This is a genomic window from Streptomyces sp. ASQP_92 (assembly GCF_025399895.1).
In the GTDB taxonomy this organism is placed as follows: domain Bacteria; phylum Actinomycetota; class Actinomycetes; order Streptomycetales; family Streptomycetaceae; genus Streptomyces.
Map to the genome: position 1 here is coordinate 227,368 of NZ_JAODUA010000006.1, position 55,059 is coordinate 282,426.

General features: G+C 70.2%; 59 protein-coding genes and 5 tRNA genes (2 of these 64 cut by a window edge). 17 read left to right on the forward strand and 47 right to left on the reverse strand.

Features of this window, described 5'->3' with window-relative positions; genetic code table 11:
• The 4 genes from N4G70_RS16985 to purM all read left to right on the forward strand — a co-directional run.
• Positions 1-379, forward strand: partial view of a maleylpyruvate isomerase family mycothiol-dependent enzyme gene (locus N4G70_RS16985; protein ID WP_261713481.1) — the final stretch only. It extends 419 nt beyond the left edge of the window; the window shows 379 of its 798 coding nt (coding positions 420-798); its start codon lies off the left edge, out of view; its stop codon occupies positions 377-379.
• An 82-nt stretch (positions 380-461) separates the two neighbouring features.
• Positions 462-959, forward strand: coding sequence for an META domain-containing protein (locus N4G70_RS16990; protein ID WP_261713482.1), 498 nt, complete (start codon positions 462-464; stop codon positions 957-959).
• Positions 960-1,253: 294 nt separating this feature from the next.
• A complete protein-coding gene (purF, locus tag N4G70_RS16995; RefSeq protein ID WP_261713483.1) occupies positions 1,254-2,780 on the forward strand; it encodes an amidophosphoribosyltransferase in 1,527 nt (508 codons plus the stop codon).
• A 35-nt stretch (positions 2,781-2,815) separates the two neighbouring features.
• Complete coding sequence (gene purM / locus N4G70_RS17000) at positions 2,816-3,910, forward strand: phosphoribosylformylglycinamidine cyclo-ligase (protein WP_261713484.1); 1,095 nt, start codon at positions 2,816-2,818, stop codon at positions 3,908-3,910.
• Positions 3,911-4,072: 162 nt separating this feature from the next.
• Here purM and N4G70_RS17005 read toward each other — a convergent pair whose 3' ends face one another.
• Entirely contained in the window at positions 4,073-4,333 is a 261-nt protein-coding gene (locus N4G70_RS17005) for a DUF3073 domain-containing protein (RefSeq protein WP_261713485.1), read from the reverse strand.
• A 280-nt stretch (positions 4,334-4,613) separates the two neighbouring features.
• Positions 4,614-5,702, reverse strand: a complete 1,089-nt coding sequence (locus tag N4G70_RS17010) for a Glu/Leu/Phe/Val dehydrogenase dimerization domain-containing protein (protein WP_261713486.1) — start codon at positions 5,700-5,702, stop codon at positions 4,614-4,616.
• Between the two features lie 165 nt (positions 5,703-5,867).
• Between N4G70_RS17010 and N4G70_RS17015 the strand changes: the two genes are divergently transcribed.
• Both N4G70_RS17015 and bldC read left to right on the forward strand, forming a co-directional pair.
• Positions 5,868-6,710, forward strand: a complete 843-nt coding sequence (locus N4G70_RS17015; protein ID WP_261713487.1) for a hypothetical protein — start codon at positions 5,868-5,870, stop codon at positions 6,708-6,710.
• A 496-nt stretch (positions 6,711-7,206) separates the two neighbouring features.
• Positions 7,207-7,413, forward strand: a complete 207-nt coding sequence (bldC, locus tag N4G70_RS17020; RefSeq protein ID WP_003949541.1) for a developmental transcriptional regulator BldC — start codon at positions 7,207-7,209, stop codon at positions 7,411-7,413.
• A 399-nt stretch (positions 7,414-7,812) separates the two neighbouring features.
• Here the strand turns inward: bldC and N4G70_RS17025 are convergent, their stop codons facing one another.
• From N4G70_RS17025 to hrpA, 3 genes are all read right to left on the reverse strand, one after another.
• Positions 7,813-7,986 (reverse strand): DUF6274 family protein, encoded by a 174-nt coding sequence (locus N4G70_RS17025; RefSeq protein ID WP_162952554.1) that lies wholly within the window; start codon positions 7,984-7,986, stop codon positions 7,813-7,815.
• A gap of 434 nt (positions 7,987-8,420) precedes the next feature.
• Positions 8,421-8,495: transfer RNA gene (locus tag N4G70_RS17030), tRNA-Asp, on the reverse strand.
• 90 nt (positions 8,496-8,585) lie between these two features.
• Complete coding sequence (gene hrpA, locus N4G70_RS17035) at positions 8,586-12,506, reverse strand: ATP-dependent RNA helicase HrpA (protein ID WP_261713488.1); 3,921 nt, start codon at positions 12,504-12,506, stop codon at positions 8,586-8,588.
• 84 nt (positions 12,507-12,590) lie between these two features.
• Between hrpA and N4G70_RS17040 the strand changes: the two genes are divergently transcribed.
• The 3 genes from N4G70_RS17040 to N4G70_RS17050 all read left to right on the forward strand — a co-directional run bounded on the left by N4G70_RS17040 (position 12,591) and on the right by N4G70_RS17050 (position 14,933).
• Entirely contained in the window at positions 12,591-13,175 is a 585-nt protein-coding gene (locus N4G70_RS17040; protein ID WP_261713489.1) for a hypothetical protein, read from the forward strand.
• A 142-nt stretch (positions 13,176-13,317) separates the two neighbouring features.
• Positions 13,318-14,094, forward strand: coding sequence for a DsbA family protein (locus tag N4G70_RS17045; RefSeq protein WP_261713490.1), 777 nt, complete (start codon positions 13,318-13,320; stop codon positions 14,092-14,094).
• The gene (locus tag N4G70_RS17050; RefSeq protein WP_261713491.1) at positions 14,091-14,933 is read left to right on the forward strand and encodes a cytochrome c biogenesis CcdA family protein; all 843 of its coding nucleotides are present in this window, start codon (positions 14,091-14,093) and stop codon (positions 14,931-14,933) included. The genes N4G70_RS17045 and N4G70_RS17050 overlap by 4 nt, the downstream gene beginning before the upstream one ends.
• 667 nt (positions 14,934-15,600) lie before the next feature.
• Here the strand turns inward: N4G70_RS17050 and N4G70_RS17055 are convergent.
• From N4G70_RS17055 to N4G70_RS17065, 3 genes are all read right to left on the reverse strand, one after another.
• Positions 15,601-15,677 (reverse strand) — tRNA-Phe (locus N4G70_RS17055).
• 26 nt (positions 15,678-15,703) lie between these two features.
• Positions 15,704-15,778, reverse strand: a tRNA-Asp gene (locus N4G70_RS17060).
• Positions 15,779-15,816: 38 nt separating this feature from the next.
• Positions 15,817-15,889: transfer RNA gene (locus tag N4G70_RS17065), tRNA-Glu, on the reverse strand.
• A gap of 246 nt (positions 15,890-16,135) precedes the next feature.
• Here N4G70_RS17065 and N4G70_RS17070 point away from each other — a divergent pair.
• From N4G70_RS17070 to N4G70_RS17085, 4 genes are all read left to right on the forward strand, one after another.
• The gene (locus tag N4G70_RS17070; protein WP_261713492.1) at positions 16,136-16,486 is read left to right on the forward strand and encodes a metallopeptidase family protein; all 351 of its coding nucleotides are present in this window, start codon (positions 16,136-16,138) and stop codon (positions 16,484-16,486) included.
• A gap of 303 nt (positions 16,487-16,789) precedes the next feature.
• Positions 16,790-17,335, forward strand: coding sequence for a hypothetical protein (locus N4G70_RS17075; RefSeq protein ID WP_261713493.1), 546 nt, complete (start codon positions 16,790-16,792; stop codon positions 17,333-17,335).
• 196 nt (positions 17,336-17,531) lie between these two features.
• Positions 17,532-19,817, forward strand: coding sequence for a DEAD/DEAH box helicase (locus N4G70_RS17080; RefSeq protein ID WP_261713494.1), 2,286 nt, complete (start codon positions 17,532-17,534; stop codon positions 19,815-19,817).
• Between the two features lie 213 nt (positions 19,818-20,030).
• Positions 20,031-21,545: an amino acid permease gene (locus N4G70_RS17085; RefSeq protein ID WP_261713495.1), complete on the forward strand. Its 1,515-nt coding sequence runs from the start codon at positions 20,031-20,033 to the stop codon at positions 21,543-21,545.
• Between the two features lie 179 nt (positions 21,546-21,724).
• Here N4G70_RS17085 and N4G70_RS17090 read toward each other — a convergent pair whose 3' ends face one another.
• Positions 21,725-23,377, reverse strand: a complete 1,653-nt coding sequence (locus tag N4G70_RS17090; RefSeq protein ID WP_315904263.1) for a site-specific integrase — start codon at positions 23,375-23,377, stop codon at positions 21,725-21,727.
• Between the two features lie 74 nt (positions 23,378-23,451).
• Positions 23,452-24,189, reverse strand: coding sequence for a helix-turn-helix transcriptional regulator (locus N4G70_RS17095; protein ID WP_261713497.1), 738 nt, complete (start codon positions 24,187-24,189; stop codon positions 23,452-23,454).
• An 81-nt stretch (positions 24,190-24,270) separates the two neighbouring features.
• Here N4G70_RS17095 and N4G70_RS17100 point away from each other — a divergent pair, with 81 nt between their 5' ends.
• Both N4G70_RS17100 and N4G70_RS17105 read left to right on the forward strand, forming a co-directional pair.
• A complete protein-coding gene (locus N4G70_RS17100) occupies positions 24,271-24,519 on the forward strand; it encodes an integrase (RefSeq protein ID WP_261713498.1) in 249 nt (82 codons plus the stop codon).
• Positions 24,520-24,599: 80 nt separating this feature from the next.
• Positions 24,600-24,675: transfer RNA gene (locus tag N4G70_RS17105), tRNA-Lys, on the forward strand.
• A 218-nt stretch (positions 24,676-24,893) separates the two neighbouring features.
• On the opposite strand, the gene tgmC is transcribed toward N4G70_RS17105, so the two are convergent.
• The 7 genes from tgmC to N4G70_RS17140 all read right to left on the reverse strand — a co-directional run bounded on the left by tgmC (position 24,894) and on the right by N4G70_RS17140 (position 30,005).
• Positions 24,894-26,054: an ATP-grasp peptide maturase system methyltransferase gene (tgmC, locus tag N4G70_RS17110; RefSeq protein WP_261713499.1), complete on the reverse strand. Its 1,161-nt coding sequence runs from the start codon at positions 26,052-26,054 to the stop codon at positions 24,894-24,896.
• The gene (gene tgmB / locus N4G70_RS17115) at positions 26,051-27,016 is read right to left on the reverse strand and encodes an ATP-grasp ribosomal peptide maturase (protein WP_261713500.1); all 966 of its coding nucleotides are present in this window, start codon (positions 27,014-27,016) and stop codon (positions 26,051-26,053) included. Before tgmB ends, tgmC begins: the two co-directional genes overlap by 4 nt.
• Position 27,017: 1 nt before the next feature.
• Entirely contained in the window at positions 27,018-27,284 is a 267-nt protein-coding gene (gene tgmA, locus N4G70_RS17120; RefSeq protein WP_261713501.1) for a putative ATP-grasp-modified RiPP, read from the reverse strand.
• 103 nt (positions 27,285-27,387) lie between these two features.
• On the reverse strand, positions 27,388-28,188 hold the full coding sequence (locus N4G70_RS17125) for a hypothetical protein (RefSeq protein WP_261713502.1): 801 nt from the start codon (positions 28,186-28,188) through the stop codon (positions 27,388-27,390).
• On the reverse strand, positions 28,185-28,634 hold the full coding sequence (locus N4G70_RS17130; RefSeq protein WP_261713503.1) for a hypothetical protein: 450 nt from the start codon (positions 28,632-28,634) through the stop codon (positions 28,185-28,187). Before N4G70_RS17130 ends, N4G70_RS17125 begins: the two co-directional genes overlap by 4 nt.
• A 292-nt stretch (positions 28,635-28,926) precedes the next feature.
• A complete protein-coding gene (locus N4G70_RS17135) occupies positions 28,927-29,139 on the reverse strand; it encodes a DUF397 domain-containing protein (RefSeq protein ID WP_261713504.1) in 213 nt (70 codons plus the stop codon).
• Between the two features lie 11 nt (positions 29,140-29,150).
• On the reverse strand, positions 29,151-30,005 hold the full coding sequence (locus N4G70_RS17140) for a helix-turn-helix transcriptional regulator (RefSeq protein WP_261713505.1): 855 nt from the start codon (positions 30,003-30,005) through the stop codon (positions 29,151-29,153).
• Positions 30,006-30,252: 247 nt separating this feature from the next.
• On the opposite strand from N4G70_RS17140, the gene N4G70_RS17145 reads away from it, so the two are divergent.
• The gene (locus tag N4G70_RS17145) at positions 30,253-30,708 is read left to right on the forward strand and encodes an ATP-binding protein (RefSeq protein ID WP_261713506.1); all 456 of its coding nucleotides are present in this window, start codon (positions 30,253-30,255) and stop codon (positions 30,706-30,708) included.
• Entirely contained in the window at positions 30,705-30,899 is a 195-nt protein-coding gene (locus N4G70_RS17150) for a hypothetical protein (protein ID WP_261713507.1), read from the forward strand. Before N4G70_RS17145 ends, N4G70_RS17150 begins: the two co-directional genes overlap by 4 nt.
• A gap of 529 nt (positions 30,900-31,428) precedes the next feature.
• On the opposite strand, the gene N4G70_RS17155 is transcribed toward N4G70_RS17150, so the two are convergent.
• The 30 genes from N4G70_RS17155 to N4G70_RS17300 all read right to left on the reverse strand — a co-directional run.
• Entirely contained in the window at positions 31,429-31,635 is a 207-nt protein-coding gene (locus N4G70_RS17155) for a hypothetical protein (RefSeq protein ID WP_261713508.1), read from the reverse strand.
• A 13-nt stretch (positions 31,636-31,648) separates the two neighbouring features.
• Positions 31,649-31,909, reverse strand: coding sequence for a hypothetical protein (locus N4G70_RS17160; RefSeq protein ID WP_261713509.1), 261 nt, complete (start codon positions 31,907-31,909; stop codon positions 31,649-31,651).
• Entirely contained in the window at positions 31,906-32,169 is a 264-nt protein-coding gene (locus tag N4G70_RS17165; RefSeq protein ID WP_261713510.1) for a hypothetical protein, read from the reverse strand. The genes N4G70_RS17160 and N4G70_RS17165 overlap by 4 nt, the downstream gene beginning before the upstream one ends.
• A gap of 69 nt (positions 32,170-32,238) precedes the next feature.
• Positions 32,239-33,123: a peptidoglycan-binding protein gene (locus N4G70_RS17170; RefSeq protein WP_261713511.1), complete on the reverse strand. Its 885-nt coding sequence runs from the start codon at positions 33,121-33,123 to the stop codon at positions 32,239-32,241.
• A gap of 68 nt (positions 33,124-33,191) precedes the next feature.
• Positions 33,192-34,793 (reverse strand): phage tail protein, encoded by a 1,602-nt coding sequence (locus N4G70_RS17175; RefSeq protein ID WP_261713512.1) that lies wholly within the window; start codon positions 34,791-34,793, stop codon positions 33,192-33,194.
• A gap of 15 nt (positions 34,794-34,808) precedes the next feature.
• Complete coding sequence (locus N4G70_RS17180) at positions 34,809-35,792, reverse strand: hypothetical protein (RefSeq protein ID WP_261713513.1); 984 nt, start codon at positions 35,790-35,792, stop codon at positions 34,809-34,811.
• A complete protein-coding gene (locus N4G70_RS17185) occupies positions 35,793-36,899 on the reverse strand; it encodes a hypothetical protein (RefSeq protein ID WP_261713514.1) in 1,107 nt (368 codons plus the stop codon).
• 13 nt (positions 36,900-36,912) lie between these two features.
• A complete protein-coding gene (locus N4G70_RS17190; RefSeq protein ID WP_261713515.1) occupies positions 36,913-37,893 on the reverse strand; it encodes a hypothetical protein in 981 nt (326 codons plus the stop codon).
• A gap of 15 nt (positions 37,894-37,908) precedes the next feature.
• On the reverse strand, positions 37,909-38,814 hold the full coding sequence (locus N4G70_RS17195) for a phage tail family protein (protein ID WP_261713573.1): 906 nt from the start codon (positions 38,812-38,814) through the stop codon (positions 37,909-37,911).
• A gap of 2 nt (positions 38,815-38,816) precedes the next feature.
• Positions 38,817-41,222, reverse strand: a complete 2,406-nt coding sequence (locus N4G70_RS17200; RefSeq protein WP_261713574.1) for a phage tail tape measure protein — start codon at positions 41,220-41,222, stop codon at positions 38,817-38,819.
• 236 nt (positions 41,223-41,458) lie between these two features.
• Positions 41,459-41,941: a hypothetical protein gene (locus N4G70_RS17205; RefSeq protein ID WP_261713516.1), complete on the reverse strand. Its 483-nt coding sequence runs from the start codon at positions 41,939-41,941 to the stop codon at positions 41,459-41,461.
• A complete protein-coding gene (locus N4G70_RS17210) occupies positions 41,941-42,480 on the reverse strand; it encodes a phage tail tube protein (RefSeq protein ID WP_261713517.1) in 540 nt (179 codons plus the stop codon). The genes N4G70_RS17205 and N4G70_RS17210 overlap by 1 nt, the downstream gene beginning before the upstream one ends.
• Before the next feature lie 11 nt (positions 42,481-42,491).
• Positions 42,492-42,923: a minor capsid protein gene (locus N4G70_RS17215; RefSeq protein WP_261713518.1), complete on the reverse strand. Its 432-nt coding sequence runs from the start codon at positions 42,921-42,923 to the stop codon at positions 42,492-42,494.
• Positions 42,923-43,276 (reverse strand): hypothetical protein, encoded by a 354-nt coding sequence (locus N4G70_RS17220; protein WP_261713519.1) that lies wholly within the window; start codon positions 43,274-43,276, stop codon positions 42,923-42,925. Before N4G70_RS17220 ends, N4G70_RS17215 begins: the two co-directional genes overlap by 1 nt.
• Positions 43,273-43,590 carry a hypothetical protein gene (locus tag N4G70_RS17225; RefSeq protein WP_261713520.1) on the reverse strand — a complete coding sequence of 106 codons (318 nt, stop codon included), beginning with the start codon at positions 43,588-43,590 and terminating at the stop codon, positions 43,273-43,275. The genes N4G70_RS17220 and N4G70_RS17225 overlap by 4 nt, the downstream gene beginning before the upstream one ends.
• A complete protein-coding gene (locus N4G70_RS17230) occupies positions 43,587-43,982 on the reverse strand; it encodes a hypothetical protein (RefSeq protein ID WP_261713521.1) in 396 nt (131 codons plus the stop codon). The genes N4G70_RS17225 and N4G70_RS17230 overlap by 4 nt, the downstream gene beginning before the upstream one ends.
• 2 nt (positions 43,983-43,984) lie before the next feature.
• The gene (locus N4G70_RS17235; protein WP_261713522.1) at positions 43,985-44,182 is read right to left on the reverse strand and encodes a hypothetical protein; all 198 of its coding nucleotides are present in this window, start codon (positions 44,180-44,182) and stop codon (positions 43,985-43,987) included.
• Positions 44,182-45,192: a major capsid protein gene (locus N4G70_RS17240; protein WP_261713523.1), complete on the reverse strand. Its 1,011-nt coding sequence runs from the start codon at positions 45,190-45,192 to the stop codon at positions 44,182-44,184. The genes N4G70_RS17235 and N4G70_RS17240 overlap by 1 nt, the downstream gene beginning before the upstream one ends.
• 20 nt (positions 45,193-45,212) lie before the next feature.
• Entirely contained in the window at positions 45,213-45,914 is a 702-nt protein-coding gene (locus N4G70_RS17245; RefSeq protein WP_261713524.1) for a hypothetical protein, read from the reverse strand.
• Between the two features lie 75 nt (positions 45,915-45,989).
• A complete protein-coding gene (locus N4G70_RS17250; protein WP_261713525.1) occupies positions 45,990-46,157 on the reverse strand; it encodes an Rmf/CrpP fold protein in 168 nt (55 codons plus the stop codon).
• A gap of 3 nt (positions 46,158-46,160) precedes the next feature.
• Complete coding sequence (locus N4G70_RS17255) at positions 46,161-48,404, reverse strand: phage minor capsid protein (RefSeq protein WP_261713526.1); 2,244 nt, start codon at positions 48,402-48,404, stop codon at positions 46,161-46,163.
• 19 nt (positions 48,405-48,423) lie between these two features.
• Positions 48,424-49,902: a phage portal protein gene (locus N4G70_RS17260; protein ID WP_261713527.1), complete on the reverse strand. Its 1,479-nt coding sequence runs from the start codon at positions 49,900-49,902 to the stop codon at positions 48,424-48,426.
• Positions 49,889-50,329 (reverse strand): HNH endonuclease signature motif containing protein, encoded by a 441-nt coding sequence (locus N4G70_RS17265; RefSeq protein WP_261713528.1) that lies wholly within the window; start codon positions 50,327-50,329, stop codon positions 49,889-49,891. Before N4G70_RS17265 ends, N4G70_RS17260 begins: the two co-directional genes overlap by 14 nt.
• A 73-nt stretch (positions 50,330-50,402) precedes the next feature.
• On the reverse strand, positions 50,403-51,635 hold the full coding sequence (locus N4G70_RS17270) for a PBSX family phage terminase large subunit (protein WP_261713529.1): 1,233 nt from the start codon (positions 51,633-51,635) through the stop codon (positions 50,403-50,405).
• On the reverse strand, positions 51,635-52,081 hold the full coding sequence (locus tag N4G70_RS17275) for a hypothetical protein (RefSeq protein WP_261713530.1): 447 nt from the start codon (positions 52,079-52,081) through the stop codon (positions 51,635-51,637). The genes N4G70_RS17270 and N4G70_RS17275 overlap by 1 nt, the downstream gene beginning before the upstream one ends.
• Positions 52,082-52,204: 123 nt before the next feature.
• Positions 52,205-53,011, reverse strand: coding sequence for a Lar family restriction alleviation protein (locus N4G70_RS17280; RefSeq protein ID WP_261713531.1), 807 nt, complete (start codon positions 53,009-53,011; stop codon positions 52,205-52,207).
• Positions 53,008-53,370 carry a hypothetical protein gene (locus N4G70_RS17285; protein WP_261713532.1) on the reverse strand — a complete coding sequence of 121 codons (363 nt, stop codon included), beginning with the start codon at positions 53,368-53,370 and terminating at the stop codon, positions 53,008-53,010. Before N4G70_RS17285 ends, N4G70_RS17280 begins: the two co-directional genes overlap by 4 nt.
• The gene (locus N4G70_RS17290) at positions 53,367-53,609 is read right to left on the reverse strand and encodes a hypothetical protein (protein ID WP_261713533.1); all 243 of its coding nucleotides are present in this window, start codon (positions 53,607-53,609) and stop codon (positions 53,367-53,369) included. The genes N4G70_RS17285 and N4G70_RS17290 overlap by 4 nt, the downstream gene beginning before the upstream one ends.
• Complete coding sequence (locus N4G70_RS17295; protein ID WP_261713534.1) at positions 53,606-54,412, reverse strand: hypothetical protein; 807 nt, start codon at positions 54,410-54,412, stop codon at positions 53,606-53,608. Before N4G70_RS17295 ends, N4G70_RS17290 begins: the two co-directional genes overlap by 4 nt.
• Positions 54,409-55,059: the 3' portion of a hypothetical protein gene (locus tag N4G70_RS17300; protein WP_261713535.1), read on the reverse strand. Its footprint extends 174 nt past the window's final position; only the last 651 of its 825 coding nucleotides appear in the window; the start codon falls outside the window, past its right edge; the stop codon is at positions 54,409-54,411. The genes N4G70_RS17295 and N4G70_RS17300 overlap by 4 nt, the downstream gene beginning before the upstream one ends.

Below are 55,059 nucleotides of genomic sequence, written 5' to 3' on the forward strand. Positions count from 1 at the left end.
CTTCGCCGACGTGCTGGTGACCCGCACCGTCGAACTCACCGTCCACACCGACGACTTGAACGACGCCCTGCCCGAACTCGGCGTCCCCCACGACCGCCAGGCGCTCGCCGCCTGCACCCGGCTGCTCGCCGACGCGCTCGCCCTCAAGGCGCCGGGCGGCTCGGTCGAGGTGCGGATCCCGCCGTACGCGGTGGTGCAGTGCGTGGCGGGCCCCAAGCACACCCGGGGCACCCCGCCGAACGTCGTGGAGACCGACCCCCTCACCTGGATCCGGCTCGCCACCGGCCGCACGGGCTGGGCCGAGGCGCTCGACGCGGCGGCGGTCGCGGCGAGCGGAGAGCGGGCGGATCTGTCGGCGGTGCTGCCGGTGATGGCGTAGGCGGTACGGGCCGGCGGGGCCGTCCTGCCCACCCCGTCCGCCGGGACCGGAACCGCTCGGCCGCCCGTCCCGTCCCATCCGTATGCGAAAGCCCAGCGGAAAGTCCGGCCGGAGGGTGGGTGGCGCCGCCGCCGTCCTCGTCGCGCTGTTCGTACTCGCCGCCTGTGGCGCCGGCGGCGGGGACGGCAAGGGGGGCGCCGTGTCGCCGGACGCCGAGTCGGGGACCCCCGTGGCCGCCACCAAGTGGACCGTGAGCGCGCTGCTCGACCGGGGGAAGGCCGGGCCCCTCCCCGAGGCCACGGCGGGCAGGGCGTATCTGACCTTCGACGCCGACGGGAAGGTCCAGGGCAGGGCCGGGTGCAACCTCTTCCACGGCAGCGCCCGGATCTCCACCTCCGCGCACACCATCGCCTTCGGGCTGCTCGGCACGACCCGGATGATGTGCACGGATCCGGAGATGCGTCTGGAGCGGGAAGTCCTCGGCATCCTCCGGGGCACCGTCGGCTACCGCGTCGACCACCGCACCCTGACCCTGACCGCCGCGTCGGGCGCCAAGGGCCTGTCGGCGACGGCCGGCTGAGCGCCGGGCGCCCTCACGCAGCGCACACGCGCCCCTACCGGCCGCCCTCCACGACTCCGCGCGGGAAGCGAACTCCGTCACATCCACGACGCCCGCGCATCCCTCGTCGTGAGCAAGCGCGAAGCCCGCGAACGTCTCGGGCGCACCCCGGCTCACCTGCGGGGACGTGAGCGAGGAGCCGGAGGGGAGCCCGCGCGGACCGGCGAGGCGCGAAACCTACAAAAGCGGGCAGGGTGCCCGCCTGTCCGTATCCCCAATTCGGACCAGTGGTCGATCTCGCCTACACTCGGTGGCGTGCCACGTGGTGACGGACGACTCAACCACGACCTGCTCCCCGGTGAGAAGGGCCCCCAGGACGCTTGCGGCGTCTTCGGTGTCTGGGCTCCGGGTGAAGAGGTCGCGAAGCTCACTTACTTCGGGCTCTACGCCCTCCAACATCGGGGCCAGGAATCCGCGGGCATCGCGGTCAGCAACGGCTCCCAGATCCTCGTCTTCAAGGACATGGGACTTGTCTCCCAGGTCTTCGACGAGACCTCTCTCGGTTCCCTCCAAGGTCATATCGCGGTCGGTCACGCCCGCTACTCGACCACCGGTGCCTCCGTGTGGGAGAACGCTCAGCCGACCTTCCGGGCGACCGCCCACGGCTCGATCGCGCTCGGCCACAACGGCAACCTGGTGAACACCGCGCAGTTGGCGGAGATGGTCGCCGAGCTGCCCAAGGAGAACGGCCGGGCCACCCAGCTCGCCGCCACCAACGACACCGACCTGGTCACCGCGCTGCTCGCGGGCCAGACGGACGAGGACGGCAAGCCGCTCACCGTCGAGGAGGCGGCCGCCAAGGTCCTTCCGCAGGTGCAGGGCGCCTTCTCGCTGGTCTTCATGGACGAGCAGACGCTCTACTGCGCCCGTGACCCGCAGGGCATCCGCCCGCTGGTGCTCGGCCGCCTGGAGCGCGGCTGGGTCGTCGCGTCCGAGAGCGCCGCTCTCGACATCTGCGGCGCCAGCTTCGTCCGCGAGATCGAGCCGGGCGAGCTCGTCGCCATCGACGAGAACGGCCTGCGCACCTCTCGATTCGCAGAAGCGAAGCCCAAGGGCTGTGTCTTCGAGTACGTCTACCTGGCGCGCCCGGACACCGACATCGCGGGCCGCAACGTGTACCTCTCCCGAGTGGAGATGGGACGGAAACTCGCCAAGGAAGCGCCCGTCGAGGCCGACCTGGTGATAGCGACTCCGGAGTCCGGCACCCCCGCCGCGATCGGTTACGCCGAAGCCAGCGGCATCCCGTACGGCTCGGGTCTGGTCAAGAACGCCTACGTCGGCCGTACGTTCATCCAGCCCTCGCAGACCATCCGCCAGCTCGGTATCCGGCTCAAGCTGAACCCGCTGAAGGAAGTCATCCGCGGCAAGCGCCTGGTGGTCGTCGACGACTCGATCGTGCGCGGCAACACCCAGCGCGCGCTGGTGAAGATGCTCCGCGAGGCGGGCGCCGCCGAGGTCCACATCCGGATCTCGTCGCCGCCGGTCAAGTGGCCCTGCTTCTTCGGCATCGACTTCGCGACCCGCGCGGAGCTGATCGCCAACGGCATGACCATCGAGGAGATCGGCACGTCCCTGGGCGCCGACTCGCTCTCGTACATCACGACGGACGCGATGATCGAGGCGACGACGATCCCCAAGGACAACCTCTGCCGCGCCTGCTTCGACGGCGTGTACCCGATGGAGCTCCCCGACCCGGAGCTGCTCGGCAAGCAGCTCCTGGAGTCCGAGCTGGCGTCCGGCCCCGCCGCGACCGCGGCCGCCGACGCCCTGCGCCGCCCGTAAGACCCCGCAGTACGACACGAAAGTTCTCCAGTCACATGTCTGCTGAATTCGATCAGCGTGCTCCGCACCCGGGCACCGGTGCCAGCTACGCAGCCGCGGGTGTCGACATCGAGGCGGGCGACCGCGCCGTCGAGCTGATGAAGGAGTGGGTGAGGAAGACGAAGCGGCCCGAGGTCCTGGGCGGCCTCGGCGGATTCGCCGGACTCTTCGACGCCTCGGCGCTCAAGCGCTACGAGCGCCCGCTGCTCGCCTCCGCCACCGACGGCGTCGGCACCAAGGTCGACCTCGCCCGTAGGATGGGCGTGTACGACACCATCGGGCACGACCTCGTCGGCATGGTCGTCGACGACCTGGTCGTGTGCGGTGCCGAGCCCCTGTTCATGACCGACTACATCTGTGTCGGCAAGGTCCACCCCGAGCGGGTCGCGGCCATCGTGAAGGGCATCGCCGAGGGCTGTGTCCTCGCCGGCTGCGCCCTGGTCGGCGGCGAGACCGCCGAGCACCCGGGACTGCTCGGCCCCGACGACTTCGATGTCGCCGGCGCCGGTACGGGTGTCGTCGAGTACGACCAGCTGCTCGGCGCGGACCGCATCCGCGAGGGCGACGCGGTCATCGCGATGGCGTCCTCCGGTCTTCACTCGAACGGGTACTCACTCGTCCGGCATGTGGTGTTCGACCGGGCCGGGATGACCCTGGACCAGCATGTCGAGGAGTTCGGCCGCACCCTCGGCGAGGAGCTCCTGGAGCCGACCAAGATCTACTCGCTCGACTGTCTGGCGCTGACCCGCACCGCCGAGGTGCACGGTTTCAGCCACATCACCGGCGGCGGTCTTGCCAACAACCTGGCCCGGGTGATCCCGGACCACCTGCACGCCACCGTCGACCGGTCGACCTGGACGCCGGGCGCGGTCTTCGACCTCGTCGGCAAGGCGGGCGACGTCGAGCGGCTCGAACTGGAGAAGACGCTCAACATGGGCGTCGGCATGATGGCGATCGTCCCCGAGGTCTCGGTCGACGTCGCGCTCCAGACCCTCGCCGACCGGGGCGTGGACGCCTGGGTCGCGGGCGCCGTCGTCGAGCGCGGTGAGCACCGCGAAGGCGCCGCGCTCACCGGCGACTACGCCAAGTAGCAGTCGAGGCCCTGTCGGCCCCGCCCGGACCGGGTGGGGCCGCACCGGCCGGGCACGGGCACCCCGAGGCAGCACGAAACCCGGTCGGGGGCCAGGGCCCCGGACCGGGTCGGTGTGCTCAGAGCAGCGGAAACGTGCGCTGCGAAAGCGGGATCAGCGAAGTCAAGCGCCGCGGCGCTGCGACGACGGGCCGGACTCTTCGTCCTCGTCCTCGTCGTCATTTCCGTACAGCTCCGCATAGCGGGCATACGGGTCGTCCTCGTCGTCCTCCAGTGGCTCCGCGTTCGGCGGTTGGCTCACTGTCGGGCTCGGAGTAGATGCGCCCAGCTCGTTGGCCAGACGCGACAGGTCAGTCCCGCCGCTGCTGTACTTCAGCTGGCGGGCGACCTTAGTCTGCTTGGCCTTTGCCCGGCCGCGCCCCATGGCTCGACCCCCTCGGTGACGGGGCTCGACGGCCCCAGAGTCTTGACACGCGTTCATGATCCGGAACGGACTCTCCATGGAGAGACCGCGTCCGTAGGGCTTCAACGGTACCTGCTTCCGCGGCCATACGGTACGCCGCCCGCATGACGCGCCACTTGGCAGAACCAACAAAGCGCCCTGTCCTCGCTGGTCAACCGCGATTTTAACCTCTTCTGGGCGCCCGACCCGCCGACCGGCGTGAGTCATGTCTCTCAGTGTGGTCGGCGGGTCCCTCAGGGGCTCAGTGTTGACGTGCCTCCGCCATGCGCTGCTCGGCGATCCGGTCGGCCGCGGCGGCCGGCGGAATGCCGTCCTCCTTCGCACGAGCGAATATCGCGAGCGTGGTGTCGAAGATCTTCGAGGCCTTGGCCTTGCAGCGGTCGAAGTCGAAGCCGTGGAGCTCGTCGGCCACCTGGATCACGCCGCCCGCGTTCACGACGTAGTCGGGTGCGTAGAGGATCGCGCGGTCCGCGAGGTCCTTCTCCACCCCCGGGTGCGCGAGCTGGTTGTTGGCCGCGCCGCACACCACCTTCGCGGTGAGCACCGGTACCGACTCGTCGTTGAGCGCGCCGCCGAGCGCGCAGGGGGCGTAGATGTCCAGGCCCTCGGTGCGGATCAGCGCCTCGGTGTCGGCGGCGACGGCGACCTCGGGGTGCAGGGCGGTGATGGCGTCCACCGACTCCGTGCGGACATCGGTGATCACGACCTCGGCGCCGTCGGAGAGCAGGTGCTCCACGAGGTGGCGGCCGACCTTGCCGACGCCCGCGACGCCGACCTTGCGGCCGCGCAGCGTCGGGTCGCCCCACAGGTGCTGGGCCGAGGCCCGCATGCCCTGGAAGACGCCGAACGCGGTCAGCACGGAGGAGTCGCCCGCGCCGCCGTTCTCGGGGGAGCGGCCGGTGGTCCACTGGCAGGACCGCGCGACGACGTCCATGTCGGCGACATAGGTGCCGACGTCGCACGCCGTCACATAGCGCCCGCCGAGCGAGGCCACGAACCGGCCGTAGGCGAGCAGGAGGTCTTCGGTCTTGATCGTCTCGGGGTCACCGATGATCACGGCCTTGCCGCCACCGTGGTCGAGCCCGGCCATGGCGTTCTTGTACGACATGCCGCGCGACAGGTTGAGGGCGTCGGCGACGGCCTCCGCCTCGGTCGCGTACGGGTAGAAGCGGGTGCCGCCCAGGGCGGGGCCCAGGGCGGTGGAGTGGATGGCGATGACGGCCTTGAGCCCGGTGGCTCGGTCCTGGCACAGCACGACCTGCTCATGTCCGCCCTGGTCGGAGCGGAAGAGGGTGTGCAGTACGTCATCGGCTCCGGTCACATCGGTCACGGTGGTGACTCCCAAGTACGAAGCGGCGGTTGACGGCCCGCCTGTGGGTGGGGCAGGCCTGGTTCGGGAGCAGGTTAAGTCCTACGCGCCCGTAGATCAGGCGCAGTGCTCAGGATCACCCCCCGCGGGGGCGTTCGGGCACCCTCCCGTGGGACGATGCGGGGCATGGCGGTGGTGTCCTCGGTGATCGTTCCGTACGCGTCCTACCTGCGGGTGTACGAGCCCCTTGCCGCCTTCGCCGAGCCCGAGCGCGGCCACTGGGAGCGCTACGCCGAGCGCGGGCGCACCCCCGGTGCCCAGGACGAACTCCGGCGCGCGCTGGCCGACTTGGTGCCCACCCCGCCCGTCCCGGTGCCGGTGCACGAGAGCGCCGACGCGTTCGTGGCCGAGATCGACGGGGTCGTGTGCGTCTGCCCCTGGCGGACCCGGCTGCGCGGCTGGCAGGCCCTGGAAGGCCTCGCGGGCCAGTTCCCCGAGCCGGTCCTGGACGCCCTGCTGCCGCCGGTGGTGCGCCGGCAGGCCGAGGCGGACTACGAGCGCTGGCGGGAGCGGAACCCGGACGCCCGGCCGTGGATCCTGACCAGCGTCTGGCATGTCCCTGTGAGCTGGTTCACGGTCTTTTCGGACGAAGAGCGAGAGTATGCACCGGGTGCGGGCGCCGAGGCACCCGTGCTGCGCTACCGCACCCCGATGGTCCAGGCCCGGCGGCGCCTCGCGAGGGCGCTGCGCACGCTGCGGGACCGGATCGACGAGGGGCCGCTGACCGAGGGCCTGGTGGACATCGGGCGCTGGCTGGAGGAATTCCATCCGAGCTCGCTGGTCGAGCTGGACTACGGGGGCCTGGTGCACGCGCTCTCCCCGGAGGCGATGGCGGCGGACCGCTCGGCGGCCGACGTGGCCGAGGGGATCGCGGCGCTGCGGGCGGGCGACGACGCCGGCGCGGAGGAGGCGTACGGACGCTTCACGGAGCGATGGCGGGCCGTCAAGGAACGCCGGATGGCCAACTGAGGTCTCCGGGCCGCTTCTGAGGGGTCTTCGGACGCCTTCGCGGACGAGGCCCGGGACGTAGGTCCTGATCCGGGCCTATGCCCCAAGGGTGACGGACCGCACTTATCTCACCCTTGCGCCCAGACCCCACCGTCGTGCCAAAATAGGACAAGGGGTCCGGGGAGGATCCCTTCCGCCCAACTAAGGGCGGATTGCTCGGTATTGCTCGCTATGGGGGGTCTGACGACTCCTGATCGCTCTGTGACTGATCGTCACTGTGGCGTGACTGTCCGCTATGGCATGGTCCATCGGCTTCCGTCGCTGATGAACACCTGGGAGGGCAATTCCATCGGTTTGGCCGACGTGGCTGGACGGATGGTGTAGTTGTAGTGCCGAGGACAAGCCGTTCGTCCTATAACCGACTCGGCTCGCGTCCGCCATTTCGGGCAACGCGGGTCAAGGTGCAGAATTTAGAGGAAAGAACCGAGAAGGTTCGGTTCTCCCGAGGAGGCCGCTCATGACCGCTCGCACCCCTGATGCCGAGCCGCTGCTGACCCCGGCTGAGGTTGCCACGATGTTCCGCGTGGACCCGAAGACGGTGACCCGCTGGGCCAAGGCCGGCAAGCTCACGTCCATCCGCACGCTGGGTGGGCATCGCCGGTACCGCGAGGCAGAGGTCCGCGCACTGCTGGCGGGTATTCCGCAGCAGCGCAGCGAGGCCTGAACAACACCCCACTGAACCGGGCGTTCCGGGGCCCCCACCCCGGCCGAGCCCGCCTATAGCTCCACATGACACCTGTCCGCCCCAACGGGCGGTGTCATCGATCGCGCTGGACTCCGCCGGGTCCAGCGCGATCTTTTTATGTCCGGCCTTGTCCGGCACGTCCGGCACTCCCCGCGCCGTCCTCCCGCCGTCCCGGTGGCCGCTTCCGTGGGGTGCCTTTCACCGCCTTCGGGGCACCACCGTCGAGGGTGGTGCAATTGCACATATTAAATCGGGGTGTTGTATGGGGGGTGTAAGTGCACCCCTTCCAGAAACTCGTTCCGTGACTCCCGTCACACCCCCAAGGAGGCTCCGTCTCCGAGCCTTTCACCGCCGAAGCCGCCACCGGCCCGCCATAGGTCACCGGTTGGGGGGTCTTTCGTCCTCGGGCCCGGCCGGCTCGGCGACCTCCATGGCGAGCCGCAGGAGCCGGTGGCAGACCGCGCAGTGCCGGGTGAGGTGTCGGTAGCCCAGAGCGGCCGACAGATGGGCGCGCAGCAGCGCCCGCGTCTCGTGCCTCGCCGTGTCCGCCATGCGCACCTCCCGGGGCCCGCGCTCCTCCCCTTGCAGGGGTACCGGCGGCGGGTGGCCCCGTCAAGACGGCAAGAAGGCCTCGGTCCTGGGGATCCGGGCCTTCCACGACACGGCGGGCGCCTGTCGACGCAGACAAACGCCGAGGCCCGCATCCGGGTGGGGTGCGGGCCTCGATCTGCTGCGGTCCTGACGGGATTTGCTGTGTCTGTGCGCGGCTCCGCCGCGGGGCGCGGCCTCTGGGGGTGCGCTGACAAGCGCCGAGGCCCGCATCCGGGTGGGATGCGGGCTTCGATTTGGGGCGGTCCTGACGGGATTTGCTGTGTCTGTGCGCGGCTCCGCCGCGGGGCGCGGCCTCCGGGGGTGCGCCGACAAGCAAGGTGCGCCGACAAGCACCGAAGCCCGCATCCGGGCGGGATGCGGGCCTCGATCTGCTGCGGTCCTGACGGGATTTGAACCCGCGGCCTCCACCTTGACAGGGTGGCGAGCACTCCAAACTGCTCCACAGGACCTTGTTTCGCAGCCCGTTGGTGCTTGGCTGCGAGTGAGACTCTACAGCAGGTCAGCGGGTCAGGTCGAACTCACTCACAGCGATGCCCGCGCTACGGGGCCGCCGCGTCGATCGCCTTCACGATCCGCTTGTCGGAGACCGGGAACGCCGTGCCGAGCGCGTGCGCGAAGTAGCTGACCCGCAGCTCCTCGATCATCCAGCGGATGTCCAGGACCTGCTGCGGCACGGGCCGCCCCCGCGGCAGCTGTTCGAGCAGCCACGCGTACTCGTCCTGCATCTCGTGGACCTTCTCCATGCGCGTGGTGTCGCGCTGGACGGCCGTCGGCATCTGCTGGAGCCGGCGGTCCACCGCGACCAGGTAGCGCATCAGGTCGGGCAGCCGCTTGAGACCGGTGAGGGTGACGAAGCCCGGCGGCACGAGCGCCGCGAGCTGGTTGCGTACGTCCGTGACGTTGTTGACCAGGGTCAGGCTGTTCGTCGCCTTCAGACGGCGCTCGCAGGCCTGCCAGGCGGCCAGGATCTGCTGGACCTGGTTGACCGTGTGCACGGTCGCGTCCACCAGGTCCGCGCGGACCTTGTCGTACAGCGCGCGGAACGATTCCTCGTCCCAGGCCGGGCCCCCGTGGTCCGCGATCAGCTTGTCCGCGGCGGCCGTCGCGCAGTCGTCGAAGAGCGCCTGGATCGAGCCGTGCGGATTGCGTGACAGGGCGAGCTTCTGTTGGTTGGTGAGCTTGTCCGAGGCGAACTTGGCCGGGTTCACCGGGATGTTGAGCAGGATCAGCTTCCGGGTGCCGCGCCACATCGCCTGCCGCTGCTCGGCCTCGGTGTCGAAGAGGCGTACCGCGACGGACTCGCCCGCGTCCACGAGCGCGGGGAACGCCTTCACCGGCTGGCCGGCCCTGCGCGTCTCGAAGACCTTCGTCAGGGTGCCGATCGTCCAGTCGGTGAGGCCCGAGCGCTCGATGGACTCGCCCGAGGGGCCCGCGGTCGCCGCGGCGGCCTGGGAGAGGGCCTTGCGGGCCTTGGGGCGGAGCTGGAGCTTGAGCGCCTCCAGGTCCTTGTCCTCGGCGAGCTTGCGGCGCCGCTCGTCGACGATCCGGAACGTGATCTTGAGGTGGTCCGGGACGCGGGTCAGGTCGAAGTCGTCGGCCGTGACCGGGACGCCCACCATCCGCTGGAGTTCGCGGGCGAGAGTGACCGGCAGGGGCTCCTGCAACGGGACCGCCCGGTCGAGGAACTTCGCGGCGTAGTTGGGCGCGGGCACGTAATGGCGGCGGATCGGCTTGGGCAGGGAGCGGATGAGCTCCGTGACGACCTCCTCGCGCAGACCCGGGATCTGCCAGTCGAAGCCCTCGTCGGTGACCTGGTTGAGGACCTGGAGCGGCACGTGCACGGTCACGCCGTCCGCGTCCGCGCCCGGCTCGAACTGGTAGGTCACCCGCAGCTTGAGCGGGCCCTGGCGCCACGAGTCCGGATAGTCGTCCTTGGTGACGGCGCCGGCCTTCTCGTTGATGAGCATCTCGCGCTCGAAGTCGAGGAGTTCGGGCTCCTCGCGCTTCTTGTGTTTCCACCAGGAGTCGAAGTGCGCCCCGGACACGACGTGGTCGGGCACCCGCCGGTCGTAGAAGTCGTACAGCGTCTCGTCGTCGACGAGGATGTCGCGGCGCCGCGCCCGGTGCTCCAGCTCCTCGACCTCGGTGAGGAGTTTGCGGTTGTCCGCGAAGAACTTGTGGTGCGTGCGCCAGTCGCCCTCGACCAGGGCGTTGCGGATGAACAGCTCCCGCGACGCCTCGGGGTCGATCCGGCCGTAGTTGACCTTGCGGTTGGCCACGATCGGCACGCCGTACAGCGTGACGCGCTCGTACGCCATCACCGCGGCCTGGTCCTTCTCCCAGTGCGGCTCGCTGTAGGTGCGCTTGAGCAGGTGCTGGGCGAGCGGCTCGATCCACTCGGGCTCGATCTTCGCGTTCACCCGGGCCCACAGCCGCGAGGTCTCCACGAGCTCCGCGGACATCACGAGCTTGGGCTGCTTCTTGAAGAGGGCGGAGCCCGGGAAGATCGCGAACTTGGCGCTGCGGGCGCCCAGATACTCGTTCTTGTCGGTGTCCTTGAGCCCGATGTGCGAGAGCAGCCCCGCGAGCAGCGAGGTGTGCACGGACTGCTCGGGCGCGTCCTCCTCGTTGAGGTGGATGCCCATGGTCTTGGCGACCGTGCGCAGCTGCGAGTAAATGTCCTGCCACTCGCGGATGCGCAGGAAGTTCAGGTACTCCTGCTTGCACATCCGGCGGAAGCTGGAGGAGCCGCGCTCCTTCTGCTGCTCGCGTACGTACCGCCACAGGTTGAGGAAGGCCAGGAAGTCGCTGGTCTCGTCCTTGAAGCGGGCGTGCTGCTGGTCGGCCTGCGTCTGCTTGTCGCTGGGGCGCTCGCGCGGGTCCTGGATGGAGAGCGCGGCCGCGATGACCATGACCTCGCGCACGCAGCCGTTGCGGTCGGCCTCCAGGACCATCCGGGCCAGCCGCGGGTCCACCGGGAGCTGCGAGAGTTTGCGGCCCTGCTCGGTGAGGCGTTTCTTCGGATCCTTCTCCGAAGGGTCCAACGCGCCCAGTTCTTGCAGGAGTTGGACGCCGTCGCGGATGTTGCGGTGGTCCGGCGGGTCGATGAAGGGGAACTTCTCGATGTCGCCGAGGCCGGCCGCGGTCATCTGGAGGATGACGGACGCCAGGTTCGTGCGGAGGATCTCCGCGTCGGTGAACTCGGGGCGGGTGACGAAGTCGTCCTCGCTGTACAGCCGGATGCAGATGCCGTCGGACGTACGGCCGCAGCGGCCCTTGCGCTGGTTGGCGCTGGCCTGCGAGACCGGCTCGATCGGCAGGCGCTGCACCTTGGTGCGGTGGCTGTAGCGCGAGATGCGGGCGGTGCCCGGGTCGATGACGTACTTGATGCCCGGGACGGTCAGGGAGGTCTCGGCGACGTTGGTCGCGAGCACGATCCGGCGGCCGCTGTGCTGCTGGAAGACGCGGTGCTGCTCGGCGTGGGAGAGGCGCGCGTAGAGGGGGAGCACCTCGGTCGAGCGGAGGTTCTTCTTGTTGAGCGCGTCCGCGGTGTCGCGGATCTCGCGCTCACCGGACAGGAAGACCAGGATGTCGCCGGGGCCCTCGGACTGGAGCTCGTCGACGGCGTCGCAGATCGCGGTGATCTGGTCGCGGTCGGAATCCTCGCTGTCCTCTTCGAGGAGCGGGCGGTAGCGCACCTCGACCGGGTACGTACGGCCGCTGACCTCGACGATCGGGGCGTTGTCGAAGTGCCGCGAGAACCGCTGGGGGTCGATGGTCGCCGAGGTGATGACGACCTTCAGGTCGGGGCGCCTGGGCAGCAGCTGGGCCAGATAGCCGAGCAGGAAGTCGATGTTGAGGGACCGTTCGTGGGCCTCGTCGATGATGATCGTGTCGTAGCCGCGCAGCTCGCGGTCGGTCTGGATCTCGGCGAGCAGGATGCCGTCGGTCATCAGCTTCACGAACGTCGCGTTCGGGTCGACCTGGTCGGTGAAGCGGACCTTCCAGCCGACCGCTTCACCCAGCGGGGTGTTCAGCTCCTCGGCGATGCGGTCCGCGACCGTACGGGCCGCGATCCTGCGGGGCTGGGTGTGCCCGATCATGCCGCGCACACCACGGCCGAGCTCCAGGCAGATCTTGGGGATCTGGGTGGTCTTGCCCGAACCCGTCTCTCCCGCGACGATCACGACCTGGTGGTCGCGTATCGCCTCCAGGATCTCGTCCTTCTTCTGGCTGACCGGAAGCTGCTCGGGATAGGTGATCGCGGGCACACGGGCGGACCGCCGGGCGACCCGCTCGGCGGACTTCTGGGCCTCGGCGGCGATCTCGTCGAGCACGGCCTGCCGGGCCTCGGGCTTACGGATGCGGCGGGCGCCTTCGAGACGGCGGCCCAGGCGGTGGGCGTCGCGCAGCGAGGCCCCGTCGAGCAGCGGCTGGAGATCGGCGAAGGAAGTAGACATACCTGATTCAGGATCTCACCCGCCGAGGACGAGTGGCGAACGCATTTCGGTGCCGTTCCGTGCCCACCCCGTACCATTTCGGGCATGCCCCGCTCCCCTGCCCCGCGCCGCCGCCTCACCGCGGTGCTGCTGACGGTGCTCGGGGTGCTGGCGGTGGCGCTGTGCGGGCCGCTTCCCACGGCTTCGGCGGCGCCGACGCGGGGGGTGTCGGCGGTGGCTGTGGTGTCGGCGGGGCCTGTGGTGTCGGCCGCGCCTGTGGTGTCGGCCGGGCCTGTGGTGTCGGCCGCGCCTGTGGTGCCGGCCGCCGTGACGGCCGGGTTGGCGGCGCCCGCCGTGAAGGGCTCGGCGTCGGTCTTCACGGGTGGTGGTCCGGCGCGCGTCGTCGGCGGTGGTGGTTCGGCGTCGGTCTCCACGAGCGACGGTGGCTCGACATCCGCCTTCACCAGCGGTGGCTCGACGCCCGGGTGCCGGCAGGGCGGTTCGCACCACGGCTCCGACCCGGCCGCGCCGGTCCGCGTCCGCACCGCCCACGATCAGGCCCCCGTCCTGGAGGACCGGCTCGCCCCGGCCTCGCTGTCCGGCCTGGACGCGGCCCACGGCAGCCCGCCCGTGCGGGGCCCGGCGCCCGGCGCGCCCACCCCCGTAGAACTCTCGGTGCTCAGGGTCTAGAGGGGGACGGTGCCGCCTTCGGCCCCGCCCGTCCCCCTCTCTTCCCGTTCTCTCTTCCCGCTCTTCTCGTACGTGTCCGCGTGTCCGCGCTCGTCTTGCGCGGCTGCGCGTACGCGTACGCATACGCACCAGGAGTCCCCGCATGTCCACTCCCAAGCCGAAGCCCACTCCCAAGCCCACGCCCACTCGCACGCCCGCCAAGGCCAGGAAGCGGCCGTATCTCATCGGCGCGGCCGTGCTGGTCGCGGCCGGATTGCTCGGGATGGCGTCGTACCAGGTGAGCACGCCCGATCCGCGGCCGACGGTCGACGAGTCCGGTGCGTCCGCCGCCTCGAACGCGGCCCCGGACGACGCTCGTCCCGAGCTGACCAAGCTAGCCCGCCGCGACGCCAAGGACCCGCTGGCCCAGGGCCGCGCCGACGCGCCCGTCGTGATGATCGAGTACGCCGACTTCAAGTGCTCGTACTGCGGGAAGTTCGCCCGTGACACCGAGCCCGAGCTGGTGAAGAAGTATGTCGACAACGGCATCCTGCGCATCGAGTGGCGCAACTTCCCGATCTTCGGCGCGGAGTCGGAGGCCGCGGCGCGGGGGGCGTGGGCGGCCGGGCAGCAGGGCCGGTTCTGGCAGTTCCACGCGGCGGCGTACGCGCGGGGCGCCAAGGAGAAGGGGTTCGGCGCGGACCGCCTGAAGGAGCTGGCCAAGGAGGCGGGCGTGCCGGACACGGTGCGTTTCGCGGCGGACCTGGACGGTGACGCGGCGAAGGCGGCGGTGAAGAAGGACCAGGACGAGGCGTACGCCCTCGGCGCCAGCTCCACCCCCTCCTTCCTCATCAACGGCACCCCTCTCGCGGGGGCCCAGCCTCTGGACTCGTTCGCGCGGATCATCGACGACGCGGCGGCGAGGACGGCGAAGAAGTGACCCCGAACATCGGTTACTTCGCGGCGTTCCTGGGCGGTCTGCTCGCCCTGCTCAGCCCGTGCAGCGCGCTGCTCCTGCCCGCGTTCTTCGCGTACTCGATCTCCAGTCGCACCAAGCTGCTCGCCCGCACCGGCATCTTCTACGCGGGCCTGGCCACCACGTTGGTGCCGCTGGGCGCGGCGGGCTCGTACGCGGGCCGGCTCTTCTACGGCCACCGCGACGCGCTGGTGCTGGCCGGTGGCTGGCTGATCATCGTGCTCGGCGTCGCCCAGATCGTGGGCATGGGCTTCGCGAGCCGCCGCATGACGGAGCTGTCGGGCAGGATCCGCCCCACGACCGCCCTGTCGGTGTACGCCCTCGGTGCGGTGTACGGCCTCGCCGGGTTCTGCGCGGGACCGATCCTGGGCAGCGTCCTGACGGTGGCGGCGGTGAGCGGCAGCCCGCTCTACGGCGGCCTGCTGCTCGCGGTGTACGCCCTGGGCATGGCGGTCCCGCTCTTCCTCCTGGCCCTGCTCTGGGAACGCTTCGAACTCGGCGGCCGAGGGTGGCTGCGGGGCAGGGTGGTGCGGGTGGGCCGCTTCGAACTCCACACCACCTCCCTCCTGTCGGGCCTCTTCTTCATCGCTCTGGGCGCGCTGTTCCTCGCGTACGACGGGGCGACGGGGTTGCCCGGTCTGCTCGATGTCGACGAGTCGTACGCGGTGGAGGAGTGGGCGAGGTCGGTCGGTGACGCGGTGCCGAACTGGGCGTTGCTGGTGGGGGTTGTGGCGGGGGTGGGGGTGGTGCTGGGCCTACGAGCCCGCCGCCCCCGGCCCCCCGAGCCCTCCGACCTCCCCTGACCCCGCCGGGACCCCTGGGCTCCGCCCCCGACCCCGGGGGGTTTTCCCACCCACCCGCCCGTGCAGCGGGGTTGGCTGGTTCCGGCCCTCCTGGGGCTCCGCCCCAGACCCCGTTCGCGCCTTAAGGGCGCTCGTCCTCAATCGCCGGACGGGCTGGGTATGCCTGTGCAGGCCAGCACCAGTACTGCCAGGGGCGCGGGGAACTGCGCGAGAAGCGGGCACGGTCCGCAACCGAGAGAGGGTTTCGGGGCCCAGGGGCCGAGGCGGCCAGTGCGGGCCGGCACCGAGTGGTTAGGGGCGCGGGGAACTGCGCGACAAGCGGGGCACGGTCCGCAGCTAAGAGGGGGTTTCGGGGCCCGGGCCCAGGGGGCCGAGGTGGCCTGTGCGGGCGGCATCAGTACTGCCAGGGGCGCGGGGAACTGCGCGAGCAAGCGGGCACGGTCCGCAGCCGAGAAGGGGGTTTTGGGGCCCAGGGGGCCGAGGTGGCCTGTGCGGGCCGGCATCAGTACTGCCAGGGGCGCGGGGAACTGCGCGAGAAGCGGGCACGGTCCGCAGCCGAGAGGGGGCTAGGGGCGCGGGGAACTGCGCGAGAGGCGATCGCCGCCCGCACGGAGCGCGGCCCCGGCAACGGCGAAAGCCCCGGCCGGATGGGCCAGGGCTTTCGGGGTGGTGGCTGGGGCCGGGGTCGAACCGGCGACCTATCGCTTTTCAGGCGATCGCTCGTACCAACTGAGCTACCCAGCCACGTAGTCCACCGAAGTGAACTACAGCGGTCCTGACGGGATTTGAACCCGCGGCCTCCACCTTGACAGGGTGGCGAGCACTCCAAACTGCTCCACAGGACCAAGCTTGCGCGAGAACAAGTCTCGCACAGGATTGTGCGTGCCCCCAACGGGATTCGAACCCGTGCTACCGCCTTGAAAGGGCGGCGTCCTGGGCCACTAGACGATGAGGGCTAATTGGCCCGCCTGGGCGCTTTGCAGCGCGTCGGGGACGTGAGAAGCATATGGGATGCGGGGAGGTATCGCCAAAACGGTTTCCGACGGGGCCCGCCGGCGCCGCCGGAGACCGGCACCGGACGGGTACGAGCCGGGGCGCGCGGAGCCGAGCCGAGGTGCGTCGGGGCAACCCCGAACCCTCGGCGAGCCGCACCGCCGTCCCCGCACTCGGCGCCCCGCGCCCGGGTGACCCACAATGGCCGGGTGCTGGAGATGACGCGCGAGGAGTTCGAGGAACTGGTCGGCGAGGCGCTCGACCGGATCCCGCCCGAGCTGACACGGCTGATGGACAACGTCGCGGTGTTCGTCGAGGACGAGCCCGCCCCGGACGACCCCGAACTGCTCGGCCTCTACGAGGGAACCCCGCTCACCGACCGGGGCGAGTGGTACGCCGGTGTGCTCCCGGACCGGATCACCATCTACCGGGGCCCCACGCTGCGGATGTGCGAGACGCGCGAGGACGTGGTCGCCGAGACGGAGGTGACGGTGGTCCACGAGATCGCCCACCACTTCGGCATCGACGACGAACGCCTCCACGCACTCGGATACGGGTGAACGGGCGCGGGTGAGCGGGCGCGGGTGAGCGGGCGCGGGTGAACCCGCGCGGCTGAACGCGCCCGGCAGCGTCAGGCAGAACTGATCCGTCACGACCCACCCCGGCACGACCCGCCCCGACCAAGTAGCACCCGTCACGGCCCACCCCGGCCGGCAGAACCCGGCACCGGCCCACGCGGCCCCGTCCGCGCCGCTCGGACGGATGTCGGATCGCAAGCCGGGTGTGCCCCGGGCGTGTCCCCCGTGGGGGCGCGGGAGTTGGAACGTATGACCCCGCCGCTCCCGTGTTCCGGAGGTGCCCCCGTGCGCCAGTTGACCACCCCTGTCCGCCTGGCCGAGCTGGCCGTGACCGTCGTGGTGCTCGCGGCGTCGGCGGGCTGCATGAGCGTGAGCGAGGACGAGGGGAAGCCGAAGCCCTCGGTGTCCGCGGGGCAGCGCGGTGGGGCGGCCAAGTCCGACGAGGGCAAGGGCGGGGCCGGTACGGGCCGGGAGCACGGCGGCAAGCGGGATCCGAAGGCGCCGGGCGGATCGTCCGGGAAGCCCAGTGCGGGCGGGTCGCCGGGGGCGTCGGGCCCGGCCGCGCCGTCGGCGGGGGCCAACCCGAAGCCCGGCGGTCCCGGTCCGGCCAAGCCGTCGCCGGGTGCCCCCTCGCAGCCGGCCCCGTCGCCGACCCACTCGGTCCCGGCCCCGCCGCCCGTCTCGCCGCCCCCGCCGCCCTCGTCGCCGCCGCCTCCGCCGGCCTCCCCTTCGACGACCCCGGGGGCCGACACGCACAACACCGCGCTCCATCGGAACCAGCCCCCGACCGATCCGGAGCCGACCGCATCACCGCAGGTCGGACCGGTTTAGGAGGACTGGGTTTGCCTTAAGGGGGTGAGGGTGCGTATGGTAGTAGATCGTTTGATCCCATTGCCCGGCGCCGACACAGAAGAGCGCCGTGTGGCGCGTATTCCCTAGCCGTGGCTGACCGCATTGAGGCGGTCGAATTGCGAATTCACGGAGTTGACGGGCGCGTGCCGAGACTCCGGAAGGTTTCGCATTTCGCATGTCCATTTCCAGCACTGATCACTCCGTCCTGCCCGAGAACGACAACAACGACTCCCTCGTCGCCCTTGAGGCCGTCGAGGCTCCCGAGAACGACGTCGTCGAGGCCGTAGCGGCCTCCGACGTCATCGAGGTCGTCGAGATCGTCGAGTCCGAGGCGGACGAGAACACCGAGCCCACCGTCACCTTCGCGGACCTCGGTCTGCCCGAGGGTGTCGTGCGCAAGCTCGCGCAGAACGGCGTGACCTCCCCCTTCCCGATCCAGGCCGCGACCATCCCGGACGCCCTGGCCGGCAAGGACATCCTCGGCCGTGGCCGCACCGGCTCCGGCAAGACCCTCTCCTTCGGTCTGCCGACCCTGGCCCAGCTGACCGGCGGCCACACCGAGAAGAAGAAGCCCCGCGCGATCATCCTCACGCCGACGCGTGAGCTCGCGATGCAGGTCGCGGACGCGCTCCAGCCGTACGGCGACGTGCTCGGCCTGAAGATGAAGGTCGTCTGCGGCGGTACGTCGATGAGCAACCAGATCTACGCCCTTGAGCGCGGTGTCGACGTCCTCGTCGCCACCCCGGGCCGTCTGCGCGACCTCATCAACCGCGGCGCCTGCTCGCTCGCCAACGTCCAGGTCGCCGTCCTCGACGAGGCCGACCAGATGTCCGACCTGGGCTTCCTGCCCGAGGTCACCGAGCTGCTCGACCAGATCCCCGGCGGCGGCCAGCGCATGCTCTTCTCCGCCACCATGGAGAACGAGATCAGCACGCTGGTCAAGCGCTACCTGACGAACCCCGTCACGCACGAGGTTGACAGCGCGCAGGGCAACGTCTCGACGATGACCCACCACGTCCTGGTCGTGAAGCCGAAGGACAAGGCGCCGGTCACGGCCGCCATCGCCGCCCGCAAGGGCCGCACGATCATCTTCGTCCGCACCCAGCTCGGCGCGGACCGCATCGCCGAGCAGCTCTGCGAGTCGGGCGTGAAGGCCGACGCGCTGCACGGTGGCATGACCCAGGGCGCGCGCACCCGCGTCCTCGAGGACTTCAAGAAGGGCTACGTCAACGCGCTCGTCGCGACCGACGTCGCCGCGCGCGGCATCCACGTCGACGGCATCGACCTGGTCCTCAACGTGGACCCGGCCGGTGACCACAAGGACTACCTGCACCGCTCGGGCCGTACCGCCCGCGCCGGCAAGTCCGGTGTCGTCGTGTCGCTGTCGCTGCCGCACCAGCGCCGCCAGATCTTCCGGCTGATGGAGGACGCGGGCGTCGACGCCTCGCGCCACATCATCCAGAGCGCCGGCGCGTTCGACCCGGAGGTCGCCGAGATCACCGGCGCCCGTTCGCTGACCGAGGTCCAGGCCGACTCGGCGAACAACTCGGCCAAGCAGGCCGAGCGCGAGGTCGCCGACCTCACCAAGCAGCTGGAGCGCCTGACCCGTCGGGCCGGTGAGCTCCGCGAGGAGGCCGACCGCCTGGTGGCGCGTGCCGCCCGTGAGCGTGGCGAGGACCCGGAGGCCGCGGTCGCCGAGGTCGCCGCCGAGGCCGAGGCCGAGGTCGCGGCTGCTGCTGCCGCCGCTGCCGTGCAGGTCAAGGAGGAGTCCCGCGAGGAGCGCGGTGGCTTCCAGCGCCGTGACGACCGGGGCAACTTCGAGCGCCGCGACAACCGTGGCGGCGACCGTGGCGACCGTGGTGGCTTCAACCGCGACCGTCGTGACGAGCGTCCCTCGGGCGGCTTCAACCGCGGTGGCGGCGACCGTCCGTTCAACCGTGACCGCCGTGACGAGCGTCCGGCCGGTGGCGGCTTCCGCCGCGACGACCGCCCCTCGGGTGGTTTCCGTCGCGACGAGCGTCCCTCGGGTGGCTTCAACCGTGACGACCGCGGTGGCGACCGTGGCGGCTTCCGCCGCGACGACCGTCCCTCCGGTGGCTTCCGCCGCGACGAGCGCCCCTCGGGCGGTTTCAACCGTGACGACCGCGGTGGCGACCGTGGCGGCTTCCGCCGCGACGACCGTCCCTCCGGTGGCTTCAACCGTGACGACCGCGGTGGCGAGCGCGGCGGCTTCAACCGCGACCGTCGTGACGAGCGTCCCTCGTCGGGCGGCTTCAACCGCGGTGGCAGCGACCGTCCGTTCAACCGTGACCGTCGTGACGACCGTCCCGCCGGCGGCGGCTTCCGCACCGGGGGCCACGACCGCCCGCAGGGCCGCCGTGACGAGCACCGCGGTACCGGCACCAGCACCGGCACCTTCGGTCGCCGTGACGACAAGCCCCGCTGGAAGCGCAACGGCTGATCCCGCTGCCTGACGGCTCATCAGGGCCCGTACGACACCTGCTCGGTGTGGTGCGGGCCCTTTTGCATGGCTCTTGCGTGGGCCTCGCCCCATGGCCGAGGCGTACGTATGGGGCGTACGCCCATGAGCCCGGGCCCACGCATCCGACGACCCGTCAGATTTCGGCCACCGGGTGGCGCATGGTCGGCCTCCGGTGAGGGAATCGCTGGGGGCATGACAAACGACGCCAGCACCAACTCCCCGGAGAAACAAGGATCCGCCGGTGTGGCCACGAGCGACGAGGAACTCCTGGCGCGGCTCGGCTACAAGCAGGTCCTGGCCCGCCGGATGTCGGCGTTCTCCAACTACGCCGTCTCGTTCACGATCATCTCGGTGCTGTCCGGCTGCCTGACGATGTACGCGTACGGCATGAAGACCGGCGGCCCCGCCCTCATCACCTGGGGCTGGGTGGCGGTGGGTCTCATGACGCTGGTCGTCGGCCTCGCGATGGCCGAGATCTGCTCGGCCTACCCCACCTCGGCCGGCCTCTACTTCTGGGCCCACCGGCTGGCCCCGCCGCGCAGCGCCGCGGCCTGGGCGTGGTTCACGGGCTGGTTCAACGTGCTGGGTCAGATCGCGGTGACGGCGGGCGTGGACTTCGGCGCGGCGTCGTTCCTCGGGGCGTATCTGAACCTCCAGTTCGGCTTCGAGGTGACCGCGCCCCGCACGATCCTGCTCTTCGCCGCGATCCTGCTGCTGCACGGCCTCCTGAACACCTTCGGCGTGCGGATCGTGGCGCTGCTGAACAGCGTGAGCGTGTGGTGGCACGTGCTCGGGGTCGTGGCGATCGTGGCGGCGCTCATGCTCGTACCGGACACGCATCAGTCGACGTCGTTCGTCTTCACGCGCTTCGTGAACGAGACCGGCTTCACCAACAGCGTGTACGTGGTCCTGATCGGCCTGTTGATGGCGCAGTACACCTTCACCGGGTACGACGCCTCCGCGCACATGACGGAGGAGACGCACGACGCGTCGACGGCCGGCCCGCGCGGCATCGTCCGCTCCATCTGGACCTCCTGGATAGCGGGCTTCGTCCTCCTGCTCGGCTTCACGTACGCGATCGGCTCGTACGACACCCAGCTCAACTCGGACACGGGCGCGCCGCCGGCCCAGATCCTCCTGGACTCCCTCGGCGAGACCGGCGGGAAGCTGCTCCTGCTGGTGGTGATCGGCGCCCAGCTCTTCTGCGGGATGGCCTCCGTGACGGCCAACTCCCGCATGATCTACGCCTTTTCGCGCGACGGGGCCCTGCCGTTCTCCCGCCTCTGGCACACCGTGAGCCCGCGCACCCGCACCCCGGTCGCGGCGGTCTGGCTGGCCGCGATCGCAGCGCTCGTCCTCGGTCTGCCGTACCTCATCAACGTGACGGCGTACGCGGCCGTGACGTCGATCGCGGTGATCGGCCTCTACATCGCGTACGTCATCCCGACCCTGCTGCGCCTGTTCCGCGGCGACGACTTCCCCCGGGGCCCCTGGCACCTGGGCCGCTGGTCCCGCCCGGTGGGCGTCGTCGCGGTGGCCTGGGTGGCGGTCATCACGGTCCTGTTCATGCTGCCCCAACTCTCCCCGGTCACCTGGGAAACCTTCAACTACGCCCCCCTGGCAGTCCTGGCGGTCCTCGGCTTCGCCACGACGTGGTGGCTGGCGTCGGCCCGCCACTGGTTCCTGCGGGGGGCTCGGGGGGAGTAGGGGGCGGCTTGGGCTCCGCTTGTGCGGCCTCGGAGCGGCATGGGAATTTCGCCCCGATATATCCGGCTCTGGCGGGACCGGACGGCCACCCGCCCGACCCGCGACGGGCCCGACACCCGATACCCGATCGGCTGCCGGGCGCCGTCCGGCTATGCTCGGGGGTGACTCGCCAAGGGCCATTAGCTCAATTGGCAGAGCAGCGGACTTTTAATCTCATTCTGTCGAATTGCCCCTCGGCCAAGCCGAGTTGAGGAAGTCCCGCCCGTATCGCTCTGACCTGCATGTTCGGTGACCCGACTGGTAATACCCGGTCGGGTTTTGCCGTGCCGCCGAGCGGCTGGTGAGACCGAGGTGAGACCGGAGGGGCGGGCGCGGTGGCGGGGGACCAAGTCCGCGACCTTGTCGGCGAGTTCCCGGTCGAGCTCCACAAACAGCGAGGTGTACGTGTCGCCGGCGAGCTTGATCGTGGAGTGCCGAAGGGTGACCTTCACGGCGAAGATATCGCGGGCCTCGTGGTAGACGAGCGAGGCCGCAACGTGCCGCAGGTCCCGAAGGTTGATCGGCGGTAGATCGGTCTGCCCGAGGATGCGCTCGAACGTGTTGCTCACCTTCTGCGGGTGCAGCCATGAACCGTCGAGTTCTGTCCAGACCTTCCCGGTCTCGTGCCACACCTTCCCCTGTGCGAGGTGTGCCTCTTTCTGCGCCTGCTGCCGTGCCTGACGGCGCCGCAGTACGGCCACGCTCGCATAGTCGAGCGAGATCGTGTCCGCGCTGCCCTCGGTCTTGGGCGGGCTCTCGTAGGGCGTCCAGCCATCGACGACGAGTTCCGACGCGGGCGTGATCGTGGCCTCGTCGAGGTCGAGGTTCGTCCAGTCCTGCCCGACCCCCTCGCCGCGCCGCAACCCACGGTGGCCCATGACGTGAAAGATCGAGTGGTACAGCTCGTCGTCTTCGTGGGCAGCGTCGTACGCCTCGGCGGCGTCGAGGAACTCGCCGTACTGGTCCGGGGTCCACACCATGACGGGGCCCGGGACGAGCCCGGTCTCGCGCCACTGCCTGACGCGAGCCTCTGTCCAGAGCAGGGGCTTAGGGCGCGGCGCTGCGGTGAGCTCGACATACTTCGCCGGATTAAAGGTGATGATCTGTTGCACGATCGCCCAGTTCAGGGCAGCGCGGAGCGTCCGGCGAATGCTCTGGACTCCGCCGGCGCCGGTCACCTTCCGGAACGGTGGCATCTCGGCGAGCTTCGCTTTCTCGACGGCGATGCGGGCTCGCTCGGCCTCGGTCGGTCGACCAGGGCGGCTCGCCTTGCAGCGCGCTACCTGCTCGCGCCGTGCCTGGTTCTCGGCGACGGCGACCTCGGCGTGATCCTCGATCGCGTCGAACAGCTCGGTCATGTCGCCGACGCCGAGCCGGTCGTCGACGACAAGGTGCCCACCGTGCGGCTTGAGGTGAGCGCGTATGTGCGAGCCGTACCCGTTGCGGGTGGTCGCGCGGAGTGCCTTACGCGCGCGCATGAACTCGTCGAGCATGTCCCCGAGGGTGAGCTCTTCGGTCATGCTCCGCTTGGACCGGATACGCCGCTTGACCTCGTCGGCGGTCGGGATCTCGGACTTGTCGGCGGAAACCTTGGCGAGCAGGTCGCCGAGCGCCTGCTGCGCGCGGGCGTCGTTCTCCCCCGGGATGGCGAGCAGAGCGCGCACCTTGTCGAGGTCGCCCTGCGCTTCCTTCTGTGCGGAGTAGCTACCACGGCGGAAAGATCGACGGGTGCCCTCTGCGTCGGTCGGTAGCTCCTGCTTGACGTTCCAAGAGCCGTGGCGCTTGTTCTTCAACTTGGGGCACGACGCGCCGTACTGCTGGCGAGTACCGGGGATGCGGCAAGCGCAGCGTCTGTAGGTAGAGCCTTTCACTCGTCCCCCTCCTGGTTCGTGGTGAGCGCCTCGGGGGCGTGGACCATGTCGAGTGCGGTCATGTCGCCGATCCACTCGCGTTGCAGGGTGGGGACGGCGAGACCCGCGCGGGTCATGTCGTTGATGACGTGGGCGAGGTCGTCGAGTCGTTCGACGTACTCGCGGTGGTACTCGGGCACGCCCTTGGGGTCGGCTCGCGGATCGGTCTTGGCGTTCTCCGTGAGGCGGTGCGCCTTGGTGACGGCGAGACGGCGCCGGTCAAACTCGGGGTACAGCGATGCCGGATAGGCAGCGGCGCCCCACGCGGCAGACCACTTCGGCCCATGGCCACCGATGGGGCGGGGGTCGGCGTAGTGGCGCCCGTCGACAGGGCCGGCCAGCGTCGGAGTCTCTTCCCCGGTGAACCACTTCCACACCGTGTACGGGTCGCGCGGCTCGGCTGCGGGAACCGTGGGAACGGTGTCTTCGCCCCCCAGGGGAAGAGCCAGGAGAAGCGGGGGGACCGCAAGGGCGAGGCCGAGCACGAGCAGCTCGTCGACGCTGACCTCGCGGCGGCGTTTGCCTTCCTTGTTTCGCCGCCCGGTCTCAATGTTGGTGATCGCTGCATAGGTCAGATCAGGTGCGCCGAGGCGTGCGCATTCCTCGGCGAGCTGCTCGCGGGTGAGCCCGAGCCGTGCGCGGTGCTTGCGCATCTGCTCGGCGACGACGTCGCTCTGCGTTCCGTGATGATGCATATCGACACAGTAGCAATTCATATTGCACCGTGTCACGTGGTCTGGGTACGTTGGATCTCCGCTGACATAAAGGGGTGGACCATGACGCAGACCGACCAGGAGATGACCCACGAGGAACTCATGACCCTTCCGGTAGTCGTCCCACTGGAGACGGCGAACCGGGCACTCGGCATCGGCCGAACCCGTGGATATGACATGGCCAAGCGGGAGGCGTACCCGGTTCGGGTCCTGCGGCACGGCCGGCGCTACACCGTGTCGCGCTACGACCTGCACAGGCACCTCGGCGTCGTGCGTGAGGGAGACGCGCACGGCCGAGCTGACGCCGCGTAAGGTCGTCGTGTTCCCCGACGTGACGCGGCCGGAGATACCCGATCACAGCCCGGGGATGCGCCCGCTATGCTGGGCGCGGCGGGCCGTTAGCTCAATTGGCAGAGCAGCAGACTTTTAATCTGACGGTTGCGGGTTCAAGTCCCGCACGGCCTACCAATGCCGAGCCCCGTTCTCGATCAGAGAGCGGGGCTCGGCCCATGTGTGGCGCACAACGGCCCCGGATTCTGCCGCAAGGCAGACCGGGGCCGCTGCGTTCCGGCTTGCTGGTTCATGCGAAGGAACGGCAAGCGGAATAATCGAACTCTAGTTCCCATCGGTTCGGGATGCGACCTACGCAGGCCCCCGCGCGTCGACAGGAACCTGCGCGGGGCGCCCTAGATCGGCAGTGCCCAGCTAGGCCCGTGCGGCACACGGAGCCAGACCGTTTGCGCATCCGGCGTGATGGTCATCCCGAACTCAGACACATGCGGCGAGCCGTGGCTCTGCCACGTGGCGACCGAATCCTCGACCTTGTCCCACAGCCTGAACGGTCCGCGCTGGACCACGGTCCACCCCTCGCCATCGTCGGCCACACGGACCCGTGCCTGCGACCCGGTGGCCACATCGAGCAGCACCTGCTCGGCACCCGCGCCGAGGTGTTCAGCCGAGGGCGCGGCGAGCTGGGCGACGAACCGGCCGGTCCAGTCGTCGAGCAGGGCGGGGTCGATCCGGCTTGGACGCTCGTCCCCGGGGAGCAGCTCGAACGGCCCGTGCGGTGGGTGGTTGTGAGGGCGGGCGATCATGAACGAGGTGTAGCCGGGCAGGAAGCGACCCCGTGCGGCGCCGTTCTCCTTGACCGTGAGGCGGACGAGTCCGTACGCGGCGCCCCAGCCCGAGAGGGTGACGAGCAGCGTGCCCCCGGGGGCGAGCTGCTGTAGCAGCCCGTACGGGACGTGCCGCATCGAACAGAACGCGATCACGATGTCGTACGGGGCTCGGTCGGGGTAGCCGCGCAGTCCGTCGGCGGTGACGAGGGTCGGCGCGTAGCCGGCTTCCCCGAGAGCCTTACGAGCACGCTCTGCCGCATCGGTATCTGTCTCGACCGATGTCACGTTCTCCTCGCCGGCGATCTCGCAGGCGTAGGCGGTCGAGAGGCCCGTTCCTGTGCCGATGATGAGGACGCGCTTACCGCGGGCGACGCCTGCCTGTTCGAGCATCCACAGCACGACCCCGGGCAGGGTCGAGGACGAGGTCGGGCTGCCCCCGGTGACGGGGCCGGCTGCGTCTTCGGCGAGCACGCCGTCGATCTGAGTTACCCAAGTCTGATTCTGGTACGTGAGGTGCAGCCACTCGTCGGCCGGAGTGTCGTCGCGGCGGGTGGGTGTCCAGACCGTGACGCCGGGGGGCTTGCTCGGCCTGTAGATCGCGCTGCCGAGAAACACCTCGCGGGGGACGGTTTCAGCCGCGCGGCGTACTTCGGGGTCGTGCAGCACGTCCTCGTCGACGAGCTGCTCGACGAGCCGGCGGCGTAGCTCGGAGGCGGTTACCTGGGTCATGCGGTGTCGCCCTTCTGGAGGGTGTCGGCGAGCGCGCTCGCGATGGCGCGGGTGGTGCCCTCGTCGACGAACGCCCATTGCCCGTTGGGGTTGCATTCGAGGAACCACCATCGGCCGTCCGCGTCGAGGGCGAAGTCGAAAGCGCCGTAGTGGAGCCCGAACGTATGAAGGAAGGCGCGCGCGGCGTCGCGCACAGGGTCGGGCACGGGGATGGGTGAGCAGGTGATCAGGCTTTGGTCCTGGCGCCAGTCGAGATGATCGCCGTCGGTGTCGATACGGCTCGCGAACGCTTCACCCCCGACCATGGCGAGGCGGATGTCGGCGACCTTCGGCACGCAGGCTTGGAAGAGATGCGGGCACAGTGCGATCGAGTCGTCGAGTTCGTCCGCCTGGACCGTGCGCACCCAGACGGTTCGGTTCCGGCCGTCGTCGCACGCGAGGTGTACCCGGTGTACGGGTTTGTAGATCACTGTCCCGTGCTCGGCCGCGAACTTGACCGCGTCCGCCGGCACGTCCGTAATCAGGGTGTCGGGAAGCGTGAACCCCAAGCGTGCCGCAGTGGCGAGCTGGAGCACCTTGTTCTCGGCATCACGGTTCCGCGCAGGGTGGTTGACGTAGAGGGCCCCCGGAAGCGCGTGCAGAACTCCCATGTAGCCACGGCGCGACTGCTCGATCGCGAACTGCTGCTCGGCGGTCTCTGCCTCCTGCGGGTTACCGAAAGGGGTCGGCCGTCGCCAGTAAACGGAGCGCACGCCGGACAGTTCAAGGTGTCGGGTCGACGTGGTGACGTCTCCGGTGAAGACGCCTCGTTCGATCCGGGCACTCATGTTGGCGATGTGAGGGAAGTCGGCGGAGGGGTCGAGCCGTACGACCGGAACGCCCCGGTCGTACAACTCTTCCACCACCAGATCCGCCGTAACGTCACCAAGCGAGGTGACGACGAGAACCGGTGAATCGAGCATGTCAGTCCGAGTCGCTGTCGTCCGTGAGGTCTTCGTCCGAGGGCGGGGGCGGGTTGGGACCGCCACCGTCGGACGATGTGGAGGTCTGGTTGGCGGTCGTCGTTCCCGTGCCATGCCCGGCCATCTCAATGCGGTTCCCGTCCGCGTCGAGGTATCGGGTCACTTGCGTCTCGGGATCTATCTCCGTCCGGGCATAGGGCACCGGAGTGACGTCCGGGTACAGCGCCAATCGCTGTACGCCCCAGGGTGCCGCCGTGGAAGTGGACATGTTTCTCCTTCGAGGTCGATGTCGCTCGGGTGGTGCAGTCCGCCCTCGCGCGGTGGCACGGGCGGAGGTCTGTTGGAGGCGTACGGAACTGCTACGGAATCCCCTACGGCGTGTGGGAGCCGTAGGCAAGAGTGAGGAGAGTCAAGGTGTGCAGTGCGCTTCGGTTGGGTGCCCAGCGGCGCCACATGGCGGCGAACTCGTTTTCCCTTGACGGAAGTTGGAGACTCGGCGCGGCCCTGCCTGCCCAGGTGCGCACGGCGAGGTCGCCGTGCGGGTAGACGGCGTGGTCGCCTGTGTAGTCCGCAGTTGCTGCGGCGGCGGTCCACGGGCCGATGTACGGGACCTCTACGAGCTCTTTCACGAGGCGGTCGGCGTCGAGGGTGGACCAGTGCTCGCCACGGTCGAGGTAGGCCCGTGCGGCGGAGCGTAGGGCCGTGCGGTTGAACGCCGCGCCGATGGTGGCGAACTGCTCGTCGTTCAGGGCGAGGACGGTCTCGGGGGTGGGGGCGAGGGCGAGCGGGCCGGCGATCGTCTCGACGCTCCGCCCGTACGCGGCGTAGTAGGCACGGTGCCGTTCCTTCGCTGTGCGGGCCCGTACGACTTGCCGAAGTAGAGCGGTGGTGATCGCGTCCCACAGTGACGGATTGGTGAGCCTCTGCACTGTGCCGAGGCGTGCCAACTCGCGTACGAGGGGCTGCGCTTCGGTGTGGTGAGGCAGGTTGATCGGAGAGACGTAGGCCACGGGGGGTAGCTCGACGTCGGTAGTGCCGACAGATCGCAGCAGGAGCGCGTCGCCTTGCCAGTGCGCAACCCATGCGACGCCGTTGTGCTCGACGACGCGCACAACTCCCTCGGGGGTCTCATGCCATGCAGGGTGTTCCGTGACGATGCTGGTAGTGCTCATGAGCTCAATTCCGGTCGCCTGGCGGACAGTTGTGGGGGGTGAACACAGGAACCGTCGACCGTGAGCTCGACGTATTGCAGCGGACGCACAGACCACTCGACGCGCGCGCCACTGTGGGTTATGACGGTGAATCCGCAATCGGTACCGGTGGCCAAGGATGCGAGGGCATGAATCCAACCGGTGTTGGTCCATTCGACGGCGCGCTCGACCTCGCGCGGCGTCATGCCGAGTACGTGGCTATTGCGTACTTCAATGCGCAGATAGCGAATTGCGGCGTGCGCGTTGTCCATCATCCGGAGCTCAACCGGCTCGGGTCGTACGTCGTTCGTCGAGCGGTAGCGCAGCACCGTGAACCAGAAACCATGATCGACGTGGGCCTCGGTCAGGGCGAGGCGAGCGGGCAATGTTGCCCCCGTACCGGCCGCTTGCGGCTGCCGTAACTGCATGGCCTGCCCTCCTGTTGCAGCGGCATGGTTGCCCCCTCCCTGATGGCGCAGGGACGGACAGGCAGGGGGCAACCCTCGGGGGATCTCCCTAACACCCGTAGAAGCAGGGAGAGTTACGCCGCGTGGGGCACAGTCCTGCCGAGGAATCGACCCGATGCGGCGACACACTGTGAAGGTAGCGGCACGGAGAGAAGGCAGGCAAGTGTGCAACGGGGCATACATGCCGATTGGCATATGCCGATGCCCCCCGCCCTGGTCAGAGCGGGGGGCACAGTTGGCGTGCTCCGAGGTGCTACAGGTCGACGCCCTCGATCAGGTGGTCGTACTCGCCGGCCTTGACTCCCAGGACGAACGCCAGGAACTTCGTGGGGGTGGTGGTGACAACAACGCCGGGGATGTCACTCTCGCGAAGCACGATGTTGCCCTCGTGTGGTGCGGCCTCGACGCAGTTCTCTCCTCCGCCCCCGGAGAACGACGACTTTTGCCAGTTAATGGGTGCGCTCATGCCTCTATTACTCACAGTTCTCGTGCGATGTGGTGGATGAGTTGCCGGGATTCTTCGGGGTCGAGCGAGGCGTGCTCGGCGATGTCGAGCAACGTTCGGTACTTCTTGAGGTCGGCATCTGCGTCCAGGAATCGACCTCCGAAAGCGCTGTCGATCTGGACAGTGTCGAGCTGTGAAACGACACCGGTCGCGTATAGCACTGGCTGAGTGACTTCGATGAAATCCTCGCTCGTGAAGGGAATCACTCGCACGGTGACGGTGGGCAACTTGGACACCTCCATCAGGTTGTCGAGCTGCTCGCGGGCAACCTTCCGCCCGCCGAAGCGCATCCGCAGTGCTGCCTCGTGAATGATCGCCTCGAACTCGGGAGGGCTCGGCCGGTCGAAAATCTTGACCCGCCTCATGCGGTGCTCGACACGGGCGTCGACCTCGTCGGCGGGGAGTTTTGGTGTGGTGCCGGCGAACAGGGCGCGAGCGTAGTTCTCCGTCTGGAACAGTCCTGGCAGGGTGACGCTCTGCATCGAACGCAGGGCGAGGGCGTGGTGCTCAAGTTCGGCGATGTCGAGGAATCCGGGGGCAAGGATGCCCCGATATTCGTCAAACCAATGTTGGCCCCGGTGCTCCCGCGCGATGGCACACAGAGCCTCGATCAGTTCGGTGTCGTCGCACGAGTAGAAGGTCGCAAGCCTGCGAATCCGCTCCTCGCTCACGCCGATACGGCCAGCCTCCATGTGGCTGATCTTCGCTTGGTCGATTGAGAGCAAACCGGCGGACTCTCGGGCGGCCTTGCCTGCACTCTCGCGGAGCTTCCGCAGCTCAGCGCCCAAACGAGCCTGCCGTGCGGTCGGGTTGTCCCTCGGCGGCATGAGTCCCTTCCCCTGTCTGCTCAGAGTGTCCCGCGTAACCGTACGGCTGGTCCACCTGTTAGCACCACCATCGGACTGGCACTTGCCACGTGGCATACATGCCCCCTATGGTCCTGGCAGCACCGCGTCGCTATGTCAGTAAGACCGAAGTGCAGCCGCTGGTACGTCAGTTGACGTGCCGCCCGGGGGCGGCCATTGCCACGCATGGCGAGCAACGCGAGCGCCTACCGCGTTGGGAGACGACGACATGAAGACTGCACCTGCCTTAGCACCTCCCGCACCTCCCGCTGAACCCCCTACGAGCTACCGTCTGACCGTCCCGAACGGCGCGACCGCCCCCGGGGTTGCTCGGGACCTGGTCGCTGCTCTGCTGCGCTCGACCGGGCACCCGCAGCTCGTCGAGGCTGCTCGGCTCTGCACGAGCGAGGCCATGACGAATGTGCACCGCCACGCTCCCCGTACAAGGCTCGTCCACGTCGAGGTGTCGGTCGGCTCCAAGGGGGTCACGGTGTGCGTGGTCGATGACGAGCCGCACCTGCTGCCCGAGCCACAAGAGCGCTTTACCGACCAAGAGCGCGGCCTCGGCCTGTACCTGATCTGTACGTGTTCCGACGCCTGGGGCGTGACCCTGCGCGGCGGACTGATCGCCAAAACCAAGTCCGTTTGGTTCCGCCTCGACGAGGGTGGACGGGGGGTCGCATGATCACGCCGACTCGCGTCAACGTTTCCCGAATCGCGGGGAAGGACGGGCGGGGCCCGCTGTGGCTCTACTTCGATTCGGCTGTTCTGGTCGAGCTCGCCCCCGAGGTCGCCCGCGACACGGTGTACCAACTCGCTGAACACTGCGGCCTGTTGGTCATGTCCGCCACGGTAGCGAACGAGGAGGTCGAGTGATGCTCGCGACAACGGTCGACCGCGCCTTATGGGGTGTTGTCGCCGTCGGGGTCGGCCTCGGCGTGCTCGCGCTCGTCGTCATCTATGTCTCGATGCCGAACACCCGTAGGTGGTCCGAACCTCCGCCGGCCGAGGGCAGCGTCGTGCGCTGCTACTGCTACGACCGTCCGATTCGCGTCAAGGTCATCGGGCCCAAACGCAAGAGGCGAGGGCCGGTCCTGCTGCCCGCGCAACCCGCTCAAGACACGAGGTCGGCACGGCACGCGCGCCTGTCGACGCCGTCAACTGATCCACCCACACAGCCAATTCGCCGTATCCGCCCGAACGTCTCCCACGCGGGGGCGGACGGCGATCGAGAGGGGGGTGCAGTTCCCATACCCGCGACCGTGTAGGTACGTGCGTGTGGTGACCCCCAGAGAGGGCCCTCGACTTGGTGGCTCCCCGTCGAGGGCCCTCTCTCCTGCCTGCACAACGACAAAGAGCGCCCCCGCTACCGGCACGAGGCCGGTAGCAGGGGCGCAGTGCTGTGTCAGCTGAGGATGTGGACCAGGAACCAGGCGGAAAATCCGAGCCACGCGACGGCGAACGCCGCGCGCCCGGGGCGGGTATGGGTGCGGAACCACACTCGGACGCGTTCCGAGAGCGTGTCGCCCGGTTGCGCGTTGCGGAGCGCCCAGAGTTCGACCAGGGCGCCGACGGCGAGCACGGCGCCCCATATGACATCCGGCTGCGTCATGGTGCGCACCTCCTTATCGGGCGAGCAGGGAGACCGCAGCCACGGTGACGCCGGCCAGCCCGGTCAGGGTCCCAATACTGGGGAGTGGCCAACGGCGGGTTTCAAGGGCTTCGAGGCGGTTCTCGTAGTCGTCGAGCCGCTCGTCGGTCTGGTCGGATCGCTGCACGAGCAGGGCGAGCGATCCGTCGATGCGAGCGAACCCGACCTCGACCGTGCCACGGAGCCGTTCAATGGCGACCGCAGCCAAGTCGGACGATGGCTCGGGCAGACTCACACACTGCCCCCGCTCTTGCGGTCGAGGGCGCGCAGCTCGTCGTCAACGCTCGGGGCAGCACTCAGCCACTGGGGCAGCAGGTTGTCGACGACCGGCAGCGCCATCACGCGCGTGAGTCCACCTGCGACGGCGAGCGCGAGGCCGACGCCGGTCGCGGTCTGCGGGATGCCCGAGGCGTCGATGATGAGCGGGAGGCCGGCGGCGATGCCGAGCACGGTCTGCACGACGGTGCGAACGGTGCGGCGGGCAGCGTCAGTCATGGGTGATTCCTCTTTCTGTAGCGGGGAGTTGACGGCGCCCGCCCGCAGGTGCGGGCGGGCGCGGGGCGGTCAGACCTTGGGGACCTTGAGCGCGGCCCACGAGGCGGCGCCGGGCCACCCGTCGGCGTCGTCGCCGCTGTGGCCGAGGTGGCGCTGCCACCGTGCGTAGCTCTGCCGGTCCGACTCGGTCCACTGCGGACCGGGCCCCTGCGAGTAGGCCGAGCAGCCGACGGCGACCAGGCGCCGCCCCATGGCGGTCACGACCGGCGAGCGGGGGTTCTTCTTGAACCACGCCACCCCGGGGAACGGCTCGTACTGCTTTGCCGGGGGCGTCGGGTTGGTCGGCTTGGAACCGAGGCGGCGGCCGATCCGGGCGCGCATGTCCGCCATGGCGAACCCCTTCGGGTCCGACTTCCAGTCGCTCCACTCCTTGTGGCCGATCACGGACGCGGCCGACCAGCCGTACGCACGGCAGATCGCCGCCGAGACGCGCTCGATCGCGTCGAGCTGGGCGGCTGGCCACGGGTCCTTGCCATCGCCGAGGTTCACGCACTCGAACCCGTAGAAGTGGCTGTTGCCATCGGCCGCGCCTGCGCTGCCCTCGTGCTTGTGGGTCGCAGGCAGCGACCGCTCGTCGACCACGGCGGCGAGCACGCCCGGGTCGCCGCCCCCGGCATGGTTCGCACGGCCCGAACTGATCAGGTAGACCGTGCCATCCTTCGCGATCACGCCATGGCACAGCGGACCGGGCAGGTCTGCGTATCCGTCGTAGCAAAGACGCACCGAGGCGTCGGTGCCGCTCGAAACGGTGTGGTGGACCATGACGCCGTTGATCGGGCCAAAGGCGCCCTTGTGGTTGCGGTTGTGGGTGCGCCACGAGCCGTACTCGACGACGCGTACGCCCTCGGCCCGGAGGATCGAGACGAGGCGGTCAGGGGTGAACGGGGTAGCCAAGGTGTCTCCAGACATGCGAAAAGCCCCGGCCAGAGGCACGGGGCGAGGGGCGGAAGCGGGGCGGCGTCCTATGCGAGCGCGGCCCAGAAACGGTTAGATCCGTTCTCCATCGAGGCGAGCGCGATGGTGGCGGGGGCGGTCGCGGCGCCGGTCGCGTAGGAACCGAAGCGGCGCACGGTGGTAAGGCCGAAGAAGTTGGGCGGCGAGCCGAAACCCGACTCGGCGACGAGCATCATCGGGCCGTCGCCGGTCGTGGTGTTGTACTGCATCCGCCAGGCGACGTAGTACAGGCCGGCGGGGGCGGAGTAGGCGGCGGTGAGCGGGACCGAGACCGTCGCGCCGCCGGCGCTGTGTGCCTCGGCCGGTTCGGCGCCGGCGGTCGACAGGTCGGCGGTCTGCGCAACCCTGGTTCCGGCGGAGTTGTAGAGCGCGGCCCATGATCCCGTGGTGAGTCCGCCGGCGTATCCGCCGAAGTGCCACACGATCTTTGTCACGGACGCGGCCGAGCGGAGATAGACCGCGGTGACCCGGATCGGGCCCGAACCGGGGTAGAGAGGCGTCGAGTTGCCGACGGCCGGATCGAATGCCCAGGTGAGCAGACCGAGGTCGGACGCGCGCCATTCGCCCCCGCCGAGCGCGTCAACGTAGCTCTTGCGGGCGAGGTGGTTGTCGGCGGTCGGGGCGGCGCTCGACGAGGGCGCGCTGCTGAACGTCTTCGCTCCGGCGACTGTCTGCGTGCCGGTGAGCAGTACCGCAGTACCGGCGGCCTCGGCGCCGACGTCGCCGGCGACGAGGGATACGGCGCCGGTCTTGCCCGCAACGGACTGCACGGGGATGCCGAACGGCTGGACGTACCGCGCGTCGGCGGCGCCCTGGTCGAGCGCACCGAGGTCTGCGGCGGTGAGTACGACGGTGCCGGTCTTGCCGTTGACCGAGTCGACGGCGCCCCCGCCCCCGCCTGTCGGAAGCTGCGCGGCGGGCACCTTCCCGTCGGCCCCGAGGGTGGCGACGCCGTTCGCCGAACCTGCCGCAGCAGTGGCGAGTGCGCCGACGTCGCCGGCGGTCAGGGTAACCGAGGCGGCGCTCTTGCCGTTCACGGACTGCACGACGCCCGGGGCTCCGGGGGCGCCGTCCTTGCCGGGCACCCCCTGCACGCCCTGCGCGCCGGTTGCTCCGGCGGCGCCTTGCGCTCCGGTGGCGCCCGTCGCGCCGGTCGCTCCGCGTGGACCGACGAGGCTCGCAAGCCACTGCACGGGAGTGCCGACGTAGCCGTGCGCGACGGCGACCTCGTACGCCGAATCTCCGCGTACGGCAACGTAGTTGGGTTTCGCCGGATCGGTCGGGGCGATGTCGGCGAGGTCGACCTCGGGCCGCTCGCGAGGTAGCAGAACGTTGTACGAGCGGCCCGCGGGGATGCCGGCGAGCTGCTCGGTCACGGTGTACGACCAGCCGCTCGGGTCCATGTTGGGGGCGTCGGTGGCGGGCAGGGTCGCCGATATCTGCCCCTGCGCGTCAAGGCTCGCGATCACGGGTCCGCCGAGGATGACGTCGGACGCGGGGAAGGTGATCTGTGCGGGGGCACGGAACGTCACGGTGCCGGACAGCGGGCGCCCGTCGGGGGTGAGGAAACGGCCCGTCACGGTGACGGTGGGGATGTCTTCGGGCAGCACGGGGTACGCGGCTCCTTACTCGTCGAGGGTGCGCAGTCCCGGCTCGGCCGGCTTGGTGTCCGGCGCCGTCGGTTCCCGCTCGAACTGTCCGGCGGCCGGCTCGTGCGGCGGGGGCTGGAATGGGTAGTCGAGGCCGTACCCGGGGCCGACCTCGGGCGCGGCCTCGGCGGCGAACGCGCGGGCGGCGAGGGTGGTCGCCGGCGGGTCGGGGGTCTCGTTGGGGCCGTAGGTGCGGCGGGTGAAGCCGCCGAGGCAGTTGCAGATCACGCCGCTTGTGCCGGACTTCTGGCGTGCCTGCACGCGGAAGTACACGAGCTGCTCAAAGTCGGCGCGGTCGAGGGGGAACGACCACCATTGCGACTTCCATGCAACGTCGTTGGCGGGGGCGGTCACGCTGCCGGTGCCCATGTTCGACCAGTTGGCTTCACTGCTGAGGCGGTACTGCACCTGTACCTCGCAGGTGCTGCCCCCGCCGGCGCCGAACTCCAGTTGAATGGAGGCGACGGGATTGTGCGCCTGCACTCCGGCGAACCAGCAGCCGACGAACGACGAGCTCGTAATGACGATGTCGGTGTTCAGCCGCTGGAAGGGCAGCGGTAGCGCGGGCGAGCCGATACCTCGGCCCGAGGTGGTGTCGTCGCCGATGACGATGTGCCCGTTGCGGTCCCAAAGGCTGATGGCCTGCGTCATGGCGCCGCCGGTCTGCGCGGTTGGATTCGCGCGGATGGTGAACGCCGTTGTGCCGTCCTCGCGCTGCATAGCGATGCCCTGCTGCGGGGTGCCGTCGGGGTGGTTGTAGAACGGGCCGAACTGACCGACGCCGAACAGACCGACCCCGCTTGGCGAGTAGACCTCTAGCGAGCCGCCCTCGGCGATCTTGACTTTCCCGTTGGTGATCTCGTTCAAGGCGGGCCGGATGTTGGCGCGGCCGGTCAGGGTGCGCACCTCACGCTCAAGGGCACGGATGCGGTCGAGCAAGTCCTGCGGAATCGCGGCCACTTAGGGAGCCTCCAGAAACAGGCGGGCGGTCTCGGGGCGGCCCCGGACCGGTGGGGAGATAGCGAGGCCGACGACGCGATACCGGGCGTCGAGGCCCTCGGCGAACCAGTCGTCGCGGATGCGCAGGCGGATAGTCGCGCCGAGCAGCGCGGGCGAGAGGGCGACGCGGTCGAGGGCGACGGTCACCTCGGGGATGGTGAGCGGGCGCCGTGCGGCGGCCCAGTCGGCGCGGGCGTGCGCGTCGAGGGTGGGCTGCTCGGCCACGGTCGAGTAATCGCTCGTGCCGTCGAGGCGCGGCCAGCCGGCGGCGAGATCCTCGTCGGCGACGAGCAGCTCGGACATGAGCGGCAGGGACTCTTGCGTCTGGTTTCTGTTGTCGGACGCGCCGCGCGCCTGCCACGCGTTGGCCTGCACGCTCGCGTCGATGGGCCACCCGTAGGACGTGACGGGCCCGGGGTGGTCGAGGACGATCTCGCTCGTGCCGGTCTTGATGGTGGGCGAGCCGAGTTGCAGCCGCTTGACGCGTCGTCCGCTGCCCGGATCGCGGAAGCTCGCGATCCTCCACTCGAACCCGCCCTCGACGGCGCCGAGTTGGTCGACGAGCTCGCGTATACGCGGCTGGTCGTATCTGCGGTACGTGCGGTCGCGCAGTACGCCGGAAGTCTCGGCGCCGTACTCGATGCCGATGTCGCCGCCGGGCATGTTCTGCGCGTAGTCGAGCAGGCCACGGACGATGTCGAACTGATCGGTCGTGGTGGCCTCTTGGGTGTGGAAGACGACGCGGTGATCGAGGTAGCTCGCCCATCCGGCGCCCTGTACCTGGAGACCGAGGAACCCTCGGGCGTCGCTGGTGATGTTGGCGGTCCACACGACGCCGCCCCACCAGATTTCGCGACCGCGCTCGATCCACAGGGCGGTTCGTCCGGGGGTGACGGCGGCGCGGGCGCGGGCGGCGAGCTGCCGGTTCGGCAGTGGCACGGTCACGTTCGCAGCGCCGGTCTTGCCGATGTAGTCGTCGAGTGAGACGTCGGTGAGCGGCAGCGCGTCGAGGACCTGATCGGACCGCAGATCGCAGAACAGGGCGCGATAGATGACCGGGGCGGTCAAGGGCCACCCCCTGTCATGCGTCGAGTGGGTACTGCACTCCGGTGAGCGAGGCCCAGACCGTGAGGCCGGTCGAGGGAATCAGGCGCAGCAGTCCGCCGGTCTGAAAGTCGGCCTTGATGTCGACGCCGCCGGCCGCGATCGGGACCGACACGAGGTTCGCCGGACGTGCGGCGGCGGGAACGGCGGCGGCGAGCGGGTACGCGTTGTTCGGTGGCGTGCCGGACGTCGCCCACGAGACGCCGCCGCGCCACTGCATGTGAGGCACGCCGGCGATGTCGATCCGCCGGTATCTGACGGGGCCCTGCGCGTTGCCGTTGTTGGTGTAGCCGGACGCGAGGGTTACCGCCGTCCAGCCGACGGACGGTTCGAGCGCCTGCCAGGCCGTGCCGTCCCACCGGTCAAGGCCGGTCCCGTTGTCGCGGTACTGCCCTACATAGGCGCCGGCGAAGGACAGGCCCCAGCCGCGCGGGATGATCCCGCCGTACGAGGCGGTGTAGCGGCGCCGGTCGGCGAGCGCGCTCGCCCACGTGAGGCCCCCGGTACCGGCCGAGGCGCCCGCCGGTACGGTCACGTCCCACAGGCGCAGACAGGCGGGCGGAAGGGTCGGCGCGGTGGGGGTCGCGGTGGCGTCGCCCTGGACGAGCTCGACGCGGGCGAGGGTCTGCTCGCTCGTGTCGTACAGGCCGTCGAGGACGCGCAGCACGACCGAGTCGATACGGGTGAACTGCGCGTTCCCGTCGGCGACGGTCAACGTTTCGGGCGAGGTCACGGCGACCGGATAGGCGCCCTGCGCCGCCGTCCCTTGTACGAGGGCGCGGCCGGTGGCGATCTGTACCTGCATTCCCGCGCCGGTCGCGTTCAGCGCGCTTCCGCCGGCGATCACGCCGTCGCGCGACGTCATCGCCGTCTCGGGCGCCATCGTGCCGAGCGGGGCGAGGCGGGTGTCTTCTCTGGTCTGCCCGGTGGGCAGCAGCCATGCGGCGCGCACGGTCACGGTAGGCAGTCCTCCTTACCAGTAGGCCGAGCGCCACCGGAGCGAACACGAGGCGCGCGGGTCGACGGACCCCGGGGCGGCGCGAAAGGACAGCGAGGCCGTGCCGGGGGTGAGGGTGAACGTGTTCTCGGGGACGCTGCGGGCGGTCACGGTGTAGAGCCGCGATGCGGTCCGGTTGAGGGTGACCGTGCCCTCGCGGGTGTCGACGAGCAGCACGTCGTCGGCGGCGAGCTCGATGTCGTACTCGATCACGTCGCCCGTGGCGAGGTTGGTCAACGAGGGCAGCGCGACCGGGCCCCGGAAGGTGATCACAGGGTGCGCGGGGGCGTCGCCCTCGTTGACCGTGACCACCGTGCCCGTGCTGCCCGGGGTGCCGAAGTCGAGCGGGGTGTCGAGGTGCTCGGGCCCGGGGTCGAGGTGCCAGTCGAGGCCCGGCTCGGGCATCGGCAGACGGGTGTCGACCTGCTGCTCGGTCAGGCCGTAGCGGCGCGGGTCGGTCGCCTCGAACTGGAGCGCCGCCCCGGTGACGACACCGACCCCGTACCCGCCCGTGCCCACGGGCACGGCACGGCGCAGGCAGCGGGCGAACGCGAGCAGGGGCGGGGAGTCGTCGAGGAGAATCACGAGCGGCAGCTCGTCATCGCGCAGCGCCGTTGCGGCGGACAACTCCCGTACAGCAGCCCCCATCCGGCCCGGATCGGTACGGATCACGACGCCGTCGAGCGTGACTATGCGGGACTGCGCGAGCAGCCGGCCGAGGTAACTGCCGTGCGCATCACTGCGGTTGACGTTGCCCGAGTCGAGGCCCGGGGTGTCCTCCCATCCGGCAAGCGTCTTCCACCCGTAGGCAGTGGACGGACCGAGCAGCAGGTCGCCGAACTGGACATGCCCGGGGGCGGTGACGAGGTCGCCGGCGGCCATCGTCACCCCCTGCCCTTGGCGTGCCAGGCGAGCGCGGCGGCGGTCTCGTCCGCGCCCGCGCTGCCTGCGTGCCAGTTCTCAATATGGAGAGCAGGCCCGTAACCGCCCGAGCCATACGCGGAGTTGGCCGACGGGATACCGCCGACACTGAACTGCGGTGCGGCGGGAACGGGTACGAGGCTGCGCATCGTGCGGTCGATGGCGGGGGCGCCCGCACGGATGCCCTCGACGATGCCGGCGGGAATGAACTTGCCGATCTTGTCGCGCATCAGGCGCGAGGGCGAATGGATACCGAGCGCCTTTGCGATCGGCCCCGGAATCAAGTCTTTCGCCCACGAGATCAGGGTCGACTTAAGCCATGAACCCATGGACTTGATACCCGCCCACAAGCCCCGGATCAGATCCTTGCCCTTGTCGACCAGCATCGTGCCGAAGCTGCCGAAGTAGCCGACGATCCGGCCGGGCAGTCCGCGCACGTAGTCGAGCAGCTCGCCCGCCTTGCGCGCGGTGCCGTCCTTGATGCTCTGCCAATGCTTGATAATCAAGCCGGGCAACGTCCAGTTGAGGAAGAACGAGACGAGCCGTCCGGGGATGCCCTTGACCCAATCGACAATGGCGGTCCAGACGCGGAGCGTTCCGGCCTTGATCGAGTCCCAATGCTTGATGATGATTCCGACGAGCGTGAAATTCAGGAACAGGTCGAGCAGTAGCTGACCGATGCCCTTGATCTTGTTCCAGACCCATTCCCACGCGGTCTTTGTCGCGGAAACAATCGTGTCCCAGTTGGCGACGATCAACGCAACGATGCCGATAACTGCCGCGATCACAAGGGCAATTGGGCCCATCGCGAGCAGCCAGGCAGCAGCCATGCGGGCGCCCTGGATCAGGGACTGCGTGCCCATGAGCAGCCAGGCGGCGACGACGCGTATTGCGGTGGCGGCGGCGCCCGCGCTCTGCGCGATCCATCCGGCGAGGATGACGGCGTTCGTCGCGAGGAACCGAGCCCCCGCGGTGACCCCGGCGGCGCTCTGTGTGGCCCATCCGGTGACCACGGCGACCGTAGTCGTACCGGCCTGAACAGCGAGGCCGACCAGGGTCGGCAACATAATCAGCGTGATCACGCCGGCGGCGACCGAGAAAGAGGTCGAGTGCTCGCTGACGAATCCCGCAGCCGCCTGGAAGGCGCCGCCGAACCTGCCGAGGTAGTCGGCGCCCGTGGTCAGCGCGGGCACCACGTACGTACCGAGGACGTCGACGACCTTCTGCATCGCGCCGCGCTTGAAAGCCTCGAACTTGGTTGCAGCGTTGTCGCGCATGGCGTCGCCGGCCGCGTCGGTGGCGCCCTTCACATCGCCGAGCTTCTTTACCGCCGTCGACGGGTCGAGCTTGAAGAGTGCGCCCTGTAGATCCTCGGCCTTGGTGCCGAAAAGTGCGACGGCGGTCGCATTGCGCTTGGCCGGATCTTCAATGGCCTTGATGCGTTGCAGAACGTCGCCAAGTGCCTTACTGGCCTCAGGTCCGCCCTTGGTGAAGACCTTCGCCATCGTGCCGGCGTTCAGGCCAATGTCCTTGAACGCACCGACACTTGTGGTCGACATGTCTTTCGACCGGATCGCGAATTCCTTCAAGGCGTCGGCGACCGTGTCGGCGTCGCGCGCGCCACCCTGCAAGCCCTGCTGCATAAGGCCCATCGCGGTGGACGCGTCGAGCCCCAAGTCGCGGAATTGCGTGCTGTATTCCGAGAACGTGTCGAGCAAGTCCTCGGCGCTATTGGTGCCGTTCTGTGTCCCCTTGACGAGGACGTTCATTGCCTCCTCGGCGCTCTTGGCGACGCCGGTTTTCAGCATCGTGCCGACCGCGCGGGACACGGCGGACACGTCCTCGCCCATGACCGAGGCCGTATCGGCGACCTGCGTCGCCATGGCCTTGATTTGCCCCTGCGTCGCCTCGGGCGGCAACAGGCCCTGTTGGGCAACGCCCTTGAGGATCTCGGCGCCGTCCTCGACCGAGTCGACGATCGCGCCCGAGTAGAGCTGTCCGGCGACCTTGCCGTATTCCTTGGCGACCGGGCCGCTCGTCCCGAGCTGCGCCTGCAACTTCCCGGCGATCTTGCCCTGCTCCATGGCCTGGCCGAGGCCGGCCATCAGGGCGCCGCCGATCGTCGCGCCGATCGCGGCGGCGGCGAATCCTTTCAGCGCGGTGCCCATGCCGCGCGAGGCCCGCTCGCCCCCATCGGCGGCGCCGTCGGCGAGACCGTCGCCGAGGTTGTCGCCGGCCTGCTGTCCGGCCCGGTTGGCAGCGGCGGCGATCTGGTCGCCGCCCGCCTGCACAGCAGCACGGGCGCGCTGCATTCCAGCGCCGGCGCCGGAGTCGTCGACGGTGACGGTTGCGGCGAGCTCGCCGACCATGAGCGCCACGGCTCGTCACCTCCCGGGGGTCGTGCCTCCCGGGGGTGCGGGAGCGGCGGGCGGAGGTGTGAGCACGCGGGCGAGGCGGGACTCAGCGGAGAGAAGAGCGAGGATGCGCAGCCGGAGCCATCGCCAAGAGCGGGTGCGCAGCACTACGGGGTCGCCGAGGTCGATGCCGTAGACCTCGTGCAGATCAGCCTCGACGAGCGGCCACTCGGACAGAATCCGGGCCCAAGTCAGGTCTTGCGTTTGCCCTTTGGCTTGGCGCGGGTGGGCGCCGGGCGGGTACTCGTACCACTCGAAGAGCCCCGAGACCTCGTCGTACTCGCCGCGTCCGACTGGCGACGTGCTGCTCGGTTCGGGGCCAGTCGAGAAGGGTCGCCGGCCGCGTTCCAGAAGCGTTCGGCCGCGCCCTTGTCCTGCGCGATCCACACCATGGACGTGAGGGCGGCGTGCTTGAGCGCGGGCCACGGCACGCCGTCGGCGACCATCTGATCGTGCGCGGTACCGAGGACGTCCCGGTACAGATCGCGCTCGGCAGCGTCGCCGAGCACCTGCTCGTCGACCTTCCCGCCATCGGCCGCCACGGCGGCGGCATTGATCAGTGCCTGCGTACGCAGTCCGACCTCGGCTGTCGGGGCGGGCACGGTGTAGAGGGTGCCGCCGATCGGCAGGGGCAGGGATTCGACGAGCAGCTCGTCGAGTGCCTCGAACGCCACTACGCATCACCCCCGGCGGTCTTGAGCGACTTGGTCTCGGCGGCGAACGTGCCCCCGCCGGCGCTGGGGTTGGTGATCTCCTTCAAGGGACCGGAGCCGGTAAAGGTGACCTTGATCGTGTCGACCTCGTCCGGCCCGCCCCCGTCCGGCTCCCAGGTGACCAGGGCCGTGCCCTCCTGCGCGTCGGCGGCGCCGTTGCGGTCGTAGTAGCGAATCCGCACGTACGAGGCCGCACCGAAAGACATCGCCGCCTTGCGCAGCGCCTCTTGGGCGGCGTTGAACGCGCCGGTCGTGGGGTGCGCGCGGTGGGCGAGTGTGGTCTCGATGGACCACGCGAGCATGGTCACGGCCTGCTCGACCCATCCATCGGTGTCATACGTGCTGACGTCCTGCTGCGTCGGCTCAACCTTCGGCGTGAACTCCGTGATTCCGGGGACCAAGCTCCAAGCCGGGGTGCCGGTGGTGCCGGTGTCGAGTTCGAGGCGGTAGCGGCGGGCGAGGGCGGTTATCGTCTCGGCCGGCGGCGTCGGGGTGCTCAACGGGGCGCCTCCTATTCGAGGTTGGGGTGCGCCCGGTGGGCGCGGGCGTAGTAGTTGCTGGTCCGCTCCCAGCGCCCCGAGCCATCCGCACCGAGCGGCGCGGCCGAGACGCGATAGACGAGCTGCACGGGAACGGCGCCGAAGCGGTGAGGGCCGGAGCCGTGCAGCACGGCGTGCGCCTGGTCGTCGAGCGCGTCGACCTCGCGGGGGTCGGAGCTCGCGCGGGTGCGCACCTGAACGCCTGTTGTGGTGTCGGTCAGCAGCGACGACTCGGCGACCGGATACGCGGAGAGGCAGACGACGCGGTCGGGGGCGGGCGGAAGAGCGGCGATGGTGATCGCGGTCTCGCCCGGGGCGTATACGCCGTCGGGCCGGTAGATGCCGACGCCGTGCTCGTCGAGCAGGCGGGCGAGACCGTCGAGGAGATCGACGGTGTAGGTCATCAGCGCAGCGCCCGCCGGACCTGTGCGGCGATCAACGCCTGCACATCGTCGGCGACTTCCGGCAGCACGCTTTCCAGGTACTTCGCACGGCGGCCGGGCAGATGGCGCGCGGTCATGTCCTCGTGCACGCGCACGGCGTACGGGGTGTCGTAGGAAACCGCAGCCGTCAGGTTCTGCTCGTCGACCGAGGCGGCGCCGGAGCGTTCGAGGGTGCCCTCGTTGATCGGCACACGCTGCCGAGAGGCGGCGAGGGTGTGCTCGGCGGCGAGCAGCAGACCACGGGCGGCGGCCTGCCGGATCGCGTCGGTTGCTGCCTGGCCATGCCAGTGCAGGCGGGCGCGCTGCGGACTCATTCGCAACTCACCTCCGTACACGCCGGAACCGGGAGACCGGGCGCGGTGTGGTGGGCGACCGAGAGTGCGGTCGTCACGCGTCCATCGGGCAGGGTGAGGCGCGAGCCGGCCGGACAGACGAGGTCGGGGGCGGCGATGACCTGCGCGGTCGAGGTGACCTCGCGCCCGTCCGGGGCGCGGACCATGCGCACCGTTTCGGCGACGAGCGCGGGCACGTCGGCGACCGAATCGCCGTACCGGGGCCCGTACGCGGAGTCGCCGAGGTACGGCTCGACGGTGACGCGGTGACGCAACAGGAACGAGGGGACGCTCACCACGCGATCACCCGCCCCGGGGTAAGTCCGGCACGGCGCAGCGTGCGGTCGGCACGGGGCGCGAGCTCGACCCCGGACGCGGCGGGCGGCGAGCTGCTGCGCCCGGACAGGGAGACAGGCCCGATCGAAACGGAGTCCCACCGGCCGGCCGCCCCGGTGCCGTCGTCCCCGGTGGCGAGCCAATACTCGGCCTGCGCACACGTGGCGTCGGCAAGCGCGGCAACGATCGCCGGCTCGGTCGGGTCGCCGTCCTCGTCGACCGGGTAGACGGCGGTCAGCAGTGCCGAGTCGATGTCCTCGGACGCTCGGGCGAGCAGCCGCTCGGCACCGGTCGGGGCGGGGGTGCCGGTCCATGCGGCGAGCTGCTCGGGGGTGGCGTACGGGCGCCGCACGCTCACCCCCTCGACTTGGACCGGGCAGCAGTGCGGCCGGCCGGCTTGTCGTCGACCGGTTCGACCTCGTAGCCGTGGCGGCGGAAGTACAGCAGCACGCCCTCGCCGAGCTCGTCGGCACTCGCGCGCCCATCGGTGAAGTGGACGCCGGCGATCTGCTCGTCGCCCTCGTGCGGCGCAAGGATCAAGTAACCGGCCATCACTGCACCTTGATGTTCCGCAGCACAGCCGCCGCTTTGGTGGCCTTGAGCGCAACGGCGGCCGGGCCGAGCTCGACCTCGCCGGTCTTCACGGCGCCCGCAGTGGTGAAGTCGGGCAGCCACTGCCGCACGAGTTGTCCACCGACTGTGGATACTCCGTGGAAACCGTCGAGACCGAGCCGCACGGCGTACAGGTCGGACAGGCCCGATATCGCGGTACCCGCGCCTGCGCCGTCGACGTCGCGGGACTCGATCGGAATCACGGGCGTGGTGGCGCCGGCCTTGTCGCCGAGGTCCACCAGGGCGATGCCGTTGTACGTCTCGACGTTCACGCCGAAAGCGTTGGGCGAGCGGTCGTAGTAGCCGGCCCGACGCGCGAGGGAGCGTACGCGGGCAATGGTCTTCTTGTTGCCGAAGAGGGCCGACGGGGTGCCGTCGAGCAGCGCGAGGAACTCGTCGAGGATGTCCAACGCATCGTTCGCCTTGCCCGCGTCCGAGCCGATCGTCGCGCCGGTCCAGTCGAGCGAGGCGCCCGCGCCCATCTCCGTGGTGGAGCCGACGAGGGCCTTGTCGAGACCGTCGAAACCGGCCTCGGCCCCGGGGGTCGTCACGCGCTTGCCGTTGATGACCTGATCGCTAAAGAACGCGTTCGCGCTCTTGATCGTCTGGCCCATCTGAAACGTGGCCTCGTTGGTCGCCGCCGCGCCGAGGTTGGCGAGGACACGGTCGATCTCGAACGCGCCGCCGAGCGGGGCGAGGTCGACGGTGTAGCGCTGCCGCTTGGCCTGCGCCTTGGGGTACTCGGTGTTCAGCGCACGGAACTGCGCCGGCCGCTCGGTGATCAGGCGCGTGTATCCGTAGGTGAGGGTCGCGCCCCCGCCCGCAGGCGAGACGGCGTCGTCGAAGGTCATGTTGTCGAGCAGCCAAGACGACTTGCGGAACTCGTCGATCACGGTCAGATCGAGGTCGTCCTGCGTGTTCAGCTTGGCGTCGGCGAGAGTGATCGCCATAAGTACAGGGCTCCTTGGGGTCAGCCGCCGAGGCGGGCGGCGATGGCGTCGTGCAACGTGGCGGGCTTGCGGTCACCGGTCGGGGCGCCGTTGAACTCGGCGCCGCCACGCGCGGGCCCCGTGGGGGCGGCGCGGTAGAGGTCGGGGTCGCCATCAACCGCGCTCTTGATCGCGGCGGCGAGGGCATCGGCGAACCCCTTGTCGGCCGGGTCGAGATCGGCGACCGCAGACAGGAAGGCGCGGGAGTTCAGCAGCCGGTCGGCCCGCGCGCCCTGCTCGGTCGCCGTCTTGTGTGCGGCGAGCTCGACCTGCGCCGTACGGAGCTGCGCGGCAGCGTCGGCGAGCTGCTTGTCGCGCTCTGCGACGGAGGCGGCGAGCTTGGCGGGGTCCTGCTCGGAGCCGTCGGCGTCGGGGTTGAGCGCCTTGTTCACCGCGTCCAGGGCGGCGCGCAGCTCGTCGCGCTCGGCGCTCATTTCGTCGGCGCGGGCGGTGGCCTCGGCGAGCTGCTGCTCGGCGGCCGGATCACGTGCCGGCGGTGCGGGCGGCGTGCCCGGGTCGGCGTTCGGCGCGGGGTTCGGGTCGCCGGCCGGAGCGGGGTCGCCGCCCTCGCCCGAGCCGCCCTTGATGGGCCAGATCGGGCGGCCGTCGCGGCGGAAACCGAGGGCGGCCTCGCCCGTGCGCGGATGGGTCGGCAGCGCGTCGTCGAGGGTGTGCTCGGGCATGTCGGGGCGTACCTCCGGGGCATGGAAAAGGGCCCGCCGATGACGGGCCCGAAGAGAGGGAATGGCGGCGGCGGCCTAGCCGGTGGGCAGGGCGCGCGCCTTGGCGAATCCGCGGACCCATGCCGAGCGGCGCAGGTCGCCGGACGGGTAGGGACACGAGGTGATGGGGGCGGCGCCTCGTCCGGCCTCGATGCCGGCGAGCAGCGCGCGCACGAGGGCGCCTCGGGGGCCGATCGCGATCACCCCCTAGAGCCGGTTCTGCTGCGTGTTGCCGGAGCGGCGGGCGGTCTCGGCGGCGCTGCTGCGCTGCCCGGTGACCATCTCCTCGTACTCCGCCAACGTGGTGCGGGGGTTGTCCGCCCACCAGCGTTTGAGTTCTTCCGAGGCGCGGGCGTAGGCGACGTGCGCGGGTCCGGAGAACAGAGAGATCGGGTCGACGCCGGCGAGCTGCGCGGCCTTGGTGAGCATGTAGCCGTTGGTCGCGTCCTCCGCGTCGAGTACCTGCGCGTACAGGTGCTCTTGGTACATCTCGCGTATCTGTGCGCGGGTGTAGGCGGTGCGCTGCTGCATGTCGGCGTACTCGCGCTCGGCGATCCATCGCTCGGTGGCGGACATGCCCGCGTACCAGTCGACGGAAAGGCCGTTCCACGCGTCCGCGTCGGCGGCCGGGGCGAGCACCTCGTCGACGGTGGCCCGGTCGGCGAGCTGCCCCTCGACTCGGTGCGCCCCTGCTGCGTCGGGGAGTTGGGCGGGCGGGTACCGGCGGTCGATCTCGTCGACGATGCGCGTCGCATCCGTGGGGGAGGCGTAGCGCACGGCCCACCCGAGCACGTCGTCGCCGACGCCGGACAGGTCGCCGGCGAGGCGCCCGGAGGGGAAGACGTCGGCGAGCAGGCGGCGGCGGTGGATCTCGGCGCCGATCGCGCTTCGGTCGTCCTGGAGGTTGCGGGCGCGGGCGGCGAGCTCGCGTTCGGACATGCCGACGAGGTCCCGGCGGGCGCCGGGCAGGGCGGCGTCGACGTCGCGGCGGTCCATCTCCGCCATGACGCGCAGCATGTCGCCGTCGCCAAGGTGAGTGGAGACGCGGGCGAGCTCGTCATCGCTGAACTCGGCAAGGTTGCCTGCGAGTTGGCTGTTCGGGCGGATGCGGTCGAGCAGCATCTGCTCGTCGCGGCGGTCGCCCTCGGTACGGATGCGGTCGAGGTCGCGCTGATCGAGCACCCCGGGGCGCATCGCGGCGCCGAGCTGCTCGTCGCTCATCTCCGGCAGCGTGCGCGCGTCGCCGGAGCGGACGCGCGCGGCCTCGAACGGATCGGAGCCCGGACCGGACGGCGAACCGGGGCGTCCGGCCGTGCCGCCGCTCGGGGGAAGGTTGCCGGCGCCGGGCTGCTCGCGCTCGCGCCGCCGGATGAGTTCAGGATGGTTGGCGAGGTGGTCGCGCTGCTTCTTCTGCCAGGCGCGCACCTTGGCCTCGGCCGCGCGCTTGCCCTCGGGCGTCGGCGAGGCGGCGGCGCGGTTCTTCCACTTGCGTATGCCGCGCTCGATCGCCCGCTGCTTCTGTGATGCGTCGTAGCCGTCGGGGTCCTCGGAGTGCTCGACCGGCGCCCGGGTGACCCCGGGCAGGTAGGCGCTCAAACTGTGGCGGCAGTTGGGGTGTTGGAAGCCTCGGCGCCGTGCCTCGTCGACGCTGCCGAGGATGTGCACGCGCACGAGCTCGTCGTCGACGGTGGCGTGCTCGACCTCGACCGAGCGGGCGCCGTCGGGCCCGGACAGGCTCAGCACCTTGCCCTCGAACGGGTCGCACAGCGGGCAGTTATGAGGAGCGTTGGAAACGATGACGAGGTCGAGGCCGGCCGCGCGCAGGCGGTCGCCGTGCCCCTCGACCGCAGCCCTGCCGGTTGCCGTACGCGTGGCCATCTCGGCGTAAGACGTCATCTGCCAGGCGCGCCCGCCCTTGTCGACGAACGTGCGCAGACCCCGGTCGGAAAACCGTTCCATCGCGCGCTGTGTGGCCTGGCGGCGGGTGTCGATGCCGAGGAGCGGCGTCGCCGATACCTCGCTGATCACCTGCCGGTATCCGTCCTCGACGCCGCGCAGAATTCCCCGGTGCGTCTGCGTGACGAGCTCGGCGGTCTCGGCGGCGAGCCGGTCGACCGCCCTCGTGTTGGGCGTCGACTCGGCGATGCGGCGCAGGTCGTCGTCGTGCAGTGCGCCGAGCTCGGCGAGACCGGCTCGGGCTCCGGTGGTGTACGCCTCGGCGACCGCGTCGAAGACTTCCAACTGCACGGCCGAACCGAGGGCGTCGACGACTCCCTGAGCGCCTCGGCGCAGGGCCTGAATGTCGCGCAGCTTGGCCGTGGCCCACCCTGGGGCCTCGAACCCGTCGGCGAGCTGCCGCGCGACGATGCCGAGCAGCCGCTGCTCGGCGTCCGCGTACAGGTCGCGGACGCCGGCCGAGAGATCCTCGACCATTCCGGGGTGGATCGGCACGGCGCCCCCTATCGCGTGATCAGACGAGGGCACCGGCCTGCATGGGGTCGGGTACTGCCTGGCCGGTCTCGGTCAGGATGCGGTCGACCTCGGCCTGCACTGCGGTGTCGTCCCAATCGGGGTGCAGGGTGCGCACCTTGGTATCGGTACTCACTGCCTGCGCCTGTTGCAGAAGGGAAAGGGTCTGCGCGGTGCTTGCCGGGTCCTCGCTGACCGAGTCGCCGAACGTCACCCGTGGGCGCTCCGGCACGAGGCCCGGGGTGAAGAATTCCCGGTCGAGCCGGAGCATCACGAGCAGCATGTCGGCGAGGGCAGGAAGCCAGTAACGCGACTTCTTGTCACGGGTGATCATCGAGCGGCGCTCGCGCGACTTGACCTCGGTCGCGGTGACGGCGCCGCCCTGGTCGCCGAGCCCGAACGTCTGCGCCGAGTAGCCGGCGGACCGTACGGCCTGCTGCACGATCGCGTCGGCCGTCGAGGAGTGCTCGGCGACCCTGATCGCGAACTGCGACAGGGTGATGCCGGCGCCCTGCTCGGTGGGCGGGATGTTCAGCGTCTGCCAGATTTCCCGGTCGTCGTCGAACGAGGCGCCCCTGCCCGGTCCGTGGTCGCGCAGGTACCCGTCGGGCACGAGCAGGCGGGCGCGGGCGAGACGGATGTCGCGCAGCCAACTCGACCATGTCTCGTCGAGCGCGTCCATCAGGTCATGGAGAGGTGCGGCGTAGTCGGACCGTCCGAACGGTGATCCGCGGTGCCTTCGGTTGGGGCGGATGTTGGGGACGTACGCGGCGGTGAGCTCGGCTATGCCGGTCTCGATCGCGTCGCCCTCGGGGCCGAGCGAGTCGGCGAGTGCGGCGACCTCGGGGTGCTCGGTGAGCGGCAGACGAGTGCCGAGCCGGTCCGGGCTTCCCTGGTAAAGGCCGTGCAGAATGCGCCCCGGCTCGTGCCGTTCGAGGTGGCGCCACACCGTGGCGGAGTCCGAGGCGAGCTCGTGCCAGAAGGTGACGGCGGCGAGCTGCCCGAACCGGAACTCGGGCACGCCACAGTCGGCGTGCACGACGGTGAGCAGCGGACGCGCGGCAAGCGACGCATCCCAGGTGATGCGCAGGTACACGCCGCCGAGCGCGGCGGCGACCTCGGCCCCTTCCAACAGGGTGTTGGTGATGCCGCCGGTCTCGACGAGGTCGGCGAGCCGGTCCTGCGTGGCGGAGTCCTCGACGGCGAACGTCGGCGGCTCGGAGAACAACAGATCGGCGGAAGCGGTGGCGATGTCGCCGGCGAGCGGAATGTGCAGGCGTCCGTCGCGCTTGCCGGGCTGCTGCTGACGATGGCGTGCCCACAGGCGACGCCGTCCGTCCTCGCGCCGCTGCTGCCCCTGGTAGACCTCGGCGAGCCGGTGCCGGTCGCCGGAGTACCACGCGTCATCGAAACGCATCTCGCCGTACAGCGGGGCGAGTTGGGGCGGCGGCCACGGGGCGTTGTTGTCAGGCAGCGGCACAGCTCACCCCCGCTCGACGTCGCCGGTATCGCTGGTTCGCCGTCGTGCGGCAGGGGCGGCATTTCCGGGTGCCGTTCGGCGCCCGGTAGACGGTGGCCGAGGTGAAGGCGTGGCCGTGAATGCAATGCGTCTGCCGTGCCTTGCAAGCAGCGAAGGAGACGCCGCGCAGGATGTTGGTCCGGTGCGTGACCGGTTCGAGGTGGTCGGGGTTGGCGCACGCCCGGTTACGGCACAGGTGGTCTATTTCCAGGCCGTCAGGAATCGGGCCGCGCAGCCGCTCGTACGCGAGGCGGTGCGTCGAGCGGTACCGCCCGTCGACCCACATCTGCCCGTACCCGTAGCGGTCGCGGGTGCCGATCCACTCCCAGCAACCACGCTCGGTGTCAGTCAGGCGGGCGAGGAAACGGTCGGTCCAGTCACGGCGCATGGCGGCCCCCCTTGGGCATGGCAGAGCCCGGGGTGCCAACAGCGGCGACCAGGGCGGCAGTTGGCAGTGCGAGTCAGGCGGCGCGGGTGAGCAGGTGGCGCCACTCGTGCGCGGTGGAGTGGACGGCGTAGCGCAGCGCGTCGACGCTGTGATCGTTCGCCTTGACGGGCTTGTCCTCACCCCGGGCGGCGGCCTGGTCGCTCCATACGTAGCCGGGCAGTTCGTCGAGCAGGCCGGTACAGGAGCGGTGCAGGCGCAGCAGACCGGAGTCGAGGGCGCTCGCCACGCTGCGGATGCCGTCAAGCACGGTGTTGTCGGCGCGCGCGATTCCGGGGTGCCCGTCGGCCCATAGCTGGGTGGAGTACGAGGCGGCGCTCGGGTCGATGAACGTCCACTCGGGTACGACGTCCAGCTCGGCGAGCCATTCCCGGACGGCGCGGCTGTACTGCGCGTCGGTCATTTGCCGGCGGACGGCGCGGGAGTCGTGGCGCCACTCGGCGGCGGCGTACAGGCGGTCGTCGTCGCCGAGGCCGAGCAGGATCGCCGAGAATGGGTTCGCGGTGCCGTAGTCGACGCCGAGCCAGTAGCGGCGCATCGCGGGCAGGGTGTCGACGACGTGCTGCTGCTCGTCGTACATGTCGTAGATCGCACCCTCGGCGACCACCCATGCGCCGTCGATCATGCGGCGGCGCCACAGACCGGTGTACTCCGCAGTGAGGGCGGCGACGTACGCGGGGGCAAGCGAGGGGTTGTCAGCGAGGCGGAAGTGCCAGGCGGCGAGGTCGAGTTCGCCCGCGCGGTCGAGGTAGTCCGTGCGCAGCCAGTGCCGGGGCGAGTCGGGGTTCGTCGAGCCGAGCAGCTTCGCACCAGGCACCGACAAGCGGGCGAGCAACTGCACGAAGAACGCTTCGGGCAGCAGGGTTATCTCGTCGACGTACGCCAGTGACGCCGTCAGTCCGCGCAGCCGGCCCTCAGCCCGAGCATCGCTCGCGCCGATCAGGTGGACAACGCGCCCCAGGATCACGGCCGTTGTCGCGCCCCGGGTGTGGTGCACCTCGTCGGCGACGTCTCCGAAAAGTCCCGGATCTTGAAGCGGCTCGATGATGTTCCGCTCGATGGTCTGCAAGCTGCGCCCGCAGATCAGGATCAGGCCCGAGGCGGGCGCGCGGCGAACCAGGAGCAGGAAGCACACGAGACTCGCGATCGTCTTACCCGAGCGGACGCTGCCATGCCACAGGTTGATGCGCGCGCGTGCCTGCCGGATCGAGGCGAGCTGTTTGTCGGAGAGAGGGAGGGGCGCGGCCATCACTCCCCCTCGGTGTCACCACCCGTAGGCCCGAGCAGGGCGTCGGCGAGGCGGTCGAGCATGGCGCCGCCCTTGCTTCCGGTGCCGCTGGTACGGGCGAGCTCGGCGACGCGGGCGTGAACCTCGGTAAGGGCGCGGGCGGCGGTGGCGTGGTCGCGGGCATCGCGTGCGTTCTCGGCTGCGGTGGTCTTGGTGACCTGCCCGAGGGCGCCGTCGAGGGCCTCGTCGGCGAGCTGCTCGCGCCGTGCGGCGGAGTCTTGGCGGTGTGCCTCGGTGGCTGCTGCGACGCGGGCGCCGCCGGAGAACGTGAGGCCGAGCTCGCCGGCGATCTTTGAGACGGTGGCGGCGCCGCGCCCGGTGGTTCGCGCGATGTGGTTCCGGCTCTTGCCCTCGGCGTGCAGGCGGCGAACTGCGTCTCGGTCCCGGTCGGTGATCGGCTCGGCCATAGGCGGCGCTCACCTCCCGGCGGACATGCGTACGCCCCGCCACGGGGGGGGGAGGTGGCGGGGCGTACGGGTCAAGAGTGGTCCGAAGTTTCCGGGCACGCCGGAGGCGCTCCCAACATTAGGTCACGAACAGGTAACGGCGCAAGCCTGTTCGGGTACTTCCTCGGCGGCGGCGAGCGCGCCGACCAGGGCGACGAGATCGGTCCACCCCCACACGCGCCGCCCTCGTTCGTCGAGCGGTACGGGCGCGGTGCAGTCCTCGCCGGTCGAGCAGGTCACCCTCGGCGCCTCGTCCGGGTCGGTGTGCAGGGTGAGCTCGCCGCCGCACCACGGGCACGGCCGGTCGGGCACGGGCGTGGTGCGCTGGTCGAGACCGAGGGTCCGCAGCAGGCGGCCCTCGGCGATGCGCGCGGTACGCCGTGCCTCGTGCAGCAGGTACGGGGGCAGGGGAGCGAACGGCGGGGCGGCGAGGGTGCCGTCGAGCTGCTCCTCGGGGGTGGTGTCCTCGTCGAGCAGGCGCCCCTCGACCCACACACAGGCGAAGTGCAGCCCGTGCGCCCGCGATCCGGCCGCGCCCCGCGTGTTCGGTGCGCTCGGGTTCTGAAACACCCACCGACGCAGGTCGCCGTGCCCTGTGTGCTGGACGGCGGCGGCGAGCGTGTCAGCCAACCCGAACACCTGCCGCTCGATGGCGATCCCGGCGTCGAGCGCGTCGAGGTTGGCCGGCGCGGGATGCTCGCGCAGCACGAGTGGCGCCCGGTCCTCGACGACGAGCTGCTCGTCGCTCGTGGCGCGCAGAGTGTGTGTGAGCTGCCGAGGGGGCCAGACGTTGGCCGGGGGCTCCTCGATGGCGAGCAGCAGTTCGGCCCACTGCTCGCGGATGGTGCGCAGGGCTGCGACCGTCTCGTGCACGGCGGTGGCGTAGTTCATCGGCGCCCCTCCTCGACGGCGTGCTGCTCGCCGAGCTGCTGCCGCAGTGCCTCGGCCTCGGTGGCGTACTGGTCGCGCTCGGTCTCGGTCTCGACGAGGCACTGCTCGGCAGCAGCAATCCGGCGGTGCAGACGCATGGCTGCTGCCTGCTGTCCGCCGGCGCTGCGGCGGTGGGTGTCGCTCTCGGCGACCTCGGCCTCGACGTCGCCGCGCAGGGCCGTGCAGTCCTCGGGGGAGAGCACGCCCCGGTCGGCGCGGGCGAGGAACAGGCGCAGGCGGGTACGGCGCTGCTCGCGCTCGTCCTCGCGGGCGGCGATCCGGCCTCGGCGCGAGTCGGTGCGGGTACGGGTGTGGTTCATCGTGCGTCCCCCTTCGTGCGGGTGTTGCGGGTGAGGCGAGCGAGCAGGCGCCGAGCTGCGCGGGTCTCCCGCGCGCGAGGCGCGACCGGTCGCGCGTGCCTGCTGGTGTTGATCTCCCATCCGTCGACGGCGAGGCGGTCGGTCAGGGACTGTGCGGTGAGGGCGGCGAGGTGGGGGTGCACGCCGAGCTCGTCGGTCAGGGTTGCGGCGATGGATGCGCGCGCAGCGGCCGGGGTCACTGGTGCTGTCCTCCGGATATGTGGCGGGCGCGGGTCTCGCGCGGGGCGGGCGGGGTGGACATGAGGCGGGCGAGGCGGTTGTGCTCGTCCTCGGCCTGCTCGGCGGCGCGGGCGGCGGTGTCGATGCGGCACGGGTGCGGGGTGGCGCGGTGGCCTCGGCCCTTGCCGTTGCGCCGGTAGCCGGTGCGGCACGGCTCGTCGACGGCGGCGCCGCACCATCCGCATTTATGGGCGTAGGCGTCGGGGTGTCCGGCGGCGACGGCGGCCTCGCGTGCGGCGCGGGTCGGGCGGAAGTCGGCGAGCTGTGCGGCGACCTCGGCGGGCATGTAGCGGCGCGGACCGTGGCCGACGCCGGACATCAGGGCGGCGAGACGTTTCTGCCCGCCTTGGTCGATCTCGGCGCGGTACTGGGCGGGCGGGGTGTGCCCGTGGGCGACCGCAGCCCGGGTACCGAGCAGTTCCTCGCGCCATGCCTGCGGGTCGTCCGGGTCCGCGGTGGGCACGGGGTCGGTGTGGCGGTTCATGAGCTCGGCGCGGTGCGGCGCCCATGCGGCGAGCACGTCGTGCGGCTCGACTGGGCGGAACTGTGCGGAGCGGTCGCCGGCGCGCTGCTCGTAGTAGCGGCGCACGGCCTGCGAGGCGTCCCAACCGGTGTTGGGCAGGGTGGCGGGGACGTCGGCGAGGGCGGCGGTCCAATCGGCTATGGTGCGGGCGGACTGCTGCGGGTCGGCGAGGGCTCGGCGCACGCGGGAGTCGAGGCGGCCGGCGAACGCCAACAGGGCGGCGATGTGGTTGTCGATCACGGGGCGGTGCCTTCCTTCTGGGCTTGCAGCAGGGCGAGGCCGGCGGCGAGGTTGTCCGTGTAGGCAGCGGGCGCGGCACGCAACGGGACGACGTTCGGGCCCGGTTGGGCGGACGGTGCGCGGTCGAGGTCGGACCAGACCTTGAGCCAGTAGCGGGCGGGCTTGGCCTCGGTGCCGAGGGTGGTGCGGCGGGCGGCGAGGCCGACGAGGGCCTCGACGCCGTGCGCCTTCACGAGCTGGAAGACGTCGCGCTGCTCGCCGAGGCCGAGCGTCCAGCGGACGGCGACGCCTGCGGCGGCGAGGGCGTCGCCGAGCGGGTGCAGCTCGGGTATCAGCGGGGACCGGGTCGCGCGCGGCTGCTGTTCTGCTTGGTGCTTGCGTTCATATGCGTTCTGGGGTCTCAAATCGCTACCCCTGGGGGTCTCGTTTTGCGACCCCTCCGGTCGCATTTCGCTACCCCCGGGGGTCTCGTTTTCGGACCGGTCCGGATTTGCTACCGGTCGCGATTGCGGACCACCAAAGGCGGACACCTCGGGCACGGTCCGCACGTGCCCGATGGCGTGCGGAAGGCAGTACACGGTCTCGCCGCGCGGCCCCCGAGCCTCCTTGACGACCTTCAACTCGCGCGACGCGAGCAGCCGGTCGAC

Bases quoted from the DNA above. Each gene is read 5' to 3' on its own strand.
- N4G70_RS17265 (WP_261713528.1), bottom strand. From the start codon at position 50,329: ATGCGCCGTGACTGGACCGACCGTTTCCTCGCCCGCCTGACTGACACC.
- N4G70_RS17125 (WP_261713502.1), bottom strand. From the start codon at position 28,188: ATGAGCACTACCAGCATCGTCACGGAACACCCTGCATGGCATGAGACC.
- N4G70_RS17285 (WP_261713532.1), bottom strand. From the start codon at position 53,370: ATGAACCACACCCGTACCCGCACCGACTCGCGCCGAGGCCGGATCGCC.
- N4G70_RS17135 (WP_261713504.1), bottom strand. From the start codon at position 29,139: ATGAGCGCACCCATTAACTGGCAAAAGTCGTCGTTCTCCGGGGGCGGA.
- N4G70_RS17015 (WP_261713487.1), top strand. From the start codon at position 5,868: ATGGCGGTGGTGTCCTCGGTGATCGTTCCGTACGCGTCCTACCTGCGG.
- N4G70_RS17195 (WP_261713573.1), bottom strand. From the start codon at position 38,814: ATGGCCGCCGGCGACCTCGTCACCGCCCCCGGGCATGTCCAGTTCGGC.
- N4G70_RS17130 (WP_261713503.1), bottom strand. From the start codon at position 28,634: ATGCAGTTACGGCAGCCGCAAGCGGCCGGTACGGGGGCAACATTGCCC.
- tgmA (WP_261713501.1), bottom strand. From the start codon at position 27,284: ATGTCCACTTCCACGGCGGCACCCTGGGGCGTACAGCGATTGGCGCTG.
- N4G70_RS17165 (WP_261713510.1), bottom strand. From the start codon at position 32,169: ATGACTGACGCTGCCCGCCGCACCGTTCGCACCGTCGTGCAGACCGTG.
- N4G70_RS17200 (WP_261713574.1), bottom strand. From the start codon at position 41,222: ATGGTCGGCGAGCTCGCCGCAACCGTCACCGTCGACGACTCCGGCGCC.
- N4G70_RS17100 (WP_261713498.1), top strand. From the start codon at position 24,271: ATGACGCAGACCGACCAGGAGATGACCCACGAGGAACTCATGACCCTT.
- N4G70_RS17025 (WP_162952554.1), bottom strand. From the start codon at position 7,986: ATGGCGGACACGGCGAGGCACGAGACGCGGGCGCTGCTGCGCGCCCAT.
- purM (WP_261713484.1), top strand. From the start codon at position 2,816: ATGTCTGCTGAATTCGATCAGCGTGCTCCGCACCCGGGCACCGGTGCC.
- N4G70_RS17215 (WP_261713518.1), bottom strand. From the start codon at position 42,923: ATGACCTACACCGTCGATCTCCTCGACGGTCTCGCCCGCCTGCTCGAC.
- N4G70_RS17005 (WP_261713485.1), bottom strand. From the start codon at position 4,333: ATGGGGCGCGGCCGGGCAAAGGCCAAGCAGACTAAGGTCGCCCGCCAG.
- bldC (WP_003949541.1), top strand. From the start codon at position 7,207: ATGACCGCTCGCACCCCTGATGCCGAGCCGCTGCTGACCCCGGCTGAG.
- N4G70_RS17275 (WP_261713530.1), bottom strand. From the start codon at position 52,081: ATGGCCGAGCCGATCACCGACCGGGACCGAGACGCAGTTCGCCGCCTG.
- N4G70_RS17145 (WP_261713506.1), top strand. From the start codon at position 30,253: ATGAAGACTGCACCTGCCTTAGCACCTCCCGCACCTCCCGCTGAACCC.
- N4G70_RS17095 (WP_261713497.1), bottom strand. From the start codon at position 24,189: ATGCATCATCACGGAACGCAGAGCGACGTCGTCGCCGAGCAGATGCGC.
- N4G70_RS17140 (WP_261713505.1), bottom strand. From the start codon at position 30,005: ATGCCGCCGAGGGACAACCCGACCGCACGGCAGGCTCGTTTGGGCGCT.
- N4G70_RS17040 (WP_261713489.1), top strand. From the start codon at position 12,591: ATGCCCCGCTCCCCTGCCCCGCGCCGCCGCCTCACCGCGGTGCTGCTG.
- N4G70_RS17235 (WP_261713522.1), bottom strand. From the start codon at position 44,182: ATGGCCGGTTACTTGATCCTTGCGCCGCACGAGGGCGACGAGCAGATC.
- tgmC (WP_261713499.1), bottom strand. From the start codon at position 26,054: ATGACCCAGGTAACCGCCTCCGAGCTACGCCGCCGGCTCGTCGAGCAG.
- N4G70_RS17220 (WP_261713519.1), bottom strand. From the start codon at position 43,276: ATGAGTCCGCAGCGCGCCCGCCTGCACTGGCATGGCCAGGCAGCAACC.
- N4G70_RS17270 (WP_261713529.1), bottom strand. From the start codon at position 51,635: ATGGCCGCGCCCCTCCCTCTCTCCGACAAACAGCTCGCCTCGATCCGG.
- N4G70_RS17240 (WP_261713523.1), bottom strand. From the start codon at position 45,192: ATGGCGATCACTCTCGCCGACGCCAAGCTGAACACGCAGGACGACCTC.
- hrpA (WP_261713488.1), bottom strand. From the start codon at position 12,506: ATGTCTACTTCCTTCGCCGATCTCCAGCCGCTGCTCGACGGGGCCTCG.
- N4G70_RS17245 (WP_261713524.1), bottom strand. From the start codon at position 45,914: ATGCCCGAGCACACCCTCGACGACGCGCTGCCGACCCATCCGCGCACG.
- N4G70_RS17150 (WP_261713507.1), top strand. From the start codon at position 30,705: ATGATCACGCCGACTCGCGTCAACGTTTCCCGAATCGCGGGGAAGGAC.
- N4G70_RS17280 (WP_261713531.1), bottom strand. From the start codon at position 53,011: ATGAACTACGCCACCGCCGTGCACGAGACGGTCGCAGCCCTGCGCACC.
- N4G70_RS17080 (WP_261713494.1), top strand. From the start codon at position 17,532: ATGTCCATTTCCAGCACTGATCACTCCGTCCTGCCCGAGAACGACAAC.
- N4G70_RS16990 (WP_261713482.1), top strand. From the start codon at position 462: ATGCGAAAGCCCAGCGGAAAGTCCGGCCGGAGGGTGGGTGGCGCCGCC.
- N4G70_RS17085 (WP_261713495.1), top strand. From the start codon at position 20,031: ATGACAAACGACGCCAGCACCAACTCCCCGGAGAAACAAGGATCCGCC.
- N4G70_RS17155 (WP_261713508.1), bottom strand. From the start codon at position 31,635: ATGACGCAGCCGGATGTCATATGGGGCGCCGTGCTCGCCGTCGGCGCC.
- N4G70_RS17045 (WP_261713490.1), top strand. From the start codon at position 13,318: ATGTCCACTCCCAAGCCGAAGCCCACTCCCAAGCCCACGCCCACTCGC.
- tgmB (WP_261713500.1), bottom strand. From the start codon at position 27,016: ATGCTCGATTCACCGGTTCTCGTCGTCACCTCGCTTGGTGACGTTACG.